Annotated in this window: 49 protein-coding genes, 11 pseudogenes and 2 riboswitches (2 of these 62 running past the window's edge); of the genes and pseudogenes, 39 read left to right on the forward strand and 21 right to left on the reverse strand. The window is 75.0% G+C overall.

Going from position 1 to position 55812, the window contains the following annotated elements; translation table 11 throughout:
- From BJF81_RS18790 to BJF81_RS00250, 3 genes and pseudogenes are all read left to right on the forward strand, one after another.
- Positions 1-185: pseudogene (locus tag BJF81_RS18790) on the forward strand (glycosyltransferase); its annotated part reaches 133 nt to the left of the window's first position; the annotation flags it as partial.
- 35 nt (positions 186-220) lie between these two features.
- Positions 221-1042, forward strand: a complete 822-nt coding sequence (locus tag BJF81_RS00245; RefSeq protein ID WP_237769926.1) for a glycosyltransferase — start codon at positions 221-223, stop codon at positions 1040-1042.
- Positions 1043-1286: 244 nt separating this feature from the next.
- Positions 1287-3404, forward strand: coding sequence for an AAA family ATPase (locus tag BJF81_RS00250; RefSeq protein WP_083663867.1), 2118 nt, complete (start codon positions 1287-1289; stop codon positions 3402-3404).
- A gap of 46 nt (positions 3405-3450) precedes the next feature.
- Here the strand turns inward: BJF81_RS00250 and BJF81_RS00255 are convergent, their stop codons facing one another.
- The gene (locus tag BJF81_RS00255; protein WP_075956670.1) at positions 3451-4437 is read right to left on the reverse strand and encodes a DUF1648 domain-containing protein; all 987 of its coding nucleotides are present in this window, start codon (positions 4435-4437) and stop codon (positions 3451-3453) included.
- Positions 4434-4808, reverse strand: coding sequence for a GntR family transcriptional regulator (locus tag BJF81_RS00260; protein ID WP_075956705.1), 375 nt, complete (start codon positions 4806-4808; stop codon positions 4434-4436). The genes BJF81_RS00255 and BJF81_RS00260 overlap by 4 nt, the downstream gene beginning before the upstream one ends.
- Before the next feature lie 132 nt (positions 4809-4940).
- Between BJF81_RS00260 and BJF81_RS18245 the strand changes: the two genes are divergently transcribed.
- Positions 4941-5546 (forward strand): hypothetical protein, encoded by a 606-nt coding sequence (locus tag BJF81_RS18245; RefSeq protein ID WP_075956671.1) that lies wholly within the window; start codon positions 4941-4943, stop codon positions 5544-5546.
- A 78-nt stretch (positions 5547-5624) separates the two neighbouring features.
- Positions 5625-6305, forward strand: coding sequence for an HD domain-containing protein (locus tag BJF81_RS00270; RefSeq protein ID WP_075956672.1), 681 nt, complete (start codon positions 5625-5627; stop codon positions 6303-6305).
- 69 nt (positions 6306-6374) lie between these two features.
- Here the strand turns inward: BJF81_RS00270 and BJF81_RS21260 are convergent.
- From BJF81_RS21260 to BJF81_RS00285, 3 pseudogenes are all read right to left on the reverse strand, one after another.
- Positions 6375-6737: pseudogene (locus BJF81_RS21260) on the reverse strand (NUDIX hydrolase); the annotation flags it as partial.
- 69 nt (positions 6738-6806) lie between these two features.
- Positions 6807-7079 (reverse strand): annotated as a pseudogene (locus tag BJF81_RS00280) (DUF4031 domain-containing protein); the annotation flags it as partial.
- Positions 7076-7412: pseudogene (locus BJF81_RS00285) on the reverse strand (YnfA family protein). The pseudogenes BJF81_RS00280 and BJF81_RS00285, both read right to left, overlap by 4 nt.
- Positions 7413-7592: 180 nt before the next feature.
- Here BJF81_RS00285 and BJF81_RS00290 point away from each other — a divergent pair.
- Positions 7593-7889, forward strand: coding sequence for a WXG100 family type VII secretion target (locus BJF81_RS00290; RefSeq protein WP_075956673.1), 297 nt, complete (start codon positions 7593-7595; stop codon positions 7887-7889).
- Positions 7890-8043: 154 nt separating this feature from the next.
- Here the strand turns inward: BJF81_RS00290 and groL are convergent.
- The 3 genes and pseudogenes from groL to BJF81_RS00305 all read right to left on the reverse strand — a co-directional run bounded on the left by groL (position 8044) and on the right by BJF81_RS00305 (position 12482).
- Positions 8044-9668: pseudogene (groL, locus tag BJF81_RS00295) on the reverse strand (chaperonin GroEL).
- A gap of 235 nt (positions 9669-9903) precedes the next feature.
- Entirely contained in the window at positions 9904-10737 is an 834-nt protein-coding gene (locus BJF81_RS00300) for an MBL fold metallo-hydrolase (RefSeq protein ID WP_075956674.1), read from the reverse strand.
- A gap of 77 nt (positions 10738-10814) precedes the next feature.
- Positions 10815-12482 carry a formate--tetrahydrofolate ligase gene (locus tag BJF81_RS00305; protein WP_075956675.1) on the reverse strand — a complete coding sequence of 556 codons (1668 nt, stop codon included), beginning with the start codon at positions 12480-12482 and terminating at the stop codon, positions 10815-10817.
- A gap of 290 nt (positions 12483-12772) precedes the next feature.
- Here BJF81_RS00305 and BJF81_RS18420 point away from each other — a divergent pair, with 290 nt between their 5' ends.
- The 10 genes from BJF81_RS18420 to BJF81_RS00355 all read left to right on the forward strand — a co-directional run bounded on the left by BJF81_RS18420 (position 12773) and on the right by BJF81_RS00355 (position 21076).
- A complete protein-coding gene (locus tag BJF81_RS18420) occupies positions 12773-13057 on the forward strand; it encodes a DUF3263 domain-containing protein (protein WP_075956706.1) in 285 nt (94 codons plus the stop codon).
- A gap of 79 nt (positions 13058-13136) precedes the next feature.
- Positions 13137-13817, forward strand: coding sequence for a uracil-DNA glycosylase (locus BJF81_RS00315; RefSeq protein WP_075956676.1), 681 nt, complete (start codon positions 13137-13139; stop codon positions 13815-13817).
- Positions 13814-14677 (forward strand): SGNH/GDSL hydrolase family protein, encoded by an 864-nt coding sequence (locus BJF81_RS00320; RefSeq protein ID WP_083663869.1) that lies wholly within the window; start codon positions 13814-13816, stop codon positions 14675-14677. Before BJF81_RS00315 ends, BJF81_RS00320 begins: the two co-directional genes overlap by 4 nt.
- Before the next feature lie 76 nt (positions 14678-14753).
- The gene (locus BJF81_RS00325) at positions 14754-15695 is read left to right on the forward strand and encodes a phosphotransferase (protein WP_202817381.1); all 942 of its coding nucleotides are present in this window, start codon (positions 14754-14756) and stop codon (positions 15693-15695) included.
- 55 nt (positions 15696-15750) lie between these two features.
- Entirely contained in the window at positions 15751-16143 is a 393-nt protein-coding gene (locus BJF81_RS00330; protein WP_075956710.1) for a TOBE domain-containing protein, read from the forward strand.
- Positions 16140-16940 carry a molybdate ABC transporter substrate-binding protein gene (modA, locus tag BJF81_RS00335; RefSeq protein ID WP_237769927.1) on the forward strand — a complete coding sequence of 267 codons (801 nt, stop codon included), beginning with the start codon at positions 16140-16142 and terminating at the stop codon, positions 16938-16940. The genes BJF81_RS00330 and modA overlap by 4 nt, the downstream gene beginning before the upstream one ends.
- Complete coding sequence (locus BJF81_RS00340) at positions 16937-17722, forward strand: ABC transporter permease (RefSeq protein ID WP_075956677.1); 786 nt, start codon at positions 16937-16939, stop codon at positions 17720-17722. Before modA ends, BJF81_RS00340 begins: the two co-directional genes overlap by 4 nt.
- A complete protein-coding gene (locus BJF81_RS00345; protein ID WP_187345477.1) occupies positions 17719-18843 on the forward strand; it encodes an ABC transporter ATP-binding protein in 1125 nt (374 codons plus the stop codon). Before BJF81_RS00340 ends, BJF81_RS00345 begins: the two co-directional genes overlap by 4 nt.
- A gap of 239 nt (positions 18844-19082) precedes the next feature.
- Positions 19083-20243, forward strand: coding sequence for an acyl-CoA dehydrogenase family protein (locus BJF81_RS00350; protein WP_075956678.1), 1161 nt, complete (start codon positions 19083-19085; stop codon positions 20241-20243).
- A 53-nt stretch (positions 20244-20296) separates the two neighbouring features.
- Complete coding sequence (locus tag BJF81_RS00355) at positions 20297-21076, forward strand: SDR family NAD(P)-dependent oxidoreductase (RefSeq protein ID WP_075956679.1); 780 nt, start codon at positions 20297-20299, stop codon at positions 21074-21076.
- A 12-nt stretch (positions 21077-21088) separates the two neighbouring features.
- Here BJF81_RS00355 and BJF81_RS00360 read toward each other — a convergent pair whose 3' ends face one another.
- A complete protein-coding gene (locus BJF81_RS00360; RefSeq protein WP_075956680.1) occupies positions 21089-21460 on the reverse strand; it encodes a hypothetical protein in 372 nt (123 codons plus the stop codon).
- Positions 21461-21550: 90 nt separating this feature from the next.
- Between BJF81_RS00360 and BJF81_RS00365 the strand changes: the two genes are divergently transcribed.
- A complete protein-coding gene (locus tag BJF81_RS00365; protein WP_143780586.1) occupies positions 21551-22090 on the forward strand; it encodes a DUF3267 domain-containing protein in 540 nt (179 codons plus the stop codon).
- A 30-nt stretch (positions 22091-22120) separates the two neighbouring features.
- On the opposite strand, the gene BJF81_RS00370 is transcribed toward BJF81_RS00365, so the two are convergent.
- Positions 22121-22357 carry a hypothetical protein gene (locus tag BJF81_RS00370; protein ID WP_075956682.1) on the reverse strand — a complete coding sequence of 79 codons (237 nt, stop codon included), beginning with the start codon at positions 22355-22357 and terminating at the stop codon, positions 22121-22123.
- Positions 22358-22606: 249 nt separating this feature from the next.
- Between BJF81_RS00370 and BJF81_RS00375 the strand changes: the two genes are divergently transcribed.
- A complete protein-coding gene (locus BJF81_RS00375) occupies positions 22607-23554 on the forward strand; it encodes an LLM class F420-dependent oxidoreductase (protein WP_342447029.1) in 948 nt (315 codons plus the stop codon).
- A 91-nt stretch (positions 23555-23645) separates the two neighbouring features.
- On the opposite strand, the gene BJF81_RS00380 is transcribed toward BJF81_RS00375, so the two are convergent.
- A complete protein-coding gene (locus BJF81_RS00380; protein ID WP_075956683.1) occupies positions 23646-24896 on the reverse strand; it encodes an aspartate aminotransferase family protein in 1251 nt (416 codons plus the stop codon).
- Between the two features lie 70 nt (positions 24897-24966).
- Here BJF81_RS00380 and BJF81_RS00385 point away from each other — a divergent pair, with 70 nt between their 5' ends.
- Entirely contained in the window at positions 24967-26421 is a 1455-nt protein-coding gene (locus tag BJF81_RS00385; RefSeq protein ID WP_075956684.1) for an NAD-dependent succinate-semialdehyde dehydrogenase, read from the forward strand.
- Positions 26422-26453: 32 nt separating this feature from the next.
- Here BJF81_RS00385 and BJF81_RS00390 read toward each other — a convergent pair whose 3' ends face one another.
- The 4 genes and pseudogenes from BJF81_RS00390 to BJF81_RS00400 form a co-directional block, all read right to left on the reverse strand.
- Positions 26454-27140, reverse strand: a complete 687-nt coding sequence (locus tag BJF81_RS00390; protein WP_075956685.1) for a GntR family transcriptional regulator — start codon at positions 27138-27140, stop codon at positions 26454-26456.
- On the reverse strand, positions 27137-27712 hold the full coding sequence (locus BJF81_RS20600; RefSeq protein WP_342447030.1) for a PLP-dependent aminotransferase family protein: 576 nt from the start codon (positions 27710-27712) through the stop codon (positions 27137-27139). The genes BJF81_RS00390 and BJF81_RS20600 overlap by 4 nt, the downstream gene beginning before the upstream one ends.
- A 71-nt stretch (positions 27713-27783) precedes the next feature.
- Positions 27784-28359 (reverse strand): annotated as a pseudogene (locus tag BJF81_RS20605) (aminotransferase class I/II-fold pyridoxal phosphate-dependent enzyme); the annotation flags it as partial.
- A gap of 69 nt (positions 28360-28428) precedes the next feature.
- Positions 28429-29658: a M24 family metallopeptidase gene (locus BJF81_RS00400; RefSeq protein WP_075956686.1), complete on the reverse strand. Its 1230-nt coding sequence runs from the start codon at positions 29656-29658 to the stop codon at positions 28429-28431.
- A gap of 65 nt (positions 29659-29723) precedes the next feature.
- On the opposite strand from BJF81_RS00400, the gene BJF81_RS20610 reads away from it, so the two are divergent.
- From BJF81_RS20610 to BJF81_RS00415, 4 genes are read left to right on the forward strand one after another with little or no spacing between them, the layout of a single operon-like run.
- The gene (locus BJF81_RS20610) at positions 29724-30203 is read left to right on the forward strand and encodes a hypothetical protein (RefSeq protein ID WP_342447033.1); all 480 of its coding nucleotides are present in this window, start codon (positions 29724-29726) and stop codon (positions 30201-30203) included.
- The gene (locus BJF81_RS00405; protein WP_342447032.1) at positions 30095-30715 is read left to right on the forward strand and encodes an NAD(P)-dependent oxidoreductase; all 621 of its coding nucleotides are present in this window, start codon (positions 30095-30097) and stop codon (positions 30713-30715) included. The genes BJF81_RS20610 and BJF81_RS00405 overlap by 109 nt, the downstream gene beginning before the upstream one ends.
- Before the next feature lie 40 nt (positions 30716-30755).
- Complete coding sequence (locus BJF81_RS00410; RefSeq protein WP_075956687.1) at positions 30756-32129, forward strand: DUF6395 domain-containing protein; 1374 nt, start codon at positions 30756-30758, stop codon at positions 32127-32129.
- Between the two features lie 37 nt (positions 32130-32166).
- Positions 32167-33630: a protein adenylyltransferase SelO gene (locus BJF81_RS00415; RefSeq protein WP_075956688.1), complete on the forward strand. Its 1464-nt coding sequence runs from the start codon at positions 32167-32169 to the stop codon at positions 33628-33630.
- Between the two features lie 310 nt (positions 33631-33940).
- On the opposite strand, the pseudogene BJF81_RS20615 reads toward BJF81_RS00415, so the two are convergent.
- The 3 genes and pseudogenes from BJF81_RS20615 to BJF81_RS21265 form a co-directional block, all read right to left on the reverse strand.
- Positions 33941-34528: pseudogene (locus BJF81_RS20615) on the reverse strand (alpha/beta hydrolase); the annotation flags it as partial.
- A gap of 12 nt (positions 34529-34540) precedes the next feature.
- Complete coding sequence (locus tag BJF81_RS00425; RefSeq protein WP_075956690.1) at positions 34541-36196, reverse strand: ABC1 kinase family protein; 1656 nt, start codon at positions 36194-36196, stop codon at positions 34541-34543.
- Between the two features lie 265 nt (positions 36197-36461).
- On the reverse strand, positions 36462-36698 hold the full coding sequence (locus tag BJF81_RS21265) for a hypothetical protein (RefSeq protein ID WP_075956691.1): 237 nt from the start codon (positions 36696-36698) through the stop codon (positions 36462-36464).
- A gap of 185 nt (positions 36699-36883) precedes the next feature.
- Here BJF81_RS21265 and BJF81_RS00435 point away from each other — a divergent pair, with 185 nt between their 5' ends.
- Together BJF81_RS00435 and BJF81_RS00440 are read left to right on the forward strand one after the other, a co-directional pair.
- Positions 36884-38437: a cobyric acid synthase gene (locus BJF81_RS00435; RefSeq protein WP_446740525.1), complete on the forward strand. Its 1554-nt coding sequence runs from the start codon at positions 36884-36886 to the stop codon at positions 38435-38437.
- Positions 38434-39165, forward strand: a complete 732-nt coding sequence (locus BJF81_RS00440) for a cobalt-precorrin-6A reductase (RefSeq protein WP_075956693.1) — start codon at positions 38434-38436, stop codon at positions 39163-39165. The genes BJF81_RS00435 and BJF81_RS00440 overlap by 4 nt, the downstream gene beginning before the upstream one ends.
- Positions 39166-39175: 10 nt before the next feature.
- On the opposite strand, the pseudogene cobN reads toward BJF81_RS00440, so the two are convergent.
- Positions 39176-42847, reverse strand: a pseudogene (gene cobN / locus BJF81_RS00445) (cobaltochelatase subunit CobN).
- Between the two features lie 242 nt (positions 42848-43089).
- Positions 43090-43271: riboswitch (cobalamin riboswitch) on the forward strand.
- A gap of 312 nt (positions 43272-43583) precedes the next feature.
- Between cobN and BJF81_RS00450 the strand changes: the two are divergent.
- The 11 genes and pseudogenes from BJF81_RS00450 to BJF81_RS20150 all read left to right on the forward strand — a co-directional run.
- A pseudogene (locus tag BJF81_RS00450) lies at positions 43584-44197 on the forward strand (ABC transporter substrate-binding protein); the annotation flags it as partial.
- A gap of 6 nt (positions 44198-44203) precedes the next feature.
- Entirely contained in the window at positions 44204-44335 is a 132-nt protein-coding gene (locus BJF81_RS20140; RefSeq protein WP_269087291.1) for a hypothetical protein, read from the forward strand.
- 184 nt (positions 44336-44519) lie between these two features.
- A complete protein-coding gene (locus tag BJF81_RS00455; protein ID WP_237769928.1) occupies positions 44520-45392 on the forward strand; it encodes a FecCD family ABC transporter permease in 873 nt (290 codons plus the stop codon).
- A complete protein-coding gene (locus BJF81_RS00460; protein ID WP_342447031.1) occupies positions 45389-46171 on the forward strand; it encodes an ABC transporter ATP-binding protein in 783 nt (260 codons plus the stop codon). The genes BJF81_RS00455 and BJF81_RS00460 overlap by 4 nt, the downstream gene beginning before the upstream one ends.
- Positions 46168-46875 (forward strand): (2Fe-2S) ferredoxin domain-containing protein, encoded by a 708-nt coding sequence (locus BJF81_RS00465; protein ID WP_202817383.1) that lies wholly within the window; start codon positions 46168-46170, stop codon positions 46873-46875. Before BJF81_RS00460 ends, BJF81_RS00465 begins: the two co-directional genes overlap by 4 nt.
- Positions 46872-47726, forward strand: a complete 855-nt coding sequence (gene cobF, locus BJF81_RS00470) for a precorrin-6A synthase (deacetylating) (protein WP_075956694.1) — start codon at positions 46872-46874, stop codon at positions 47724-47726. The genes BJF81_RS00465 and cobF overlap by 4 nt, the downstream gene beginning before the upstream one ends.
- Positions 47723-48904: a cobalamin biosynthesis protein CobG gene (locus BJF81_RS00475; RefSeq protein ID WP_237769929.1), complete on the forward strand. Its 1182-nt coding sequence runs from the start codon at positions 47723-47725 to the stop codon at positions 48902-48904. The genes cobF and BJF81_RS00475 overlap by 4 nt, the downstream gene beginning before the upstream one ends.
- A complete protein-coding gene (locus BJF81_RS00480; protein WP_237769930.1) occupies positions 48901-49686 on the forward strand; it encodes a precorrin-8X methylmutase in 786 nt (261 codons plus the stop codon). The genes BJF81_RS00475 and BJF81_RS00480 overlap by 4 nt, the downstream gene beginning before the upstream one ends.
- Positions 49687-49691: 5 nt before the next feature.
- A pseudogene (locus tag BJF81_RS00485) lies at positions 49692-50732 on the forward strand (precorrin-2 C(20)-methyltransferase); the annotation flags it as partial.
- Between the two features lie 89 nt (positions 50733-50821).
- A pseudogene (locus BJF81_RS20145) lies at positions 50822-51085 on the forward strand (SAM-dependent methyltransferase); the annotation flags it as partial.
- 33 nt (positions 51086-51118) lie between these two features.
- Positions 51119-51247: a hypothetical protein gene (locus tag BJF81_RS20150; protein WP_269087292.1), complete on the forward strand. Its 129-nt coding sequence runs from the start codon at positions 51119-51121 to the stop codon at positions 51245-51247.
- A gap of 15 nt (positions 51248-51262) precedes the next feature.
- Here BJF81_RS20150 and BJF81_RS00490 read toward each other — a convergent pair whose 3' ends face one another.
- Both BJF81_RS00490 and cbiE read right to left on the reverse strand, forming a co-directional pair.
- Positions 51263-52021, reverse strand: coding sequence for a cobalt-precorrin-4/precorrin-4 C(11)-methyltransferase (locus BJF81_RS00490; protein ID WP_075956695.1), 759 nt, complete (start codon positions 52019-52021; stop codon positions 51263-51265).
- Positions 52022-52124: 103 nt separating this feature from the next.
- Complete coding sequence (gene cbiE / locus BJF81_RS00495; RefSeq protein WP_237769931.1) at positions 52125-53297, reverse strand: precorrin-6y C5,15-methyltransferase (decarboxylating) subunit CbiE; 1173 nt, start codon at positions 53295-53297, stop codon at positions 52125-52127.
- 157 nt (positions 53298-53454) lie between these two features.
- Positions 53455-53595, forward strand: a riboswitch (cobalamin riboswitch).
- Between the two features lie 14 nt (positions 53596-53609).
- Between cbiE and BJF81_RS00500 the strand changes: the two genes are divergently transcribed.
- The 3 genes in view from BJF81_RS00500 to BJF81_RS21270 are tightly spaced (at most 14 nt apart) and all read left to right on the forward strand, a layout consistent with a single transcriptional unit that may run on beyond the window.
- On the forward strand, positions 53610-54980 hold the full coding sequence (locus BJF81_RS00500) for an ATP-binding protein (protein ID WP_237769932.1): 1371 nt from the start codon (positions 53610-53612) through the stop codon (positions 54978-54980).
- Between the two features lie 14 nt (positions 54981-54994).
- Positions 54995-55696, forward strand: coding sequence for a vWA domain-containing protein (locus BJF81_RS18805; RefSeq protein ID WP_237769933.1), 702 nt, complete (start codon positions 54995-54997; stop codon positions 55694-55696).
- On the forward strand, positions 55696-55812 hold the 5' portion of the coding sequence (locus tag BJF81_RS21270; protein WP_446740526.1) for a cob(I)yrinic acid a,c-diamide adenosyltransferase. 99 nt of this gene lie beyond the right edge of the window; the window shows 117 of its 216 coding nt (coding positions 1-117); the start codon lies at positions 55696-55698; its stop codon lies beyond the right edge, outside the window. The genes BJF81_RS18805 and BJF81_RS21270 overlap by 1 nt, the downstream gene beginning before the upstream one ends.

A 55812-nucleotide genomic window follows, 5' to 3' on the forward strand; every position in this document is an offset into this window, starting at 1 on the left:
CGAGCTACGGCCCGCACCGCGTCGTCAAGGTCCGGTCGGTCTCCTTCCGACCCTGGTACCCCGAGATCAAGGTCGGCCTGCCGACCGCCCGGATCGCGCGGGAGATGATGGCCTTCCAGCCCGACGTCGTGCACGCGGTCAACCCGGTGTGGCTGGCGGCCTACGGCGTGCTGTCCGCCCGCCGGCGCAACCTGCCGCTCCTGGCCAGCTTCCACACGACGTGCCGTCGTACACGACGCGCCTGGGCAACGGGCTCTCGCTCCTGCGGGCACCCTCGCAGGGCTGGATCACCGGGATGCACAACCTCGCCGAGGTCAACCTGTGCACCTCCCGGCAGATGGTCGACCGCGCCCGCCAGGTCGGCATCCGGGAGGTGGACCTGTGGCCCAAGGCGGTCGACACGGTCACCTACCACCCGGACGCGCGCACGGAGCAGATGCGCCACCGCCTCACCGGAGGTGAGCCGGACGCGCCGCTGGTCCTCTACGTGGGGAGGCTGTCCCGGGAGAAGGACCTGGACCAGTTGCTCGAGCCGGCGCGCCGACTGGCGGCGACGGGCGCCCGGCTGGCCTTCGTCGGCTCCGGTCCGGGACAGGCCGAGCTGGAGCGGATGTTCGCCGGGACACCGACGGTGTTCACCGGCTACCTCGGGGGACAGGACCTGGCTGCGGCCTACGCCTCGGCGGACGTCTTCGCCTTCCCCTCGACCACGGAGACCCTCGGCCTGGTCGCGCTGGAGTCGATGGCCAGCGGCGTGCCGGTCGTCGGGGCCGACGCCGGCGGCATCCCGTTCGTCGTCGACGAGGGACGTACCGGCTTCCTGGTCCGGCCCGGCGACACCGACACCCTCACCGACCGGCTGCACCGGCTCCTGACCGACCCCGACCTGCGGGGCCGGATGGGCCGGGCCGCCCGCGAGGACGCCGAGACGCACTCGTGGCGGGCGGCCACCGAGACGCTCGTAGGCCACTACGAGGAGGCGGTCGAACGCCACCGGGGCCGCCGGCCGATGGTCCGCCCCCTGCGCGCGCGCCGACCCTGACCGACACGTTCCTGACCCCGCGTCGCCCAGCGTGGGCCCGACCTGCCCCGGCGTGTCGCGCACCACCGGCCCAGCAGCCCCGGCGTGTCGCGCACCACCGGCCCAGCAGCCCCGGCGTGTCGCGCACCGTGCCGGCAGCGCTGCGGCGTGTCGCGTGCCAGGGCACCGGTTCTGCACAGGGCAGGACCGGAGGCCGCGGGCGGGTGTATCGTCACGCCTCCCCCTCCTTTCCCGAGGTCTCGTCGTGCCTGCTCCACCATCTGCCCCTCCCCCGCCTCCTGCCCCTGGCCGACCTCCGGCCTCCCAGCCCCCCGGGCCGGTCCACACCCCCGAGGACGAGCTCGCCGCCGAGCGCGCCCACCTGGCCCGGGCCCGGGCCGAGCTCGCCCGGATGCGCGAGCACACCCTCTCCCTCGGCGCCGACGCGGGCGACGCGATCGCCGGCGAGGCGCTGGCGCGCACCCTCTGGCTGCGGGCCAGGGCCCTCCAGGACGACCCTGGCACCACCCTCTTCTTCGGCCGCATCGACACCACCGGCCCCGTCGGCGAGGACCGGCTCCATATCGGCCGGCGCCACGTGACGGACGCCTCCGGCGACCCGGTCGTCGTCGACTGGCGGGCCGACGTGTCCACGCCGTTCTACCGGGCCGGTCCCACGGACCCGATGGGCGTCCGGCGCCGCCGCCGCTTCGGGGTCGAGGGTGGGCAGATCACCGCGCTGGAGGACGAGTGGCTCGTCCCGGAGGAGCGGGACCGGCAGGACGCACCGGTCGAGGCCGTCGGATCGCGCCTGCTGGCCCGCGAGATCGAGCGCCCCCGCATCGGCCCGATGCGCGACATCGTCGCCACCATCCAGCCCGAGCAGGACGAGATCGTCCGAGCCGACGTCGGCGCCACCATCTGCGTCCAGGGCGCGCCCGGCACGGGCAAGACCGCGGTCGGCCTGCACCGGGCGGCCTGGCTGCTCTACGCCTTCCGCGACCGGCTGTCCCGGTCCGGCGTGCTGGTCGTGGGGCCCAACCGTGCCTTCCTCGAGCACGTCGGGGCGGTCCTGCCCTCGCTCGGGGAGATCTCGGTGCGGCACACCACCGTCGAGGAGCTGCTCGCGCACGCCCGCGTGCGGACCGTCGACCCGCCCTCCGTCGCCCGGCTCAAGGGCGAGGCACGCATGGCGCAGGTGCTCTCCGACGCGGTCTGGTCGCACGTCCGGCCGGCGACCGAGCCCCTCGTCGTGCCCCGTGGGTCACGCCGGTGGCGGGTGCCCGCCTACCAGGTCCAGGACATCCTGGATGAGCTGCGCACGCGCGGCGTGCGCTACGGCGCCGCCCGGGCCATGCTGCCCCGGCGCCTCGCGCACGCGGTCCTGCTGGAGATGGAGCGTGCCGGCGACTCCCCCGACGACCGGGTGCAGGACGCCGTCGCACGGTCGGCCCCGGTCACCGCCTACGTCAAGCAGGTGTGGCCGCAGCTCACGCCTGCCGCCGTCCTGGCCCACGTGCTGGGCACCGGCGAGGGGCTCGCCCCGGACCAGCAGGACCTGGTGTGGGACAGGGCACCCCGGTCCCCGGGGTCGGCCCGGTGGAGCATCGCCGACCTGCCGCTGCTCGACGAGGTCGCCGACCTGCTCGAGCGCACGCCCAGCCTGGGGCACGTGATCCTCGACGAGGCCCAGGACCTGTCCCCGATGCAGCTGCGCGCGGTCGGCCGTCGTGCCTCCACGGGCTCCCTGACCGTCCTCGGCGACATCGCCCAGGGCACCACCCCGTGGGCCACCGGCTCCTGGGCGGAGTCGCTGACGCACCTCGGCAAGCCCCTCGGCGGTAACGACGTGCACCTGGAGGTGCTCGACCGCGGCTTCCGCGTCCCCGCGTCGGTGATCGGGTACGCGGCTCGTCTGCTCCCGCACATGGCCCCCGGCCTCGGGGCGCCCAGGCCGGTACGGTCGAGCACCGGCCGGCTGGACGTGGTGAAGGTCGACGACGCGGTGGCCGGGACCGCCGACGCCGCACGGGCCGCCTCGGCGCACGAGGGGTCGGTCGGGGTGATCGTCCCCGACGCCTGGATCGACCGGGTCGGCGCGGCTCTGGCCGCGGCCGGCCTGGAGCACGAGGTGCTCGACGGCTCGCACGCCGAGGAGCGCATCCTGCCGGTCCATCTCGTGCCGGCAACGGTGGCCAAGGGCCTGGAGTTCGACCAGGTGGTCGTGACCGAGCCTGCGGTGATCGCCGAGGCCGAGCCGGACGGGCGGAGCGGGCTGCGGCGCCTCTACATCGTGCTCACCCGCGCCGTCAGCGGCCTGACCGTGGTCCACGCGGACCCGCTGCCGGACGCCCTGGCACCGACCGACGACGGCTCGGCGTAGGAGACCGACGCGGCGACGGCACGACATGGAGCGGGGCCCGACCGGGTCATGGTCGCGCAGCTCGCCGGCGCAGGCCCTCCAGGACGCTGGCGGCAACGGCCGGGTCGTCGACGGTGATGACGAACCGTCGCCCCTCCCCCCGGAGCACCTGCAGCGCCGGCCCGTGCCGGGTGACCACGGCGGTGGCCCCTGGCACGGTGCGGATCCCGTAGCCGCCGTAGTCGCCGGGACGCACGTCGACCACGCTCACGCCCGTCACCGCGGACAGCGGCACCTGCCCGCGGGGCAGCCCCAGCGCCGAACGCCACCGGAGGCCGTCGCGGTCGATCGTCACCCGGAACGAGGTCGTCGCCGCGACCAGGAGCACCCCGAGCAGGGCCACGGGCGCGAGCCACCACTGCCCTGACAGCAGCGTCGCGACCACCACGACGAGGACGCCGGCAAGGAGCACCCAGAGCACCAGCTGCGTCGTGCGGACCTGGCCGAACCACGACACCCGGTCGCCCGCCGCGATGACCAGCGGGTCGACCGCCTGGGGGTCCGGCTGCGGCAGGTTCCGCGGCAGCAGCGAGGCCGCGAGCAGCCCCACCCCGAACGCGGCCACCAACGGCCACAGCGCCATCGACGGCGTCATCGTCAGCCCGCTGACGTCCGTCAGGGCCCGTTGCCGCCACACCAGGCCGAGGAAGAGCGACGCCAGCCCGGCGGACAGCCCGCACACGAGCGCCGACGTCATCCGGGCCGACGCGCCACGCCACCACTGCCCGACGGCGAACACCGCCAGCAGCACCGCCGGCAGGCCGACCGCCAACACCCCGAAGACCAGCAGCGCTGCGCGGCGGTCCATGCTGCCGTCGGCCACGCCGTCCACGCCGAAGTGCACGGCGAGCCGGTCCGGCAGGTCACCCCCGACGAGCGCCACGACGGCGAGGTAGGTGGTGGCGACCGTGGCGACAAGCGCGACGCACACGAGCAGATGGGCCCGCCGGACCCGATGCTCCTCGGCGGAGAGGGACTGGGTCGGGCTCGTCATCGGGATGCTCCTTCGTCGGGGATGGCGTCGAGGGCGTCGAGGGCGTGGTGCAGCTCGGACACGGGTATGCCGTGCCGCCGGGCGAGGTCCACCAGGTGGCGGGCGGCGGTGCTCACCTCGTCCGGGGTCGAGGGCGTCGCGAGGACGACCGCGCCGCGGCCACGTCGAAGTTCGATCACGCCCTCGTCGCGCAGGTCGGCGTAGGCGCGCAGCACCGTGTGCATGTTGACGTCGAGCGACTCCGCCAGCTCACGCGCGGCCGGCAGCCGGTCACCGATGCCCAGGCTCCCGGAGGCGAGCGCGCGACGGACGTCCCGGGCGATCTGCAGGTAGATCGGCTCCGGGTCCTGGGTGTCGATCCGGATGAGCACGAAGCCCACCCTATAGTTCTAGTTGCTCTATAACAATAGGCATCCATGACCGGGTGACGCCGGGGTAGCACCGTCCCGGCGCACGGCATACCGTGGGACCAGACGAAGATCCCCCACCGAAGAGGAGCAACCATGCACCCCACCCACGTCCCGCTGCGGCTGACCACCGGCGCCTTCATCGTCAACTCCGGGCTGACCAAGCTCAAGGCCGACCAGGAGGCCGCCGAGCAGATGCACGGCTGGGCCTCCAGCGTCTACCCGGTGTTCAAGGACATGAAGCCGGCCGACTTCACCAAGCTCCTGGGCTACGGCGAGATCGGCGTCGGGGCGCTGCTGCTGCTGCCGACCGTCCCGTCCGCGATCGCCGGCGGGGCTCTCACGGCGTTCGGCGCCGGCCTGGTGGGGATGTACCTGAACACCCCGGGGATGACCCAGGACGACGGCATCCGGCCCACGCAGGAGGGCACCGCCGTCGCCAAGGACGTGTGGCTGGTCGGCGCGGGGCTGACGCTGGCGATGCAGTCCTTCCTCTCCGGCACCAAGCACGCCGCCGAGGCCGTCGCCGGGGGTGTCACGGGCGCGGCCGGGGCCGTGGCCAGCGGCGTCACCGGAGCCGTCGGCTCGGGGTCGCACAAGGCCGAGAAGGGCGTCAAGGGCCTGCTCAGCAGCGCCCACGACGCCCGGGCGGACCTGGCCGACACGCTGGCCGACCTGGCGGACTCGCTCGTCAAGCGCTGAGCCCCCACGACCCACCGACGGCGGCCCGGCACCTGCCGCGGTCGCCGTCGCGTCGGTGTCCTGGCAGGGTGGACGACCATGAGGACCGACCCTGAGCTCCTGCTGGACCGCTGGCTCCTCGACGCCGCCGAGCTGGCCCCGCACGCAGGGCGCGACCGGTGGCTGGGCGAGGGTTCCCGGCTGCTGGCCGGGTGGACCGAGGCGCACCGGCGCTACCACACCGTCCAGCACCTGGAGGAGATGCTGGCCGCCCTCGACGAGCTCGAGGGCGCCGTCCCGCTGTCCCCCGAGGAGGCCCTCCTCGCGCGCACCGTCGCCTGGTACCACGACCTGGCCCACGACCCGCGGGCGGCCGCAGGGAGCAACGAGCACCGCAGCGCCACCCTGGCGCGGGACCACCTGCACCACCTCGGGGCCGACGACGTCGTAGTCGACGTCGTCGAGGAGGGGGTGCTGATGACGGCCACCCACGAGGTGGCACCCGACGCCGGGCCCCTCGCCGTGCTCGACGCCGTCCACGACGCCGACCTGTGGATCCTCTCGGCCCCGCCGGAGCGGTACGCCGCCTACCGCCGTCAGGTGCGCGAGGAGTATGCCCACGTGCCCGACGACTCCTTCCGTTCGGGGCGGGCCGCGGTGCTGCGCGCCTTTGCGGGACGGGACCGGCTCTACCGGACCACCCACGGCCACCGCCGCTGGACGGAGCGGGCGCGGCGCAATCTCGCCGGGGAGCTCGCCGACCTCACCGACGGGCAGTGAGCTCGGCCCGGTCCCACCACCAGTCGACCAGCGGCCACCAGGTTCGTGGGCCGTCATCCGGTCGGCGTCCCCCCGGGTGAACCACCCGGCCTCGAGCACGTCGTCGAGGTCGGGCCGCAGGGGCGGCAGACCGTCGGTGTCCAGCACCGCCCCGAAGACCTGCAGGTGGTTGACCCCGGTGTCGAAGGGCCGCGGGTCGGCCCCGGGGGCCACCGTGATGCGCTCGTAGCCGACCGGCACCAGCTCCGCGGGGTCGAGCACCAGACCCGTCTCCTCGACGACCTCCCGCACCGCCCCCTCGCGCACGGTCTCGCCACGCTCGCGCTTGCCCCCGGGCGGCGCCCAGCCGGGACGGGTCGCGTTGCGCACCAGGGCCATCCACGCGTCCCGGCGGACGAGGACGACGGCCGCGCCGGCGTGCGTCTGCTCCATCCCCGAGGCGAGCACGTCGAGCACGTGCGGGGCCGAGGTGGCCGCGGCGAGCCCGTTCTCCACCCGGGCGAGCGGGCGCTCCCCCCGTCGCTTGCGGAACCGCAGGCCGCTGTCCCGCAGCCGCCGGGCCAGCTCGGTCGCCGGCACCGGCACCGCCCCCGCGGCGACGAGCGCGGCATACCGCTCCTCGGGGACGTCGTAGTGGTCGCCCTCGAAGGCCCGTCCGGGCAGGCCCGCGGCCCGCGCGAACGCGTGCAGCTCGGCCAGCGAGCTGTCGCTGACCAGGTGGGAGAAGTGCCGCCCGTGGGCCGGCCACAGGGGCGGGTCGATGAGGACGGTCATGGCAGCGACCGCGGCGCGTACATGATGATCGCGACGCCCACGAGGCAGGTCAGCGCCCCGAGCACGTCCCAGCGGTCGGGGCGGAAGCCGTCGGCCACCATGCCCCACAGCAGCGACCCGACGATGAACACCCCGCCGTAGGCCGCCAGGACCCGGCCGAAGTGCGCGTCCGGCTGGAACGCGGCCACGACCCCGTACAGCCCCAGGCTGACGACCCCGATCCCCACGAACAGCCACCCCCCGGTGCTCCTTGATCCCCTGCCAGACCAGCCACGCACCCCCGATCTCCAGCAGCGCCGCGAGGGCGAACAGGGTGATCGAGCGTCCGGTCATGCGTCCGAGACTACCGGTGCCCGGGTATGCGGTCGCGCCCGTCGGGCACGGGTGCGGGGGGAAGGTGCGGGGGGTGGGGCTGCGGCCGGGGAGCTGTGGACAACTCACCGGGTCGTGCGCGTGGGAGGCCTACCGTCGGGGGGCGAGGGGGCCGACCGGCCGCCACGAGGAGGATGAGTCATGAGCAACACGTTCGCCGTCGACACGGCCCGGATCGCCGCTGCCTCGGGCGACATCGAGCGGATCGCGACCACGATCGAGGCCGAGGTGCGCGCGATGATGGGCAGCCTGACCGCGCTGCAGGACTGCTGGCAGGGGTCGGCCTCGGCCGGCTTCCAGTCCGTCACCCAGGACTGGAGCGCGACCCAGGAGCGGGTGCGCGCCTCGTTGCAGCAGATCTCCACCACCCTGCGCAGCGCCGGCCAGGACTACGAGCTGGTCGAGCAGACCAACCGGATGCGGTTCCAGCCGGGCTGACGCGCAGGGACGGGGCGACCGGTCCCGGCCGTCCACCCGAGGGCGTCCCGTGGCACGCCGACGGGGCGGCCCCTCCGGTGGGAGGGACCGCCCCGTCGGTGCGTTGACCGCCCGCGAGGAACGCGGGCGCGCTGTGCTCCGATCCGTCAGCGGATCAGAAGTCCATGCCGCCCATGCCGCCGTCGGCGCCCGCCGGCATGGCCGGGGTCTTCTCCGGCTTGTCGGCGATGACGGCCTCGGTGGTGAGGAACAGGGCCGCGATGGAGGCCGCGTTCTGCAGGGCGGAGCGGGTCACCTTGACCGGGTCGGCGACGCCGAAGGACAGCATGTCGCCGTACTCTCCGGTGGCCGCGTTGAGTCCCTCGCCGGGGGTCAGGTTGCGCACCTTCTCCGCGACGACGCCACCCTCGAGACCGGCGTTGATCGCGATCTGCTTGAGCGGGGCCTCGATGGCGACCTTGACGATGTTGGCGCCGGTGGCCTCGTCACCCTCGAGCGAGAGACCCTCGAAGGCCTTGGAGGCCTGGATCAGCGCCACGCCGCCGCCGGCGACGATGCCCTCCTCGACCGCGGCCTTGGCGTTGCGGACGGCGTCCTCGATGCGGTGCTTGCGCTCCTTGAGCTCGACCTCGGTCGCCGCGCCGGCCTTGATGACCGCCACGCCGCCGGCCAGCTTGGCCAGCCGCTCCTGCAGCTTCTCGCGGTCGTAGTCGGAGTCGCTGTTGTCGATCTCGGTGCGGATCTGGGAGACCCGACCGGCGATCTGGTCGGCGTCGCCGCCGCCCTCGACGATGGTGGTCTCGTCCTTGGTGACGACGACCTTGCGGGCGGTGCCCAGCAGGTCGAGGTCGGCGGTCTCCAGCTTGAGCCCGACCTCCTCGGAGATGACCTGGCCACCGGTGAGGATGGCGATGTCGCCCAGCATGGCCTTGCGACGGTCGCCGAAGCCGGGGGCCTTGACGGCGACCGACTTGAAGTTGCCGCGGATCTTGTTGACGACCAGGGTCGCCAGGCCTCGCCCTCGACGTCCTCGGAGATGATCGCCAGGGGCTTGCCGGACTGCATGACCTTCTCCAGCAGCGGCAGCAGGTCCTTGACCGAGGAGATCTTGGAGTTGACGACCAGGACGTAGGCGTCCTCCAGGACGGCCTCCATCCGGTCGGTGTCGGTGACGAAGTAGGGCGAGATGTAGCCCTTGTCGAACCGCATGCCCTCGGTGAGCTCGAGCTCCAGGCCGAAGGTGTTGGACTCCTCGACGGTGATGACACCCTCGTTGCCGACCTTGTCCATGGCCTCGGCGATCATGCCGCCGATCTCCTCGTCGGCCGCGGAGATGGACGCCGACTGGGCGATCTGCTCCTTGGTCTCGACCGGCTTGGCCATGCCGAGCAGCTCGTCGTTCACGGCGCGGACGGCCACCTCGATGCCGCGCTTGAGCGCCATCGGGTTGGCGCCGGCCGCGACGTTGCGCAGGCCCTCGCGCACCATCGCCTGGGCGATGACGGTCGCGGTGGTGGTGCCGTCACCGGCGACGTCGTCGGTCTTCTTGGCGACCTCCTTGACCAGCTCGGCGCCGATCTTCTCGTAGGGGTCCTCGAGCTCGATCTCCTTGGCGATGCTCACACCGTCGTTGGTGATGGTGGGCGCACCCCACTTCTTCTCGAGCACGACGTTGCGGCCCTTGGGGCCCAGGGTCACCTTCACGGCGTCGGCAAGGGTGTTCATGCCCTTCTCGAGCCCGCGACGAGCCTCCTCGTCGAATGCAATGGTCTTGGCCATCGTGGTCTGTCCTCCACACGCTGATGGGCGGTGACCAGCGGTGTCGCCCGCGACGGACGAGCCGGTCCCCACGGGCTCACGTCGCCCGGGCTCCCGACCCTCGACACTGCCGGTCGGTCTTATCACTCTCGTGTCGAGAGTGCTAGGACCATGATGAGCACTCGACCCCTCCGAGTGCAAATGCCGGGCGGGCGCGTCCGGGGGGACCGGTGGGGCCCTGACCGGGGACCGTGGGTCAGCGCAGCTCGAGGGCCCGCACCGCCGCGTCGCGCAGCGTCTGGTCCTCCAGCCCCAGGCCGCGCCCGGCGCTGACGAGGGCGTCCACGCCCGCCAGCCCGCCCGACAGGACCTCGTCGAAGCGCTCCCCGAGCTGGGCCAGCCGGGCGGCCTGGTCCTCGACGAAGCCACGGTCCACGACGGCCCCGTGCCCCGGGACCCAGACGTCGGCCTGCTCCGCCGACCCCTTGGCCAGCAGGGCGCGCAGGGTGGGGGCCCACTCCTGGGGGAAGGCGTCCTCCATCATCGGGTCGGCCCCCTCCTCCACGAGGTCCCCGGCGAAGACGACGCCCGCGTCGGGCACGGACACGGCCAGGTCGTGGTCGGTGTGGCCCCGTCCGGCGAACAGCAGCTCGACGCTGCGCCCGCCCAGGTCGAGGGGCGTGTCCTGCTCCACCAGGTAGAAGGGCAGCACGATCTCGGTGGCCAGGATCTCCTCGGCGATCCCCTCCCGGTGGGTGGCCCGCATGTGCGCCACGATCTGCTCCCGCTGGTGCTCGGCGGTGCGGCGCAGGTCGTCCACGGCGCCGACGTGTGCGTAGATCTGGGAGTCGCGGAAAGCGGAGTTGCCGAAGCAGTGGTCGTAGTGGGCGTGGGTGTTGACGACCGTGACCTCCAGGTCGGTGATCTCCCGGACGGCCGCGGCCAGCTCGACCCCGTGCTGGTGGTAGCTGCGGGTGTCCACGAGCAGGGCGCGGTCCTGCCCCACGACCAGCCCGCAGTTGAGGTTGAGCTCCTCGTGCCGTCGGACGTACACCCCGGGCGCGACGCTGCGCCAGGTGACTTCTGCCATGCCCCCAGTCTACGGGCGGGCGGCACGTGCCTCCGCGCCGCCGGGACGGCCCGAGCGTGCGCTCCTCGCCGCCCGGCTCAGGACAGCCCGGTGATGGTGCCGTCCTCGGCGATGTCCATCCCGACCGCCGCCGGGACCCTCGGCAGACCGGGCATCCGCAGGATGTCGCCGGTCAGGGCCACGACGAACCCGGCGCCGGCGTTGACGACCAGCTCGCGCACGGTGATCCGGAACCCGCGGGGCGCGCCCAGCAGGGTGGGGTCGTCGGAGAAGGAGTACTGCGTCTTGGCCATGCACACCGGCAGGTGGCCGTGGCCCTGCGCCTGCAGGTCGGCCAGCTGCGTGCGCGCCGCGGGGGCCAGGTCGACCCCGTCGGCGCGGTAGATCTCCCGGGCCACCGTCCCGATCTTGGTGAGCAGGTCGTCGGCCGGCTCGTAGAGCGGGGCGAAGCTGCTCTCCTGGCCGCACAGCTCGACGACCGCCCGGGCCAGCTCCTCCCCGCCCTCGCCACCCCGGGCGAAGACGTCCGAGAGCGCCATCGGTGCGCCCAGCTGGGCGCAGCGGTCCCGGACCAGGTCCAGCTCGGCGTCGGTGTCCGTGGGGAAGCGGTTGAGGGCGACGACGACCGGGACGCCGAACTTCTGCAGGTTCTCCAGGTGCTGCTCGAGGTTGACCACGCCGCGGCCGAGCGCCTCGAGGTCCTCGGTGGCCAGCGCCTTCTTGTCCATCCCCCCGTTGAGCTTGAGGGCGCGGACGGTGGCGACGAGGACGACCGCCGAAGGGGTCAGCCCGCCGGCCGGGACGACGATGTCGAAGAACTTCTCGGCCCCCAGGTCGGCGCCGAACCCGGCCTCGGTGACGACGTAGTCGGCCAGCTTGAGGGCGGTGCGGGTGGCCAGCACCGAGTTGTTGCCGTGGGCGATGTTGGCGAACGGCCCGCCGTGGATGATCGCCGGCGTGTTCTCCAGTGTCTGGACCAGGTTGGGCTTGACCGCGTCCTTCATCAGCAGCGCCATCGCGCCGGCCGCGTCGAGGTCGGCCGCGGTGACCGGCTGCTTGTCGTAGGTCTGCGCCACGACCATCCGGCCGAGACGTTCCTTCAGGTCCTCGACCCCGGTGGCCAGGCACAGGGCCGCCATGATCTCGCTGGCGACGGTGATCTCGAAGCCGGACTCCCGGACCACACCGTCACCCACCTTGCCCAGGCCGACGACGATGTTGCGCAGCGAGCGGTCGTTCATGTCCAGGGCCCGCTTCCAGCTGACCCGCTTGGGGTTGATGCCCAGCGGGTTGCCCTGGTGGACGGAGTTGTCGAGCAGCGCCGCGAGCAGGTTGTGCGCCGAGGTGATGGCGTGGAAGTCGCCGGTGAAGTGCAGGTTGATGTCCTCCATCGGCACCACCTGGGCGAAGCCGCCGCCGGCCGCCCCGCCCTTCATCCCGAAGACGGGCCCCAGGGAGGGCTCGCGCAGGGTCGTGATCGCCCGGTGCCCCAGCCGGTTGAGGGCCATCGAGAGCCCGACGTTGGTGGTCGTCTTACCCTCCCCCGCGGCGGTCGGGTTGATCGCCGTGCACAGGATGAGGTGGCCGTCGGGCCGGCCGGCCAGCCGGTCGAGCACGTCCAGTGACAGCTTGGCCTTGTCGTGCCCGTAGGGCTCGTAGTCCTCCGGGCCCAGGCCGAGCCCCTCGGCGATCTCGCCGATCGGGCGCAGGCGGGCGGACTGGGCGATCTCGACGTCGGTCTGCACGGGCTGACGACCTCCTGGTGCCGGGCGGGGCCGCCGTTGGCCCCACGTCGGAGAGCACGCTATCGACCCCGGTGGACAGACCGGCGGGCAGGTCGCCCCCGCCGCCTCCCTGCCCGCTCGCGGGGGACGCCTGAGGCGTCTGGGACCACCGGGACGGACGGGGTCCGACGACCCACCGGACATGCCCGGCAAATGACACACGTGCAATTCGGGTGTCGTAGACTGACGGCCAGTTCGAGCGGCTCTGGCACCGGCGAGGCCAGGCACCACCGGGACGAGAGGGAGTGTTCATGGGCGCGGCCCCGCGGGTCAACGATGTCGGGACGGACCTCTCCGACCGCGACCGCAGGATCCTCGACTTCGAGCACCGGTGGTGGAAGCACGCCGGCTCCAAGGAGGAGGCGGTCAAGGAGCTCTTCGACCTCAGCCCCACCCGGTACTACCAGCTGCTCAACCAGCTCATCGACAGCGAGGCCGCCCTGGCGCACGACCCGCTGCTCATCAAGCGCCTGCGCCGTCAGCGCGCCACCCGCCAGCGCAGCCGCTCTGCCCGCCGGCTGGGCATCGAGCTGTAGCCCCCCGGCGGCGGACCGGCCTCCCACGCCGTCCCGGCGCCCCCTCGCCGCCCCCAGCGCCACCGCATACCCTGTCCCGGTGCCCGACTCCGCCCCGCTGACCGAGCTGGTCCACCCCAGCTGGGCCGACGCCCTCTCCCCGGCCGCGGACACCGTCCGGGAGCTCGGGGACTTCCTGCGCGCCGAGCTGGCCGCCGGCCGCGGCTACCTGCCCCCCGGGCCCCAGGTCCTGCGGGTCTTCCGGCAGCCGCTGCCGGACGTGCGCGTGCTCGTCGTCGGGCAGGACCCCTACCCCACCCCCGGCCACGCCGTCGGGCTGAGCTTCTCGGTGGCCCCCGACGTGCGCCCGCTGCCCCGCAGCCTGCAGAACATCTTCGCCGAGCTCGTGGACGACCTGGGCTGCCCCGCCCCCTCGACCGGCGACCTCGGCCCCTGGTCCGAGCGGGGCGTCCTGCTGCTCAACCGCGTGCTCACCGTGCGGCCGGGCGCCCCGGCCAGCCACCGGGGACGGGGCTGGGAGCAGGTCAGCGAGCTGGCGATCGACGCCCTCGTGCGCCGCGGCGGCCCGCTGGTGGCCGTCCTGTGGGGACGCGACGCCCGTGGCCTGGCCGCCCGCCTCGGCGGCGTGCCGCGCGTGGAGAGCGCGCACCCCTCCCCGCTGTCGGCCCGGCACGGGTTCTTCGGCAGCCGCCCGTTCAGCCGCACCAACACCCTGCTCCGGCAGCAGGGGGCCGACCCGATCGACTGGAGTTTGCCATGACCCTGAGCGACGGCCTGCCGTCCCTGCCCCCGCGCGCCGCCGTGCACGGCGGGGCCGGCAGCGTCCGCCCGGAGCCGCGCGCGTGGTCGCGCTACGTCGCGATCGGCGACTCCTTCACCGAGGGGATGAGCGACGCCTCCCCACACGACCCCGACGTGTTCGTCGGCTGGGCCGACCGGCTGGCCTCGCTGCTCGCGCCGCACGCTCCCCAGCTGTCCTACGCCAACCTGGCCGTGCGCGGGCGCAAGCTCGCCGACGTGGCCGGTCCCCAGCTGGACGCCGCGCTGGCCCTCGGGCCTGACCTGGTCAGCATCGTCGGCGGGGGCAACGACATCCTGCGGCCGACGGCGGACGTGGACGCCCTGGCGGCCCAGCTGGAGCAGGCCGTCGCGCGCATCCGGGCCACCGGCGCGGACGTGCTCATGGCCACGCCCACGGACCCGGTCGGCGCGCCGGTCATCGGCCGCACCCGCGGCCGGGCGGCGGTCTACATCGCGCACATCTGGTCGATCGCCCAGCGCCACGGCTGCTTCGTGCTCAACCAGTGGGCCTGCGACTTCCTCCAGGACTGGCGGATGTGGGCCGACGACCGGATCCACATGACCTCCGAGGGTCACCGGCGGGTCGCCCTGGCCGCCTACGCCGCCCTCGGCCACGACCCCCAGGAGGCGGACTGGCACGTCCCCCTCCCCCCGCAGCAGCCGCCCGGGTTCGTCGCCGGGGCCCGCGAGCACGGCCGCTGGGTGCGCGAGCACGCCGGCCCCTGGGTGCGACGTCGCGTGCAGGGCCGGTCCTCCGGCGACGGGCGCTCCGCCAAGCGGCCGCAGCTGCTGCCGGTGGAGCCTCCCGCGGCGGACTGAGCCTGGCCCCGGGCCCGGCCGCCTGCGCCGCAGGACCCCCGCGTGCAGCCACGGGAGGACCCTGCCACGATGAGGTATGGCACACCCGGTCCTGACCCCCGAGGAGATCGCCCGCCGCACCGAGCTGGCCTGCGAGGCGGCGTTCACGGCCGCGAGCGACCTGGACCTGGAGGTCACCGACACCGAGGTCCTGCACGAGGCGTTCTCGGTCGTCGTCCGGCTCTCCCCCACCCCCGTCGTGGCCCGGATCCCGGTCGTCCACCCGCCGGGGACGACCGCCGAGCAGGTCGAGGAGCGGCAGTGCCGCGAGCTGGACGTCGCCGGCTGGCTGCACGAGCACGGCGTGCCGACCACCCGCCCCAGCCCGCTCGTGCCGCCGGAGCCGGTGCGCCAGGACGGGTTCGCGATCACCTTCTGGGAGCTGGTCGAGACCACCCCCGACCACCAGGCCTACCGCGCGGCCGACCCCGAGGTCGCCGCCGCGCTGCACCTGGCCCTGGCCGCCTACCCCGGGGAGCTGCCCTTCCTCGCCCCCTTCAACGGGGCGCTGGCCGCCATGGTCGAGGCCGCCGAGGGCTCACCGCTGCTGTCCGCCCAGGACGTCGACCGGCTGCACGCCCAGTGGCACGCGCTGGCGCCGGTGCTGGCCGACGAGGACGCCTTCCAGGCCCGGTTCGGCCCCACCACCGTGCAGCCCATCCAGGGGGACACCCCCGTGCACAACGTCATCCGCAGCCCGCGGGGCCTGGTCTTCGCCGACTTCGAGGACGTGTGCCGAGGCCCCGTCGAGTGGGACCTGGCCGGGCTGGGCGCCGAGGCGGTCGCGGCCTACGACGAGGCCGTGGAGAACCTCGACCTGCGCCGCACCGACCCCCGGCTCGTGGAGGCCATGGACGCCGCCCGCCGGGTCCAGGCCGTCGCGAGCCTGTGCCTGGTCCCGCAGCTGCCGCTCCTCGAGCAGGGTCTGGCGCCGCTGGTGCAGCAGTGGCGCGAGCAGGACGTGACCCTGCGCATCTGAGGGCGCACCCGAGCAGTCGACGCAGGGGCGCATCTGCGACGGTATGCTGCTTTCCATGTCGCATCTGCGTGTCGCCGAGGCCGCGTCCCTCCTGGGTGTCTCCTCCGACACCGTCCGGAGGGCCATCGACGCCGGCCGGCTGACGGCCACCAGGGACGAGGCGGGCCGGATCGTGGTCGACGGGGCCGAGCTGGCCGGCTACGCCCAGCGGACGGCCCAGGCCGCCGAGGCCGGCACCGGGACCTCCTCGCCGCGCAACCAGATGCGCGGGCTGGTCACCCGCATCCTCAGCGACACAGTCATGTCCCAGGTCGACGTCCAGGCCGGCCCCTTCCGGCTGGTCTCGCTGCTGTCCACCGAGGCGGTGCAGGAGCTGGGCCTGGAGGTCGGCAGCGTCGTGGTCGCCTCGATCAAGTCCACGCACGTCACCGTCGGGCTGCCCCGGTGAGCCGGCTCCCCGCGCTCCTTCTGTCCAGCACGGTCGGGCTGTCCGTCGCGGTCGGGCTGTCCGCCTGCGGCCTGCCCTCGGGGGGCACCTCGGGGGACACGTCGGGCACCGGGACCCCCGCCTCCGACGGGCTCACCGTCCTGGCCGCCGCCTCCCTCACGGACGTCCTGGAGGAGGTGGCGGACCTGGTCCGCGCCGAGCACCCCGACCTGCAGGTCGACCTGGCCTTCGCGGCCAGCTCCACGGTCGTCCAGCAGGTCGACCAGGGCGCGCCGGCCGACGTCGTCGTCCTGGCGGGGCCCGAGCCGCTGGCGATGGTCGACCCCGACCTGGTCCGGGGCGACCCCGTCGTCGTGGCCACGAACACCCTCGTCCTCACCGTGCCGGCCGGTCCCGACGACCCCGGCACCGGGCCGGTGACCGCGGTCGAGGACCTGGCGCGCGACGGCATACGCCTCGTGGTGTGCCGTCCCGAGGCCCCCTGCGGACGGGCCGCGGAGACCCTGCTGGCGGATCTCGGAGTGGCGCCGCGGATCGCCTCCTACGAGCCGGACGCCCGGGCCACCCTCACCAAGGTCGAGCTCGGCGAGGCCGACGCCGGGCTGGTCTGGCGCACCGACGTCCTCGCCGCCGACGGGCGGGTCCGCGAGGTGCCCCTGCCGGAGGGTGCGGAGGTCACCAACGACTACCCGCTGGCCGTCGTCTCCGTCGACCCCGCGGCCGCGTGGTTCGTCGAGGCGATCACCTCCGAGGACGGCCGGCGCCTCCTCGCCGACGCCGGGTTCGGGCTCCCGTGAGCACCCGGGTGCGGGGCGGCCGGCTGCCCCTGCTGGCACCCGCCGGGCTCGCGCTGACCCTCGTCGCCCTGCCCATGCTGGCCCTGCTCCTGCGGGTCGAGTGGGCCGAGCTGCCCACCCACCTGTCCCGCCCCGTAGTCGGCCAGTCCCTCCGGCTCTCCGCGGTGACCACGAGCGCCACCATGGTCGTCGTCTGGCTGCTCGGCACGCCGCTGGCCTGGGTGCTGGCCCGCGCGGACCACCGGCTGACCACCTGGGTCCGGGCCCTGGTCACCGTGCCGCTGGTCCTGCCGCCCGTCGTCGGCGGCGTGGCGCTGCTGATGACCTACGGCCGCCGTGGGGTGGTCGGCGGCTGGCTCGAGCAGGTGACGGGGCTGACCGTGCCGTTCACGACCGTGGCCGTGGTGCTCGCCGAGATCTTCGTGGCGCTGCCGTTCTACGTCATCACCGTCGAGGGGGCCATGCGCGGTCTGGACCGGCGCTACGACCAGCTCGCGGCGACGCTCGGCGCCGGTCCGCTGCGCACCTTCACCCGGGTCGCGCTGCCGATGGTGCTGCCCGGCGTCGCGGCGGGCTCGGCCCTCGCCTGGGCCCGGGCCCTCGGCGAGTTCGGCGCCACGATCACCTTCGCCGGCAGCTTCCCCGGCCGCACCCAGACGGCGCCGCTGGGGGTCTACGCGGCCCTGGAGCAGGACCCGCAGGCCGCGATCGCGCTGTCCCTGGTCATGCTCCTCGTCGCCGTCGTGGTGCTCGGGGCCCTGCGCTCCCGGTGGCTGCCGTGAACGCCGCAGCAGCGCCGTCCCCGGACCCCGTCGCCCTGGACGCGCACCTCGTCGTGGAGACCGGCGACTTCTCCCTCGACCTGGAGCTCGGCTGCGCAGTGGGGGTGACCGCCCTGCTGGGGCCCAACGGCTCCGGGAAGACGACCGCGCTCACCGCGCTCGCAGGGCTGCGCCGCCCCCGGGCCGGCCACGTCCGCGTCGCCGACGCCCCCGAGCCGGAGTGGCTGGACCTCGACCGGGGCGTCGACCTGCCTGCCGACCGCCGCAGCGTCGGCCTCGTGCTGGCCGAGCCGCTGCTCTTCCCCCACCTCGACCTGGTCGAGAACGTGGCCTTCGGCCCCCGCTCCCGGGGTATGCCGCGGCGCGCCGCCCGCGCGCGTGCCTCCCTGGAGCTGGAGCGGGTCGGGCTGGGCGACCTGGCCCGTCGACGGCCGGGCGGGCTCTCGTCGGGCCAGGCCCAGCGCGCGGCGCTCGCCCGGGCGCTGGCCACCGACCCGGCGCTGCTGCTGCTCGACGAGCCGCTGTCGGCGCTGGACCCGCAGACCCGGTCGGCCACCCGGGCCGACCTGGCCCGCCGGCTGCGCGAGTTCGCCGGGGTGACCCTGCTCGTCACGCACGACCCTGTCGACGCGCTGACGATGGCCGACCGGCTCGTCTTCCTCGACGGTGGCCGGGTCACCCAGGACGGCACCCCGGCCGACGTCGTCGCCCACCCGCGCACGGCCTACGCGGCCCAGGTCGTCGGCCTCAACCTGCTCGCCGGCACGGTGCGCTCCGGCCCGCCCGTGGTCGTCGCCGTCGACGGGGCCGGGGCCGGGGCCGAGGTGGTCACCGCCGAGGAGCCGGGAGGCCTCGCGGACGGGTCGCGGGCGCTGGCGACGGTCGACCCGGCCGCCGTCTCGGTGCACCGCGAGCGCCCGGCCGGGTCCCCCCGCAACGTCTGGCCGGTCGTCGTCACCGAGGTCACCATGGCCGGTCAGCGCGCCCGGGTCGGCCTCGACGGGCCCGTGCCCCTGGTCGCCGAGATCACCGCCGGCGCGGTCGCCGAGCTGGGCGTCGTCGCCGGGACCCGGCTGTGGGCCTCGGTCAAGGCCACCGAGGTGCGGGTCCAGCCGGGCTGACGGGCGGGGGGTGGGCTCCGTGGCCAGGGCTGGCCGCCGGACTCCACTCGCCGGACCTGTGCAGGATCCGTGTCCTGGCACGGGACACGCCGCAACGGCAGCTGCACAGTGCACGACACGCCGGGCCAGGACGGCCGCCTGTGCAGGACACGCCGGGGTGCTCCGGCCGGGCGGTCGCCCGACCACCAGCGCTCCCCCGACTACCTCCTGACGCGGCGTCCGGCGATAGCCTCGGCCCCATGGTGCAACGAGTGCTCCCGACCGAGGAGGCGCGCGACCTGCTGGGTCTGGTGCGCGAGATCGCCGACGACCAGCTCCTTCCCCGTGTCGACGAGGCCGAGGAGCAGGCCCGCTTCCCGCGCGACGTCTTCACGATGCTCGGCCGGGCGGGGCTGCTGTCGCTGCCCTACCCCGAGGAGCAGGGCGGCGGGGGGCAGCCCTACGAGGTGTACCTGCAGGTCGTCGAGGAGATCGCCCGCGCGTGGATGTCGGTCGCCGTCGGCGTCTCCGTCCACTCCCTGACCTGCTTCCCGCTGGCCACCCAGGGCACGCCCGAGCAGCAGGAGCGCTGGCTGACCGGGATGCTCTCCGGCGAGCAGCTCGGCGCCTACTGCCTCTCCGAGCCGCAGGCGGGCTCCGACGTCGGGGCGATCCGCACCCGCGCCCAGAAGGAGAGCACGGCCGACGGGGCCAGCTACGTCGTCACCGGGACCAAGGCGTGGATCAGCCACGCCGGGCACGCCGACTTCTACACGCTGTTCGCCCGCACGTCCGACGACGGCGGTCGGGGGCTGTCGTGCTTCCACGTCCCGGCGGACGTGGAGGGGCTGAGCTTCGCCGAGCCCGAGCGCAAGATGGGGATGCGCGCGGCCACGGTGCGCGAGGTCCTCCTCGACGGCGTCCGGCTCGGCGAGGAGCACCGGATCGGCGCCGAGGGTCAGGGCATGCAGCTCGCGCTGGCGGCGCTCGACTCCGGCCGCCTCGGCATCGCCGCCGCCGCCACCGGACTGGCCCAGCGTGCCCTGGAGGTCTCGGCCGCCTACGCCGCCGAGCGCGAGCAGTTCGGCCGGCCGATCGCCGACAACCAGGGCCTGGCGTTCAAGCTCGCCGACATGGCCGCGGCCGTCGGCTCGGCCCGCGCGACCTACCTGCACGCGGCCCGGCTCAAGGACGCCGGCCAGCCGCACACCCAGGAGGCCTCGATCGCCAAGCTCGTGGCCACCGACGCCGCGATGCGGGTCACGACCGAGGCCGTCCAGGTGCTCGGCGGCTACGGCTACACCACCGACTTCCCGGTCGAGCGCTTCATGCGCGAGGCCAAGGTGACCCAGATCTTCGAGGGCACCAACCAGATCCAGCGGCTGGTGATCTCCCGCCAGCTGCTCTCCGAGTTCCGCTGACCGGACGTCCCCGCACCCACCCGTCCGACCGACAAGCACCCGAAAGGCCCCCCATGCACATCACCGACCGCACCGTCGCCCTCGTCACCGGAGGCGCGTCCGGGCTCGGCGAGCAGACCGCCCGACGGCTGCTGGCCGACGGGGCCCAGGTCGTGCTCGTCGACCTGCCCGGCGGACGCGGCGAGGAGCTGGCCGCCGAGCTGGGCGACCGGGCGCACTTCGCCCCGGCCGACGTGCGGGACGAGGAGCAGGTCGCCGCCGCGGTCGCCACGGCCGCCGGCCTGGGCGAGCTGCGCGTCGTCGTGGCCTGCGCCGGCGTGGCCACCCCCGGGCGGATCCTGTCCAGGCGCGGCGTCCTGCCGTTGGAGACCTACCGCACCGTGGTGGAGATCAACCTGGTCGGCACGTTCAACGTGCTGCGCCTGGCCGCCGAGCAGATGGCCACCAACGAGCCGGTCGAGGACGACCGCGGTCTCGGCGACCGCGGGGTCGTGGTCACCACCGCCTCCGTCGCCGCCTTCGACGGGCAGGTCGGCCAGGCCGCCTACGCCTCGTCCAAGGCCGGCGTCGCCGGGCTGACCCTCACCGCGGCCCGTGACCTGGCCGACAGGGCGATCCGGGTCATGTGCATCGCCCCCGGCGTCTTCGAGACCCCGATGATGGCCGGGATGCTCGAGGGCGTGAAGGAGTCGCTCGAGGCGCTCGTGCCCCACCCCGCCCGGCTGGGCAGGCCCCAGGAGTATGCCGCGCTCGTGGCCCACATCGTGGAGAACCCGCTGCTCAACGGCGAGGTCATCCGTCTCGACGGGGCCCTGCGGATGCCGCCCCGCTGAGGGGCGCGCACGTCATACCCCCGTGTGCCAGCGCCGCAGGCGCTCCAGCTCCGACGGGGGCACCCCGAGCAGGGTGACCAGGCTGCCGTCCGCGAGCAGCGCCTGCACCCGCCAGGCCCGCTCGCCCGGGGCGTCGGGCCGCAGGTCGAGGATGTCCGACCGGGTCAGCCGGCGCACCTTCCGGCCCTCGGTCAGCACGATCGCGTCCTCCTCGAGGCGGGTGCCGCTGTGCTCGTGGCGGCTCGCCCAGACGAGGAAGACGCCGTAGGCCGCCCAGACCACGACGACGGTCAGGCCGACCGGCCCCGGGCTGGTCAGGGCCAGGGCGAGCACCGCGCTGAGCACGACGGCCACACCCAGGGCCGCCCGGAGGTCGGCAACCACCGGGGCTGCATGAGCCACTCGTCGGTCGGGGACCCGGTGGGGCCGGAGCGTCGCACCGGTCCAGCCTAGGACTCCCGGCACAGAAGTACGGTGAAAAGACCACCGAAGGTCGTCAAGCCCCATGGCTGCCTCCCCCGTCCGGCCCACCGTCGCACCACCTCCGGCGCAGGGGCGGCCGCGGGCATGGTCGGGCTGGCGCTCCTGCTCGACCTGCCGGTGGACAGCGCCTGGGGCCCCTGGACCGTCGCCCTCGTCACCGTCCTGGCGTGCCTGGCCTACATGGCGCTGCACGAGCTCACCCACGCCGGGCTGCTCTGGGCGCTGACCGGGACCCGGCCCACGGTCGGGGTACGCCTGCCCTACCTGGTCACCGGCAGCCAGGCGCTGCTGTCGCGCCGCACGGCGACGACGGTCGCGCTGGGGCCGCTCGTGCTCTGGGGGCTGGTGCTGCTCGGGCTGCTGGCAGTCGTCCCGGACCAGGTGTTCCTGACGGGCTACGTGCTCGCCGGGCTCAACCTGGCCGGTTCGGCCGGGGACCTGCTCCAGGCGTGGCGGGTCGGGCGGCTCCCCTCGTCCGCCCTGGTCAGGGACGACGGGCGGCGCACGACGGTCCACCTCCCCACGGACTGACGGCCCGACCGGCCGCCCGGGGCGCGCCCCTCACCGCCCCCGCAGCCGGCGCCGCACCTCGCGCACCGCGTCCGCCGGGACCCCGGGCAGGGCCAGCCGGCGACCACCCTCGAGGACCGCGACCGCGCCGTTGCGCGTGGATTCCTCGACCACCGTGGTCACCCTCGCGGCGGGCACCTCGACCCGCCGGATGCCGTCGTGGACCGAGAGCCCCTCCGGCGAGGCCGTCGTGCTCCCTCCGGTGCGCAGGTATGCCGCGACCACCACCCCGAGGACGAGAGCCGGAGCACCAGGCCAAGGACGTCGTCGCCGAGCCGCACGCCCCCGGCGGTGTAACGGTGGACGGTGACCCCCAGCACGGCGACGAAGGCGAGGAGCAGCGCCCAGGACAGGGCGATGGGACGGTGCCGGACCCAGGTCATCCCGGCAGCGTAGCCGCGGCCACGGACCCGGCGGTGCACCCTGCGCGAGGCGCGGGGCGCGGGGAGGACCGGCCCCGCGTGCGCGGACGGCGGGGTGGGGGAAGACTGGGGCGGCGTGGACCTGCGCATCTTCACCGAACCCCACCTCGGCGCGACCTACGAGGACCAGCTGCGGCACGCCCGCCTCACCGAGGAGTGCGGCTTCGGGGCCTGGTTCCGGTCCGACCACTTCCTCTCCCGCGACGGCGCCCCCGGACCGACGGACGCCTGGGTGACCCTGGGAGCGCTGGCCCGGGAGACGTCCCGGGTCCGGCTGGGCACCCTGGTCACCTCGGTGACCTTCCGGCACGCCGGGCTCACCGCCGTCCAGGTGGCCCAGGTCGACCAGATGAGCGGCGGCCGGGTGGAGCTGGGGCTGGGGGCCGGGTGGATGGAGGCCGAGCACACCGCCCACGGCGTCCCCTTCCCCGAGGTCGGCACGAGGTTCGACCTGCTCGAGGACACCCTCCAGGTGGTCACCGGGATGTGGGCCACCCCGCCCGGCGAACTCTTCAACCACCACGGACCGACGGTCACGGTGAGCCGTTCCCCCGGCCTGCCCAAGCCGGCCCAGCACCCCCGGCCGCCGATCATCCTGGGCGGGAAGGGGGCGCGCCGCACGCCCGCGCTCGCCGCCCGGTTCGCCGACGAGTTCAACCTGCCGTTCATGGCGGTGGACGAGGGACGCGCGCAGTTCGGCCGGGTGGACCAGGCCTGCCACGCGGCCGGGCGGGACCCGGGGACGGTGCTGCGCTCCGCCGCGCTGACCGCCGCCGTCGGGCGCGACGAGGCCGAGGTGGCCCGCCGGGTCGGGGCGACCCGTCAGGAGCTCGACCAGCTGCGCGGGCACGGCCTGGTCGGCACGCCCGACGAGGTCGTGGAGCAGATCGGCCGCTGGCACGAGCGCACCGGGGTGGAGCGGATCTACCTGCAGATGCTCGACCTGGCCGACCTCGACCACGTCGAGCTGGTGGCCGCCGAGGTGCTGCCCCAGCTCGGCTGAGCCGCCGGCACCCGTCGTCGTTCGCCGGGCCGGCCGCGCCCCCGCGGGGGCACCCCCGCGGCGCACCCGGGCGGGGCGCCCGCGCGTCCGCTCAGGACGTGGCCGCCACCGCCTCCTCCCACACGCTCAGCGCCTCGTCGACGAGCTGGTCGTCGACGACCAGGGCCGGGATGAACCGCACGACCTGGCCCCACGCGCCGCAGGTGAGCAGCAGCAGCCCGCGCCGGGCGGCCTCCTGCTGCGCGGCGGAGGCGGCAGCCCCGTCCGGGCGACCGTCCGCGTCCCGGAACTCGCAGCCCAGCATCAGGCCCAGCCCCCGCACGTCGGTGATCCGCCCGTGCGCCGACGCCACCTGCTCCAGGCCGGCGCGCAGCTGCTCGCCGCGCACCGCGGCGTTGTGCACCAGCCCCTCGTCCTTGATGACGTCGAGGGTGGCCAGGGCGGCCGCGCAGGCCACCGCGTTGGCCCCGTAGGTACCGCCCTGGGAGCCGGGCCAGGCCTTGGCCATCAGCTCCTCGGAGGCGGCGATCCCCGAGAGCGGGAAGCCGGAGGCCAGCCCCTTGGCGGTGACGAGGACGTCGGGGCGGCCGTCGAAGTGGTCGTGCCCCCAGAACTTGCCGGTGCGCCCCCAGCCGGTCTGCACCTCGTCGAGCACGAGCAGGATGCCGTGGCGGTCGGCCCGCTCCCGCAGGCCGGCGAGGAACTCGGTGCTGGCCGGGACGTAGCCGCCCTCGCCGAGCACCGGCTCGACAACGAACGCCGCCGTGTCCGCCGGGGCGCTGATCGTCTGCAGGGTGTAGTCGAGCTGCTCGAGCGCGAACCGGGTCGCCTCCTCCCGGCTCCAGCCGTAGTGGGTGGGGTCCGGGAAGGGGGAGACCACCACGCCCGGCATGAGCGGGGAGAACCCGGAGCGGAACCGGGTGCCGGAGGTCGTCATCGAGGCCGCGGCCACGGTCCGGCCGTGGAAGCCGCCGTGGAAGACCACGACGTTGGGCCGGCCGGTCGCCTGGCGCACCAGGCGCAGGGCCGCCTCGACGGCCTCCGAGCCGGAGTTGGCGAAGAACATCCGGTCCAGGCCGGCCGGCAGCACCTCCCCCATCCGCTCGGTCAGGTCCAGCAGCGGCCGGTGCATCACGGTCGTGTACTGCGCGTGGATGATCTTTCCGACCTGCTCCTGGGCGGCGGCGACCACGCGCGGATGGCAGTGGCCGGTGCTGGTCACGCCGATCCCGGCGGTGAAGTCCAGGTGGCGCCGACCCTCCTCGTCGAAGATGAGCGCACCCTCCCCACGGGCGGCGACCACGCCCGTGGCCTGCTTGAGCACCGGTGACAACGACGTCACGCCGAACCTCCTTGATAGATTGTCGACAATCAGCGTATCTCAGGGTCTCTCCACGAGGAAGGTGCACACCATGACGCAGTCCGTGACCGGATCGGTCCCCCGTCAGCTGTTCGTCGGGGGCCGCTGGGTCGACGCCGAGGCCGGCGCGACCTTCCCCGTGCTCAACCCGGCCACCGGCGAGGAGATCGCCCAGGTGGCCGACGCCTCCCCGGCGGACGCCATGGCGGCGCTGGACGCCGCGGTGGAGGCCCAGCCGGCGTTCGCCGCGACGACGGCGCTGGAGCGGCACGAGATCCTCATGACCGCCTTCCGGCTGCTGCACGAGCGGATCGAGGACCTGGCCCTGCTCATGACGACCGAGATGGGCAAGCCGCTCAAGGACTCCCGGGGCGAGATCACCTACGCCGCGGAGTTCTTCCGGCACTTCGCGGCCGAGGCGCTGCGGATCGACGGCGGCTACCAGGCGGCGCCCCAGGGCGGGGCCCGCTTCCTCGTCGCCCGGCAGCCGGTCGGCCCGTCCCTGCTCATCACTCCGTGGAACTTCCCGATGGCCATGGGCACCCGCAAGATCGGCCCGGCCATCGCCGCGGGGTGCACCAGCGTCGTCAAGCCCGCCCACCAGACGCCGCTGTCCATGCTGGCGCTCATGGACGTCCTGCGGGAGGCCGGCGTGCCCGACGGGGTGGTCAACTGCTTCACCGCCACGGACGCCGGCGGCACGACCGAGCCGCTGATCCGCTCCGGCAAGGCCCGCAAGCTGTCCTTCACCGGGTCGACCCGGGTGGGCCGGATCCTCCTGGAGCAGAGCGCCGAGAAGGTGCTCCGCACCTCCATGGAGCTCGGCGGCAACGCCCCGTTCGTCGTCTTCGAGGACGCGGACCTGGAGGAGGCGGTCGCCGGGGCGCTGCAGGCCAAGATGCGCAACATGGGCGAGGCCTGCACGGCGGCCAACCGGATCTACGTGCACGAGTCGCTCATCGAGGAGTTCGGCGCCCGGATGGCCGAGCAGATGGGCGCGCTCACCGTCGGCGACGGCACGCACGAGGGCGTCGACGTCGGGCCGCTCGTCGACGAGGCCGGGCTGGAGAAGGTCAGGTCGCTGGTGGCCGACGCGGTCGGGCGCGGCGCCACCGTGCTCACCGGCGGCGAGCAGGTCGAGGGGCCCGGCTTCTTCTACCGCCCGACCGTGCTCACCGGGGTGCCGACCGACGCAAGGATGGCCGGCGAGGAGATCTTCGGCCCGGTGGCCCCGCTGACCCCGTTCTCCACCGAGGAGGAGGCGGTGCGGCTGGCCAACGACACCGAGTTCGGGCTCGTCTCCTACGTGTTCACCAACGACCTGCGGCGAGCGCTGCGGGTCGCCGAGGCGCTCGAGAGCGGCATGGTCGGGCTCAACCAGGCCGTCGTGTCCAACCCGTACGCCCCCTTCGGCGGCATCAAGCAGTCCGGCCTGGGCCGCGAGGGCGGCGCCGAGGGGATCGAGGAGTTCCTGGAGACCAAGTACGTCGGCATCGCCCTGTCCTGACGACCGCCGGCCGGCTGACGACCGCCGGCCGGCTACCGCCCTCCGGCCCCGGCCAGGCGGGCGCCCGGGCCGGACGTGGTGAGCCGGTCGATCGCGTCGACCATGTGCGCGATGAGCAGCCGGTCGGCCTCCTCGGCGCGGCCCTCGCGCACCGCCTCGGCGATCGCCCGGTGCTCCTCCACCCGTACGAGCGGGTCGGGGTAGGTCTCCTCGAGCGCGTGGATGCACATCCGGGTCTCGGTGAGCAGCGTCTGCTGCATCCGGGACAGCCGCGGGCTGCCGGCCAGGGCCACCAGCCGCTCGTGGAACTCCACGTCCGCCTCCCCCACCTGCTGCCCGTCCCCCGCACGGGCCGCGGCCTCCATCCGGTCGACCACGGCCAGCAGCTCCTCCCCGGCCGGAGCCGGGTCGGTCGTCAGCACCCGGCGGGCCGCGGCCCGCTCCACCGCCTGCCGGGCGACGTACATGTCCTCGATGTTCCCGGGCGTCATCTCGGTGACGAACAGCCCCCGGTTGCGCACGGAGACGAGCAGCCCCTCCTGGGTGAGCCGCTGCATACCCTCCCGCAGGGGGCCGCGGCTCACCCCGAGGCGGGCCGCCAGCCGGGCCTCGCTGAGGCGGCTGCCCGGGGCCAGCTCCCCCGCCGCGATCGCCTCCCGGAGCCGGGTGGCGATCATGCTCGGCGTGGACTCCTGGACGACCGGCGTCAGGGACGTCATGGGCGCCCCCCGGCGAGCCGGTCGACGGCCACCCGCAGCCGCTGCACGCCCTCGGCGATCCGGTCCGGCGGGGTCGAGGCGAAGCACAGGCGCAGCGCGTCGGGGAAGCGACCCTCGGGCGAGAAGGCGTTGCCGGGGATGTAGGCCACCCCCTCCTCCAGGGCGACCGGGAACAGCGCCTGCGTGTCGATCGCCGGGTCGAAGGTCACCCACAGGAAGAACCCGCCCTCGGGGTCGGTCCACCGGGCGAGGCCGCCGAAGTGCTCGGTGAGCGCGGCCTGCATGGCCTCCTTGCGGAGGCGGTACTGCTGCCGCTGCTCGACGAGGTGCGCCTCGAGGTGGCCGCCGCGCAGGAAGGCCGCGACGAGCCGCTGCATCGGCAGGTTGGTGCAGGTGTCCATGGCCTGCTTGGCGTTGACGAGCAGCGGCTGCAGCGACGGGTCGGTGTCCACCCAGCCCACCCGCAGGCCGGGGGCCACGATCTTGGAGAACGTGCGCACCGAGAAGACGAGGGGGTCGCCGGCGGCGAGCTCGTGCAGGCTCGGCAGGGGCTCGCCGGCGAACCGGAGCATCCCGTAGGGTCGTCGTCGATGACCATGCTGCCCCACTCGCGGGCCAGCTCGAGCAGCTCGCGGCGGCGCTCCAGGGTCATCGTCGCGCCGGAGGGGTTCTGGAAGGTGGGGATCGTGTAGATCACCTTCGGCCGGCGGCCGAGCCGCAGCGCCTCCTCGCGCAGCGCCACGACCTGCATGCCGTCCCGGTCGACGGGCACCTCCAGCAGCTCGGCCTGGTAGGACAGGGCGGTGCCGCTGCCGTTGGTGTAGGTGGGCGACTCGACCGCGACGAGGTCGCCGGGGTCGACGAAGAGCTTGCAGGCCAGGTCCAGCCCCTGCATGCCGCCGGAGGTGATGGTGAGCCGGTCGGGGGTGGTCGCGTCGGTGGTGCCCTCGAGCATCTCCAGCAGGGCGTCCCGCAGCGCGGGGTCGCCCTCGGTGGCGGCGTAGTCGAAGGCGTCGTGCGCCTGCGCGCCGATCGCGTCCGCCCCCACCTCGGCCAGGATCTCGGCGGGGATGGCCTCGCGGGCGGGGCTGCCCATGGCGAAGCGGACGATGTCGTGGGTCTGGGAGGCCAGCAGCGAGGTGCTGGAGTCGATGACCGAGCCGACGAGGCCCGAGGTGCGGGCGGCCAGCGGCAACGCGGTCGTGGTGGGGGGAGTCATGGTGGGCCCTCTCGTGGTCGGTCTCGTCGGTCTCGTGCGGGCGGGTCGGGGGTATGCCGTGGGGCGTGGTCAGATCTTGACGACCAGCTCCTGGGGCAGCGGGGCGAGGCGTTCGGGGCCGTCGTCGCCGAGCAGGACCGACTCGGACAGCTCGTAGCCCCACCCGTCCATCCACATCCCGAGGATGACGTGCAGGGCCATCCCGGCCTCCAGGACCGTGGTCTCCTCGGGGCGCAGGCTGATGGTGTGCTCGCCCCAGTCGGGCGGATAGCCGATGCCGATGGAGTAGCCGAGGCGGGAGGCCTTGGTGTAGCCGTAGCGGCCGATGACCTCGGTGAAGGCGGCGTGCACGTCCCGGGCGGGGACGCCGGGCCGCATCCGTTCCAGGGCCGCCTGCAGCCCCTCGGTCACCGCCCCGGCGCACCGGTCGAGGTCGTGCGAGGGCCGTCCCAGGCTGACCGTGCGGGCCAGCGGCACGTGGTAGCGGTGGTGCACCCCGGCCAGCTCGATCGTGGTCGCCTCGTGCGCCCGCAGGGGCAGGTCGCTCCAGGTCAGGTGGGGCGTGCCCGCCGTCTCGCCGGTCGGCAGCATGGGCACGATGGCCGGGTAGTCGCCGCCGAGCTTGCGGGCGCCGAGCGCCTGGGAGTACTGGATCTGGGCGACGACGTCGCACTGGCGGCGCCCGACCTCGATGCTGTCGACGGCGATCCGCATGGTCTGCTGGGCGATCTCGCCGGCGACGCGCATCTTGTCCTGCTCCAGCGGCGACTTGACCACCCGCACCCAGTTGACCAGCTCGTGGCTGTCCAGCAGGTGCCCCTGCCCCAGCCGCGACAGCAGCGCCAGGTAGCCCCGGGGCGAGAAGAAGTGCGCGTCGGTCTCGGCGGCCACCCGCGCGTCCACCCCGACGGGCAGCAGCCCGACCTCGATCGCCCGGTCGGCGATCCAGCCGAAGGGGTGCACGTCGGGCCGCTGGACCAGGTCCTCGGGATAGCCGTGGATCTGGGACTGCGGGAGGTATGCCGTGTAGTGCGCCCCCTGCGCGTCCATCGCCCGGGTGAACAGGTGCGGCTCGCCGTGGGCGGGCACGATCAGGCACTGCGGCATGTAGAACGACCAGGCGTTGTAGCCGGTCAGGTAGTAGAGGTTCGCCGGGTCGACGACGACCAGCGCGCCGAAGGCGTGGCGGGCCATCGCCTCCTGCACCCGCTGCAGCCGGTCGCGGTACTCCGCCCGCGGGAACGGCCGGGACTCGACGTCCGTCGGGTCGTCAGGGGTTCCGTCACCAGGCCAGGGCATGGGGCCATCGTGCACCCTCGCCTGGATTGTTGACAATCAGACAGGCCGGTTCCTACGGTGACCGGGTGAGCACCCCACCGGTCCTGGTCGTCCTCTGCGCGAGCCAGGACGACGCCCCGCCGCAGCTGGCGGCGCTGGCGGACCGGGTGGACCTGCGGATCGCCACCGAGGCGGACCTCGGCGAGGCGCTGCGGGGCGCACGGGCGCTGTTCCTCTGGGACTTCTTCTCCTCGGCCGTGCGGGACGTCTGGCCGCGCTGCGGCGACCTCGAATGGATCCACGTGGCCGCCGCGGGCGTCGACACGCTCCTCTTCGACGAGCTGCGGGCCTCGGAGGTCGTCGTGACCACGCCCGGGGCGTCTTCGACCGGCCGATCGCCGAGTACGTCCTGGCCGCCGTCCTGGCCCACGCCAAGCGCCTCCACGAGAGCGCCGAGCTGCAGCGGCGGCACGAGTGGCGACACCGGGAGACCCGCCCGGTGCGGGGCGCCCGGGCCGTCGTCGTGGGGACCGGCGGGATCGGTCGGGAGACGGCGCGCCTGCTGACGGCGGCGGGCCTGGACGTCTCGGTGGCCGGGAGCAGCGCCCGCACGGACCTCGAGCTCGGCGAGGTGGTCGACAGCGGACGGCTGGCCGAGCACCTGGCCGGGGTCGACTACCTGGTCAACGCCGCCCCCCTGACGGACCGTACCCGGAGCCTGGTCGACGCGGAGGTGCTGGCGGCCCTGCCGCCGACGGCCCACCTGGTCAACGTCGGCCGGGGCCCGACCGTCGTCGAGGAGGACCTCCTGGTGGCCCTGCGCGAGGGGCGCCTCGACGGCGCCACCCTCGACGTCTTCGCCACCGAGCCGCTGCCGCAGGACTCCCCGCTGTGGGACGCGCCCGGGGTGGTCGTCTCGCCGCACATGTCGGGCGACGTCGTGGGCTGGCGGGGCACGCTGGCCGACCAGTTCGTCGCCAACGCGCGGCGCTGGCTGGACGGGGAGCCGCTGGAGAACGTCGTCGACAAGGAGCGCGGCTACGTGCCGGGTGGAGGCACGGGTCCGCCACCCGGGTGACCGGGGACGTCGGGCACCGGCGTTCCGGTAGGTTCGGCCGATGCACGTCGAGGTGGAGCACGTCCCCGGCCGGGTGACCTTCACCCTGGAGCCGGCCGCCGGCGACGAGGTCGGCCGGGTCGGCCTGGCGAGGCGCTCGGCCTCCTTCCTCGTCGACGCCCCTCCGGGCGGCGTGCACCCGGACGTGCTCGTCGTCGCCGCCCTGCTCTGCGCCCGACCCTGGGTCCACCGACGACGGCGCTTCTCCTGCTCGGTCCCCGCGAGCCGGGACCTGGCCGACGCCCTCCACGCCGGCCCACGCCTGCGGCTCGCGAACCTCGGGGACGGGCCCCCGCGGCATACCCCCGCGGACGGACGTCCCGGGCTGTGCTTCAGCGGAGGCACGGACAGCGTGGCCGCGCTGGCGGTGATGCCGGGGACGACCCGCAGCTACCACCTGGCCCGGCGGGCGCCCGCCGGCGAGCGCCGGTCCACCCTCATGGACGGCCGGGCCGCGCTGGAGTCCTGCGAGGTGCTGCGGCAGCAGGGGCACGCGGTGACCGTCGTGCCCAGCGACGTGGAGTACCTGGCCGACCCGGTCGGCTTCCCGCACGACCTGACGACCGCCGTCCCCCTGCTGCTGCACGCCGACGCCGACCGGCTGGACGCCGTGGCCTGGGGAGCCCCGCTGGAGGCCACGTACCGGCTGCAGCGGGGCCGCTTCCGCGACTACGCGCAGTCGCCGTTCGTGGCCGAGTGGGGACCGGTCCTGGCCGCGCTGGGCCTGGCGACGTGCGTGCCCGTCGCCGGTGTGTCCGAGGTGGTGACCAGCACGATCGTCGCCCGGCACCCGGCGGGGCGGGCGGCCCAGTCGTGCGTGCGAGGTCCGGGCCTCGGCCGTCCCTGCGGACGCTGCCCCAAGTGCGCCCGCAAGACGCTCCTGGCTGCGTCGATCAGCGGCGCCTGGCCGCCCGACCGCGTGCTCGAGCGGCAGTGGCGCGGCACGGAGTCGCGGCAGCACCTGCTGGCCGAGCCGATGAAGGTCGAGCCCGTCCTGGCGCACTGCGCGCACCGCTACCTCGCCGACGGCGGGGGCAGCGAGCTGCTCCGGATCGTCGCGGCGAAGGCGGGTCCCGACCCCCGCGCCTGGCTCGCCCGTTCCTACGAGCCGGCGCTGGAGCTGCTGCCCGCCCGCTACCGGGACGCGATCGCCGACCGGCTGCACGAGTACGCCCTGCCCATGAGCGCGGACGAGGAGGCGGCGGTGCGCGCCTACGACGTCACCGGACCCGACCCTGGACGCGCGTCCGCGCAGGAGGACCTGCACCGCTGGATGGCGGCCCGCCCTCCCCGGGACCTGACCCGCCGCGCCGCGGACCGGGTCCGTCGCGAGCTGCGGGCCCGACGGGCCAGGACCGACCTGGACGCCGGCTGAACCGTCCAGGTCCGCGCACCTGACCTAGGCTCGGTGGATGAGCACCTCCACCCGGCCGGCCGTCTCCCTGGAGGCCCGGTTCGCCACCGAGCTGCCCGAGCTGGCCATCCCGTGGCAGGCCGAGACATCCCCCGAGCCCCGGATCCTGGTCCTCAACGAGGCCCTGGCCACCGAGCTGGGCCTCGACCCGGGGTGGTTGCGGACCCCCGAGGGCGTGGACCTGCTCACCGGACGCAGCGTCCCGGCCGACGCGACCCCCGTGGCGCAGGCCTACGCCGGGCACCAGTTCGGGGCATACTCCCCGCGGCTGGGCGACGGACGTGCGCTCCTGCTGGGCGAGCTGCTCGACCCCGTCGGCCGCCGCCGCGACCTGCACCTCAAGGGGTCCGGGCGCACCCCCTTCGCCCGCGGGGGCGACGGCCTGGCCACCGTGGGCCCCATGCTGCGCGAGCACGTGGTCTCCGAGGCCATGCACGCGCTGGGCATCCCGACGACGCGCTCGCTCGGGGTCGTGGCCACCGGTCGGTGGGTGCAGCGGCGCACGACGCTGCCCGGCGCGCTGCTCGCGCGCGTGGCCGGCAGCCACCTGCGGGTGGGGACCTTCCAGTTCGCCCGGGCCACCGGCGATGTCGGGCTGCTGCGTCGGCTGGCCGACCACGCGATCGACCGGCACCACCCGGAGGCGGCCGGGTCGGAGGACCGGTATGCCGCGCTGCTGCGGTCCGTGGTCGCCGACCAGGCCTCCCTCGTGGCGCGCTGGATGCTCGTGGGCTTCGTGCACGGCGTGATGAACACCGACAACACGACGATCTCCGGGGAGACCATCGACTACGGGCCCTGCGCCTTCCTGGACCGGTACGACCCCGCCACGGTCTACAGCTCGATCGACACGGAGGGTCGCTACGCCTACGGCAACCAGCCCGCCGTCGCCCGGTGGAACATGGCCCGGCTGGCCGAGGCGATGCTGCCGCTGCTCCACGAGGAGGAGGACCGCGCGGTCGAGATCGCCGTGGAGGCGGTCGAGGCGTTCGTCCCGGCCTACGGCGCCTCCTGGTCCACCGGGATGCGGGCCAAGCTGGGTCTGCCGGCGCAGGTCACGGCGGCCGATGCCGACTCCCTGACCGAGGAGCTGCTGGTCCTGCTGCAGGAGCACCGGGTCGACCACACGTCCTTCTTCCGCAGCCTCGGCGCCGTCGCGCGTGGCGACACCGACGCGACCCGGCGGGCCGGGGCGGACCCGGCCGCGTTCGAGGCCTGGTTCCGCCGCTGGCTGCCGCTGCAGCCGGACGCGGCGTCGATGGACCGGGTCAACCCCGTCCACATCCCCCGCAACCACCTGGTCGAGGAGGCGCTGGACGCCGCCGTGGAGGGCGACCTGACGCCGGTGGACCGGCTGCTGGAGGCGGTGACCGACCCCTACGTCGAGCGTCCCTCCCTGGAGCGCTACGCGGGACCGGCCCCGGCGGACCTCGGCCCCTACGTGACGTTCTGCGGGACCTGACGTCCGGCCCGAGACCTGCTGATGGCCGGGCTGCGCTGACGACGGAGCCGCTCACGGGTCCAGGGGTGTCCGCCAGGCGGCTCAGGGCGGCCACCGGTGCGCCGAACATCTCCGGGTCGTTGTGGTCGACCCCGTCCAGGACGACCTCCTCGACCAGGTGGCCGGCGCCGGCGGCGACCCGGCGGCTGAGCTCGGGAGGAATGACCGAGTCGTGGCTCCCCCGGACGACCGTCACGGGCACGGCGCTGCCCCGGACGTGCTCCAGCACGGGGAAGCGGTCGCGGAGCAGGAGCCGCACCGGAACCCAGGGGTAGTGGTGCGCCCCGACGTCGGCGAGCTCGGTGAACGGCGACCGCAGCACCATTCCGGCAGGAGGCCGTCTCGCGGCCAGGGCGGGCACCACACCGGTGCCGAGGGACTCACGGAGGTAGATCGTCCGCTGCGCGGGGAACCCCTCGTCCTCGAGCAGCTGCACTGCCGCCCGGGCGTCGGCCGCCAGGCCGTCCTCGTCGGGCGAGCCGGGATTGCCGCCGTAGCCCCGGTAGTCCATCAGCAGGACGGTGAACCCGCGTCTGGCCAGCTCCTCGGCGAGCCCGGCGCGTCCGGCACGGTTGCCACCGTTGCCCGGCGCGTACAGCACCCCCAGGCCCCGGTCGCGTCCCTCCGCCGCCGGGACCAGCCAGGCTCCCAGCTCCAGCCCGTCCTCGGGCCGCAGCACGACGTCCCGCGCCCCGGGCAGCACCTCCGCGGCCGGCGGGACGGGCCTGGCGTCGGGGAAGTAGATGAACGAACGCTGAAGCGAGGAGAGCACGACCACGAGCACCACCACCAGGACGATCGGGACGAGGGCGAGGAGCCCTACCGATCGCCGGGGTCCTCCGTGTCGGCGAGAGGTCACGCCAAGGGCTGGTCAGCGCGGCCTGATGTGGCGGGGGCGTCCGGTCCAGGCGAGGTAGGCGCTGCCCGCGGTGAGGGCGGCACCACCGCCGGCCACGAGTGGACCCGCGAAGCGGCCCAACCGGTCCCTGTAGGCCACGAGCACGTTGGTGCCGCCGGTGATCATGGCCGCCACCACCAGAGCGGCGACGACCCGGTCTCCGGTGCGCTCCATCCGCCCGACCAGCGGCTCGATCTCAGCCGTGCGGATGGTCACGTCGACGCCACCGCTGTCGATCCGATCGAGCAGCTGCCGGGCGTAGGAGGGCAGGTCGACCCCCAGCTGGGCGGCCGTCAGAGTGGCGTCTCGCAGCCGCGCCGCCATCTGCCGCGGGCTCAGCTGCTCCTCGATCAGACGTCGTGCGTAGGGGTGGAGCACCGTGGTGATGTCGAAGCCGGGATCGATCTTGAGTCCCAGACCGTCCACGATGATCAGCATCCGGAACAGCTGCACCACCTCGGGCGGGAGGGAGAGCCGATGGTGGCGCACCACCGTGAAGATCTGGTTGGCGACCCGGTCGAGGTGGATGTCGGCCAAGGCCCGTCCGTCCAGCCAGCTGGTGATCCGAGCGACCTCGCTGCGCATGCGCCAACGGTCCAGCGCACCCCGGGGCGGAGCGATCTCGAGCAGGATGCTGACGAGCCCGTCGGTGTCCTGCCGGACCAGGGCCATCACCATGCGGGCGAACTGTCCACGCATCTCCGGACTGATCCGCCCGACCATCCCGAAGTCGATCAGACCGATGGTGCCGTCACGCTCGACGAAGAGGTTGCCGGCGTGCGGGTCTGCGTGGAAGACCCCGTCCTCGAAGACCATCCGTATCAGTACCTCGACCGCGCGCCGGGCGAGGTCCGGGCGGTCGATGCCGGCGGCATCCAGGGCGTCGACGTCGTCGATCCGAATGCCCGAGAGCTCCTCCATGGTCAGCACCCGTGACGTCGTGGTCTCCCAGTCGATCCAAGGCATGTGGACACCCGGCGCTCCGCGGAAGTTGTCACCGATCTCCTCACAGGCTCGGGCCTCGGTGAGGTAGTCCAGCTCCGCCCTCAGGGAACGGGAGAACTCCTCCACCAGGCCTGCGAAGTCCATGTCGGACAGCAGCTGGGAGTTGCGGGACAGGTGGCCGGCGAGGTTCCTGAGGATCTCAAGGTCGTTGTGGACCTCCTGGACCACCCCAGGCTTGCGGATCTTCACCACGACCGAGCGGCCGTCGTGCAACCGGGCACGGTGGGCCTGGCCGATGGAGGCGGTGGCCACCGGGACCGGGTCGAACCAGGCGAAGAGCTGCTCCACCGTGGCACCGAAGTCGTCGTGCACCACCGCGGCCAGCTGCTCGAAAGGGACCGGAGAGGTGGAGTCGGTGAGCTTGGCGAAGGCCTGACAGTACGCGGCGGGGAAGATGTCCGGTCGGGTGGAGATCAGCTGACCCAGCTTGATGAAGGTGGTCCCGAGCTCCTCGAAGGTGTCCACGAGCAGGCCCGGAAGCTTGTCCCGCTCAACCTCCAGGACCGGCTCGGTGGGCTGGTGCGGGAGCCACCGACCCAGACCGGCCTGGACCGCGGTGGCGTGCAGCCCGTGCCGCGTCAGGACACGGGCGATCTCCCGGTAGCGCTTCAGGTGACCGGCCATGTCAGCACGCTACAAGGGCAGGCGCCCTGCCTCCCCGTCGGTCTCGCACAGGAGGAGAGCTGGCGAAGGGACTCGAACCCTCAACCACCTGTTTACAAGACACTCGAGCAAAACGCGCTGACCTGCACCTATCGCACGAAACTGGGGCTTTGTAGCGCCTTCGTGCAACATACGTGCATCACTGGTGGTCACCCGGGTCCGCTTCTGACCGGCGGCTGCGGGCACTAGCTGTCCTGCCCACGGCCGTTGGGTACGCGGTTCACGGTCAGTCACCTCGGAGTCCGGAGTGGCCGCGGTGGTGAGTGATCCCGGCCGAGGCGAAGTAGGCGTCGGCCCGGGCCCAGGACCCGACGGCGGTCTCCTTGCGCTCATCGGTGAGCAGCTCGCTGGAAGCCAGCCAGGAGCAGTCGACGACGGCGTTGCGGATGTACCAGTACCCCCGCGGCCTGCTCCTGCGGCGCTTGCCCTCGGCGCGGCCCAGGAACCGCCACACGCCGTGCATTCGTACGGACCCTGCATCACGGCCGCCACGGCACCAGCTCACCGATGCGCTCACCCTCCAGACGCACGTCGCGCGGCTAGCCGCTCCAGGGAACGCGTCGCCGATGCACAGGCCCGCAGGCAGGGAGACGGTGGGCAGGCCGCCCGCCGGTCCCGGCACCGCCCTCCCGTAGGCTGCGCGGCCATGTGCCCGCCTCCCCTCATGCCCGCCGCCGCACGCCCCGGCGACCCGGCGACCTGCCCGGGCGCCTGCCCGCGGCGATGAGCGGCCTGCTCGTCGCCGGCACGACGTCGGACGCCGGCAAGACCGTCGTCACCACCGGTCTGTGCCGGGCTCTGGCACGCCGCGGCGTGGACGTCGCGCCCTACAAGGCGCAGAACATGTCGAACAACTCCATGGTCTGCCTCCGCGCCGACGGCACCACCGCTGAGATCGGGCGGGCGCAGTGGGTCCAGGCCCTCGCGGCCCGGGTCGAGCCGGAGTCGGCGATGAACCCCGTGCTCCTCAAGCCCGGGTCGGACCGCCGCAGCCACGTCGTGCTCATGGGGCGGCCCGGTGGCGAGCTGACCTCGCGCGAGTTCCCCGGCGGCAGGAGCGAGCTGGCGCGGGTCGCCCACGCGGCCTTCGACGACCTCGCGGCCCGCCACGACGTCGTCGTCGCCGAGGGGGCCGGCAGCCCCGCGGAGATCAACCTGCGCGCGAGCGACTACGTCAACATGGGCCTGGCGCGGCACGCCGACCTGCCCGTCGTCGTGGTCGGCGACATCGACCGGGGCGGCGTCTTCGCCGCGATGGTGGGCACCCTGGCGGTCCTCGACCCCGCGGACCAGGCGCTCGTCGCCGGCTACGTCATCAACAAGTTCCGCGGCGACGTCGGGCTGCTGCGCCCGGGCCTGGACCAGCTCGAGGCGATGACCGGCCGGCCGGTGCACGGCGTCCTGCCCTGGCACCCCGACCTGTGGCTCGACTCCGAGGACGCGCTCGGTCTCGCCGGTCGGCGCAACCGCGGCGCCGGGCGGCGGGTCGCCGTCGTGCGGCTCCCCCGCGTGAGCAACTTCACCGACGTCGACGCCCTCGGCCTCGAGCCCGACCTCGACGTCGTCTTCGCCTCCTCCCCCCGGGACCTGGCGGACGCCGACCTGGTCGTCCTGCCCGGCTCGCGGGCCACGCTCGCCGACCTGGCCTGGCTGCGTTCGCGTGGCCTCGACGAGGCCCTCGTTGACCACGCCCGCAGGGGGCGGCCGGTGCTGGGCGTCTGCGGGGGCTACCAGATGCTCGGCACGAGGATCGAGGACCCGTGGGGCGTCGAGGGGCCCGCTGGAGCGGGCGCCGACGGGCTGGGGCTGCTGCCGGTGACGACGACCTTCGCCCCCGACAAGGTGCTGCGGCTGCCCTCCGGCGAGGCGCTGGGGGCGCCGGTCGCCGGCTACGAGATCCATCACGGGCGTGTCACGCGGGCCGACGGCAGCGAGGAGTTCGTCGGCGGTGCACGCTCCGGTCAAGTCTTCGGCACGATGTGGCACGGCAGCCTTGAGAGCGACGCCTTCCGCGCGGCCTTTCTTGCCGAAACCGTCGGTATCGCGCGCTCGGGCGCGAGCTTCCCGGCCGCGCGCGAGCGGCGGATGGAGCTGCTCGCCGACCTCGTCGAGGAGCACCTCGACGTCGGGGCGCTGCTCGACCTGGCCGGGGGTGGTGCCCCCGCGGGGCTGCCCACGCTCACCCTGGGGGCGGCGCGGTGAGGGTGCTCCTGCTCGGCGGCACCGCCGAGGCGCGCGACCTGGCGCAGGCGCTGGTCGACGAGGGCGTGGACGTGCTGTCCTCCCTCGCCGGCCGGGTGGCCCGCCCCCGGCTGCCCGTCGGGCGGGTCCGGGTCGGCGGCTTCGGCGGCGTCGACGGCCTCGTCGCCGCGCTGGCCGACCTCGGCATCGACGTGGTCGTCGACGCCACGCACCCCTTCGCTCGGGGCATGACCGCCAATGCCGCCGCGGCCTGCGCCGCCACCGGTGTGCCGCTGCTGCGGCTGGAGCGGTCCGGGTGGGACCCCGACCCGTCCTGGCACCGGGCGGCCGACCACGCCGCCGCGGCGGAGCTGGCCGCTGGGCTGGGCCGGCGCCCCTTCCTGACCGTGGGCCGCCAGGAGCTGGCCCGCTTCGTGCCGCACCTCGGCGGGCTCGCCGTCCTCGCCCGGGTCGTCGACCCGCCCCAGGACCCGCTGCCGGCCGCGTGGACGCTCGTCACGAGCCGCGGCCCCTACACCCTCGACGGCGACCGGGACCTCATGGCCGGGCACGGGGCGGACGTGCTCGTGACCAAGGATTCAGGAGGCAGCTACACCTGGCCCAAGATGCAGGCCGCGGCGCAGCTGGGCATCCCCGTCGTCGTCGTCGAGCGGCCGGCGCCCGAGCCCGGCGCGCTCGTCGTCAACGCCGTGGCCCCGGCGCTGGAGTGGGTGCTGGCGCGGCGCTGAGCCGGGCGCCTCACTCCTCCAGGTCGCCCTCCACCTCCAGGTAGGCCTGCTGCATCGCGGCGACGACCTCGGGGTCGGGCCGCTGCCACAGGCCCCGGTCGGCCGCCTCGACGAGGCGCTCGACTATAGAGCGCAGCGCCCAGGGGTTGGCCTGGCGCAGGAACGCCTGGGTCTCCTCGTCGAGGACGTACTCCCGGGCGAGGCGGTCGAACATCCAGTCCGGGACGACGCCGGCCGTCGCGGCGAAGCCGAAGACGTAGTCGGTCGTCGCCGCGAGCTCGAAGGCGCCCTTGTAGCCGTGCCGCCGCATCGCCCCCACCCAGCGCGGGTTGACGACACGGGAGCGAAAGACGCGGGCCGTCTCCTCCGAGAGCGTGCGCGTGCGGACCGCGTCGGGGGTCGTGGAGTCTCCGACGTAGGCTCGCGGCTCAGCGCCGGCCAGCGCCCGGACGGTCGCGACCATGCCGCCGTGGTACTGGTAGTAGTCGTCGGAGTCCAGGATGTCGGACTCGCGGTTGTCGACGTTCTTGGCGGCCACCTGGATGCGGCGGTAGGTGCGCTCCATGTCCTCCCGCGCCGGCGCGCCATCCAGGTCCCGGCCGTAGGCGTAGCGCCCCAGGCGGTGTAGACCTCCGCCAGGTCGGCGCCGTCGCGCCAGCCGCCGGACTCGACGACCTGGAGCACCCCCGCCCCGTAGCTGCCCGGCTTGGAGCCGAAGATCCGGGTCCGCGCCCGCCGCTCGTCGCCGTGCTCGGCCAGGTCCGCGCGGGCGTGGGCGCGCACATAGTTGTCCTCGTCCGCCTCGTCCAGTCCGGCGACGAGGGCGACGGCATCGTCCAGCATCGCGACGACGTGGGGGAAGGCGTCACGGAAGAAGCCGCTGATCCGCACCGTCACGTCCACGCGGGGGCGGCCCAGCTCGGCCAACGGCACCGGCTCGAGCCCGGTGACCCGCCGCGACTGCTCGTCCCACACCGGCCGCACCCCAAGGAGGGCCAGGACCTCGCCGATGTCGTCACCGGAGGTCCGCATGGCGCTCGTGCCCCACGCCGACAGGCCGACCGAGCGGGGCAGCTCGCCGGTCTCCTCCCGGTACCGCCGCAGCAGCGACTCCGCCATCGCCACCCCGGTGTCGTAGGCGAGCCTGCTCGGGATGGCCTTCGGGTCGACGGAGTAGAAGTTGCGCCCGGTCGGCAGCACGTTGACAAGGCCGCGCAGCGGGGAGCCGGAAGGCCCCGCCGGGACGTAGCCGCCGTCGAGGGCGTGCAGCACCATCGGCACCTCCCCGGTGGTGGCGGCCAGGCGGGGCACGACCTCCTCGCAGCCGAAGCGCAGCGACGCCTCGACCCCGTCGGCGTCCACGCCTGGCAGGTCGGTGCCGGCCAGCACGTCCCGGACCACCCGGGCCACCTGCCGGGCGTCCCAGCCGGTGCCGGCGACGGCCTCGACGAGATCGCGGGCCACCTGCTCGACCCGGTCGGTGCGGGCGACCGACTCGGCGCCCTCCCCGCCGCTCAGCCCGAGCGCCGCGCGCAGGCCGGGCACGCCGTCGCCGGAGCCGCCGAAGAGCTGTCCGGCCCGCAGCACGGCCAGGACAAGGTTGACCAGGCCCTTTCCCTCGGGAGCGGCGCCCAGCACGTGCAGGCCGTCGCGGATCTGCACGTCCTTGATCTCGCAGAGCCAGCCGTCGATGTGCATGACGAGGTCGTCGAAGCCGTCGGCGTCCTGGAGGTCGACCTCCTCGGTGAGGCCGAGGTCGCGGTGCATCTCGGCGGCCTTGAGCAGGGTCCAGATCTCCCCGCGCAGGCCGGGGCCTTGGCCGGGTCCATGACGCTGACGTTGCCGTACTCGTCGAGCAGCTGCTCCAGCCGCGCGATATCACCGTAGGTCTCGGCCCGTGCCATCGGCGGGACCATATGGTCCACGACCGTGGCGTGCGCCCGGCGCTTGGCCTGGGTCCCCTCCCCCGGGTCGTTGACGAGGAAGGGGTAGACGAGGGGCAGGTTGCCAAGGGCGGCGTCGGCGCCGCACTCGGCCGACAGCGCCAGGTTCTTGCCCGGCAGCCACTCCAGGTTGCCGTGCTTGCCCATGTGGACGACCGCGTGCGCGCCGAACTCCTCCTCGATCCACCGGTAGGTCGCGAGGTAGTGGTGGCTCGGCGGCAGGTCGGGGTCGTGGTAGATCGCCACGGGATTCTCCCCGAAGCCGCGCGGCGGCTGCACGAGGAGCGTCACGTTGCCGGCCCGGAGCGCGGCGGCGACGATCGCCGGCTCCTCGCCCTCCTCGTCGACGTAGAGCGTCCCCGGCGCCGGACCCCAGTGCTCGGTCATCTCCGCGCGCAGGCGGGTGACAGGCGGGCGAACCAGCTCTCGTAGCGGCTGCGCGGGATCCGGACGTGATGCTCGGTGAGCTGGGCCTGGGTGAGCCACTCCGGGTCCTGCCCGCCGGCCTCGATAAGCGCGTGGATGAGCGCGTTGCCGGCGGTGGTCTCCGGGTCCTCCCCCGGTACCGGCTCCAGGAGGTCCTCGTCGAGGCCGGGCACCTGGCCGGGCGCGCCCAGGTCGTAGCCGGCGTCCCGCATGGCCCGCAGCAGCCGGACCGTCGACACCGGTGTGTCCAGGCCGACGGCGTTGCCGATCCGGGCGTGCTTGGTCGGGTAGGCCCCCAGGACCACCGCGACCCGCCGGTCGGCCGGCGCGGTGTGCCGCAGCCGGGCGTGCGCCACCGCCGTGCCGGCGACACGGGCGCACCGCTCCGGGTCGGGCACGTAGGAGGGCAGCCCGTCGTCGCCGATCTCCTTGAAGGAGAAGGCGACCGTGATGAGCCGCCCGTCGAACTCCGGCACCGCGACCTGCGTGGCCACGTCGAGGGGCGACATCCCGTCGTCCGAGCCCGCCCAGGCCTCGCGGCCCCAGGTCAGGCACAGACCCTGGAGGATGGGGATGTCGAGGGCGGCCAGAGCGCGCACGTCCCAGGCCTCGTCGTCCCCGCCCGCCTGCGCCCCGGCCGGGCGGGTTCCACCGGCGGCGAGGACGGTCGTGACGAGGGCGTCGTAGGCGCCCAGGTGCGCCAGGAGGTCCTCCGGCGCCTGGCGCAAGGACGTGGCCCAGACGACCCCGGCGTGACCGCCGGCCGCGTCGACCGCGTCGGCGAGCGCCTGCACGTAGGCGGTGTTGCCGGCCGCGTGCTGGGCCCGGTAGAAGAGGATGCCCACGGCCGGGCGCGTGCCACCGTCGGGCAGCGGCGAGGGCGCCGGACGGTGGAGCACGCCCCAGGACGGCAGCTCGCGCGGCGGCTCGAAGCCCTCACCGGTGAGCAGCAGGGTGTCGGAGAGGAAGCGGTGCAGCTGGGTGAGGTTGTCCACCCCGCCCTGCGCCAGGTAGCGGTGCGCCTCGGCCACGACCCCTGCGGGGGCGGTCGAGAGCTCCATGAGCGCCGCGTCGGGCTGCTGCTCCCCGCCGAGGACCACGAGGGGCACCCCGGTGCCGCGCAGGCGCCGGACCTCCTCCGGCACGTCGTCGGGGCCGCCGAGGATCCGGGCGACGACGACGTCGGCCGTCGCCAGCACCTCCGGCAGCCTGGCCGGCCGGGCCGGGTTGGCGTAGACGTACCGGGCGTCGGCCGCCCGGGCGCAGAGCAGGTCGGTGTCCGAGGTGGAGATGATCGCGATGGCAGGGGTCATGGCAGGCGCCGTCCTCCTGCGGGGTCCGCGCCCCGCTGGTCGTGAGGAAGGGCGCCGGTCGGCGCCCCCGGCCGGGGTGACAGCTCTGACTCGGGGCCGGGAGGGCGTGCGGCGTCGCCGCCCTCCTGGCCGCTCACAGTGGCGGGACCGTCCCGGACTCGCACCGGGTTCCGTCGCCGTCGGCCGCCGCCAGTGTAGGGGCCCGGGCGCTCCGCGTTGGCTGGTAGGGTCCATTGCGACCGGACACCCCGGTCGACGTCGGTCGCACCCCGTGTGCAAAGGGAATCCGGTCCAAATCCGGAGCTGACGCGCAGCGGTAGGGGTGACGGCCGGGGCGGACACGCCACTGGGCTCATGGTGCCCGGGAAGGTGCCCCGGTCGGACGATCCCGAGCCCGAAGACCTGCCGACGTCGTTGGTGAGGGCCTCGCGCAACGGCCCGGAACAGCGAAAGAGCGACCATGCCCCGACGTCGTCCCGTCGTCCTGCCCGCCCTCGCCCTCGCGGGCCTCCTCCTCTCCGGCTGCGCCGGCGCCCCCGGCGGCAGCGCCGCGGCCGCGTCCGTTGCCCCGGCCACGCAGCAGATCGGTCCGGTGTCGGACGGGGAGGCCACGGCCTACCCGGTCACCCTGGACAACTGCGGCCTGGAGGTGACGCTCGAGCGGGCGCCCCAGGGCGTCGTCACGCTCAACCAGGGGATGACCGAGGTGGCCCTGGCGCTGGGCCTGGCCGACCGGATGAGCGGCACCGCCTACCTCGACGACGAGGTGGCCGAGCGTTACGCCGACGACTACGCCCGGGTGGCGGTGCTGTCGGAGGAGTACCCCACGGTCGAGCAGTTCCTCGCCGCCGGGCCCGACCTCGCGCTCGCCTCCTACGCCAGCGCCTTCGGTGACACCGGGGTCGGCGACCGGGCCGAGCTGCACGAGCGCGGTGCCGCCACCTACGTCAGCCCGCTGGCCTGCCCCGGCGGGCCGGCCGGTGCGCCGACCTTCGAGGCGGCCTGGCAGGAGCTGCGCGAGGTGGGCCTGCTCACCGGCACCACCGCCCGGGCCGACGCCGAGGTCGACGCCCAGCGCGAGGTGCTCGCGCAGGTCGAGGAGGAGGCGGCCGGCCGCGGCCTGGAGCTGCTCTGGTACGACTCCGGGAAGGACACGCCCTTCGTCGGCGCCGGCGCGGCGGGCCCCAGCTGCTCGTCGACGCGGTCGGCGCCGAGAACGTCTTCGCCGACCTCGACGGCGGCTGGGCCGACGGCTCCTGGGAGACGGTGCTGGCGGCCGAACCCGACGTCGTCGTCCTCGCCGACGCCGCCTGGTCGACCGCGCAGGCCAAACGGGCCTACCTCGAGGGCGACCCGGTGCTGAGCCAGCTGCGCGCGGTGCGGGAGGAACGCTACGTCGTCATCCCCTTCAGCGAGACGACCCCGGGCGTCCGCCTCGTCGACGGGGCGCAGCGGCTCTCCGAGCAGCTCAGGGCCCTCCGGCGGTGACCGCCCCGGTCGTGCGTCGGCCCGGCCGCCGCACCGCGACCTGGCCGGCGGGGCTGACCCTCGGCGCGCTCCTGCTCCTCAGCACCGTCGTGGTGCTCGGGATGGGGTCGGTGCCGGTCCACCCCGGCGACGTCGTCCACGTCGTCGCCCGCCGGGCCGGGCTGGTCGACGGCGCGGCGTGGGGGTGCTCGAGGACCAGATCGTCTGGCAGCTGCGCCTGCCCCGGGTCGTCGCCGCCGCCGCCGTGGGCGCCGTCCTGGCGCTCTGCGGCGCCGTCATGCAGTCGCTGCTCGCCAACGAGCTGGCCGACCCCTTCCTCCTGGGTATCTCCAGCGGCGCCGCGCTCGGCGCCGTGCTCGCGCTGACCTTCGGGTTGTCCGGCGTCGCCGCCGGGCCCGGCCTCGGCGCGGCGGCGATGCTCGGCGCGGTCCTGGCCCTCGCCGTGGTGCTGGCACTCGCGGCGGAGGCGGGAGGTGGCCTGCCCCCGGTGCGCACCATCCTCGCCGGAGTCGCCGTCGCCCAGCTCGGGGCCGCCGGCACCTCGCTGGTGATCATGGTCTTCGGCAGCCGTGACACGGCCCGACAGGTGCTGGCGTGGACGCTCGGGTCCTTCGCCGGGGTGCGCGCCGACGACGCGCTCGTGCTGGCCGCCGTGGCCGGCCTGGTCGTCGTCTGCGTCCTCACCGCCGCTCGGACCCTGGACGCGTTCGCCTTCGGGGAGACCTCCGCCCGGTCGGTCGGCGTGGACGTGCCGCGCGTGACCTGGCTGCTCCTCGTCGGCACCGCCCTCGCGGCCGCCGTCACCGTGGGTGCGGTCGGGCCGATCGGCTTCGTCGGGCTCGTCGTGCCCCACCTCGTGCGCCTGGTCGTCGGGCCCGTCCACCGGCGCCTGCTCCCCCTCAGCACGCTGGCAGGGGCCCTGCTCATGGTGTGGGCGGACACCGCCGCCCGGTCGGTGGCGCCCGACCGGGAGATCCCGGTCGGCGTGGTGACCGCGCTCGTCGGAGCGCCGGTGCTCGTCGCGCTGCTGCGGCGCCAGGCACGGAGGTCGTCGTGAGCGTGCTGCGGGTGCGGGGCCTGTGCTGGTCGGCCGGCGACCGGCGGATCGTCCACGACGTGGACCTCGACGTGGCGCCCGGGAGTGTCACCGGGATCATCGGCCCCAACGGGTCGGGCAAGACGACCGTGCTGCACCTGGTCGCCGGCCTGCGCCGACCCTCCGCGGGGACGGTGCTCCTGGGCGAGGACGACGTGACGGCCCTTCCACCGCGCGAACGGGCGCGGCGGGTCGCCCTCGTGGAGCAGAAGGCGGGGACCGACCTCGACCTGACCGCCCGGGACGTAGTGGCCCTCGGCCGCTTCGCCCGGAGCTCACCGTGGCACCGGGCCGGCACCGAGGCCGCGGTCGATCGGGCGCTCTCGCTCGCCGGTGCCAGCGGGCTGGCCGACCGGACCTGGGTCACTCTGTCCGGCGGCGAGCAGCAGCGGGTGCACCTCGCCCGGGCGCTGGCCCAGGAGCCGCAGGTGCTCCTGCTCGACGAGCCCACCAACCACCTCGACCTCGCCCACCAGATCGGCCTGCTCCACCTCGTCCGCTCCCTGGGGTGGACGACCCTCGTCGTGCTGCACGACCTCGACCTCGCCGCGGCCTCCTGCGACGAGCTGGTCGTCATGGACGCCGGCACCGTGGTCCGCTCCGGGCCGACCGAGGAGGTGCTGGGGGCCGACCTGCTCGGTGACGTCTTCGGGGTACGGGCCTCGGTGCGCCGCGAGGACCGCCTGCGGATGCTGTGGCACGGCCTCGTCGGCACCTCGTCGTGGGAGGGCGCCCGGTGACCGCCGACGACACCGCTGTCGTCCTCGTCACGGTCGACATGGCGGACCCGCGCACCTGCGACCCGCTGGTCCGGACCGCGTCCGGGCTGAGGGCTCGCCTGGCCACGGTCCACGGTGCGGGGCCGGCGCTGGCCGACGTGCTCACCGAGCTCGCCGCAGCGTTGCCGCCGCCCTCCCGCACGGTGCTCGTGCCCGTGCCCGGCGCGGAGCCCGGCACCGGCTGGTCGTGGGTGCGCAGGGTCGCGGGGCACTGGTGGCGCACCCACCCTGCCCCGCCCTTCCCCCTCGAGGTCACCGCCCCGGCGGCCGCCGCGACCGTGCCCGCCGCCCGCGCAGGCCTGGCCGGCACGCGTCAGCTGGTGACCGGCGCCGAGGCGGACCTGACCAGCCCCGCCTGGGAGCACGTCCCCGAGCACCGCCACCACCTGCTGGTGTGCCGGGGCCCGCGGTGCAGCGCGCAGGGCGCCGCCGGCACGGCCCGGGCCATCGCGACCGGCCTGCGGGAGCGCGGGTGGGGCGACGAGGAGGTCCTCGTGACCCAGACCGGGTGCCTCTTCCCCTGCAACCGGGCACCCGTCGTCTGCGTGCACCCGGGCGGGCGCTGGCTCGGCCCGGTGCGCCCCGACAACGTCGACGCCCTGCTCGACGACCTGCACGCCACGCCGCTCGCCGCGGCGCACGAGGAGAAGGAGACCGCACCGTGAGCCGGCCGCCCCGCCAGGTCCGCGTCATCGGGGTCGGGGTCGGAGGCCCCGGCCAGCTGACCCTTGAGGCGCTCGCCGCGCTGCAGGAGGTCGACGTCGTGCTCGTCGCCGACAAGGGCGAGGGGCTGGAGCAGCTCGTGGACGCGCGGCGGGCGCTGCTGGAGACCCACCGTCCGGCCCCCGGCGGCGGCACGGCGGTGCGCGTGGTGCAGGTGCCCGACCCCCGCCGCGGGCCGGACCCCCGGGAGACCGCCTCCTACCTGGAGGGCGTGCGCAGCTGGCACGAGGCCCGGGTCGACGCCTACGCCGCCATCCTCGGCTCGCTCGAGCCGCACCTCGTCGTCGGGTTCCTCGTGTGGGGCGACCCCGCGCTCTACGACTCCATCCTGCGCGTCGTCCGGGCGCTGGGCGAGCGCACCCCGGTCGCCGTGCGCACCGTGCCGGGCGTCACCGCGCTCTCGGCCCTGGCCGCCGCCCACGACGAGGTGCTCCACGCCATCGGCGACCCGGTCCACGTCACGACCGGGCGGCGCCTCGTGCGCGAGTGGCACCCCGGGCTCGGCACGGTCGTCGTCATGCTCGACGGCCAGCTGCGCTGCCGCGACCTCCTGGCCGCCCGCCCCGAGACCGCCGACCTCGAGCTCCTGTGGGGCGCTTGCCTGGGGCTCCCGCAGCAACGGCTGGCCCGCGGCCGCCTCGGTGACGTCCTCGACGACGTGGCCGCGGCCCGCGCCCGGCTGCGGGAGGAGCACGGCTGGGTGATGGACGTCTACGCGCTGCGGCCCGCGCCGGCGCGGTCGGCCGCCTTACCGGCAACTGCCGCGTCGGCCACCGGCGAGGCGGCGAGGTGAACGCCGCCGGCCACCGCGGTCAGCCACCGGGCGCCACCGGCGCCCTGCCCCCGCGGACCGGGGGCGACACCTGCCCGGGGACCCTACGCCCGTACCCCGCGCTCGACGGCTCCCTCGTCCGGCTGCGGCTGCCCGGCGGCGGCGTCGACGCCGCCGCGCTCGACCGGCTCATGGGACTCGCGCGCCGGCACGGGTCACCGATGCTGCAGCTCACCTCGCGGGGCAACCTGCAGGTGCGCGGCCTGCCCGACCCGCTGCCCAGCGCCCTCGTGGACGAGATCGAGGCGCTGGGGCTGCTGCCCTCCCGCACCCACGAGCGCGCCCGCGGCATCCTCGCCGTGCCCGACCCGGTCGCGCAGGCCCTCGCCCGGCAGGTCGACGCGGCGGTCCGGGCCGAGCCCGACCTCGCCGAGCTGCCTGGTCGCTTCCTCACCGTCGTCAGCGACGGCTCCGCCCAGCTGCTCGCGGAGCGGTGGGACCTGGCGCTGCAGGTCGCCGACCGCGCTCACACGGCCTCGGCAGGGGTGCGGGTGCTCGTGGCACCGGACCACGCCGTCCGGCACGCCCTTCCACCGGCCCGGGCCGTCGCCGAGGTGGTCGGGCTCATGCGGACCTTCCTGGGGCGGCGCCCCGACGAGCGCACCTGGAACGTCCGCGACCTGCCCGATCCGGCGGGGCTGCACCCCGACCTCGTCCCGGCCGGGCTGCGCCCGCCCCCGCCCTTGAGCCCCGGCGACCGCCCGGGTGCGGGGCAGCTCGTGGCCGCCGTGCCGCTCGGCCTGCTCCGCCCCCAGCACACGGCCGCCCTCCTGCGCGCCGCGGGCGACGGGGGCCGCGTCGTCCTGACGCCGTGGCGCTCGGTGGTCCTCGTCCTCGGCCAGGCGGAAGGTTCGGACGGCGCGGTGCGCGCGGCAGCGAGCGGCCTGGCCGACGCCGGCCTGGTCCTCGGCCCCGGGTCGCCCTGGGCGCGGCTGAGCGCCTGCGTCGGCGCCCCTCACTGCCGACGCACGGCCTCCCCCACCCTGGCCCTCACCGCCGAGGCTGCGGACCGCGTGCCGGAGCACGGGGCTCGCGTGCACGTCGTCGGGTGCGGGCGGGCCTGCGGCCGACCGCAAGGCAACCACGTGCTCGTCGTCGACCCCACCCACCACGACCAGATCGTCAAGGAGGCGCGTTGAGCGCGACCCACCCCACCGGCAGCCACCCCGACGACGTCCCGGAGATGGCGGCCTCGTCCGCACCCGGCGAACCGACGCGACCTGCAGGCACGACCTCGACGGCCGACACGGTCGGGCCCCGCCGCCCGACCCGGCGCTACGCCTACCTCACCGACGGGCAGGAGATCTACCGACGCTCGTTCGGCACCGTGCGCGCCGAGCTGGCCGGCCGACTCAGCGCCCTCGAGCCGCAGCTGGCCACCGTCGTGACCCGCGTCGTCCACGCCGCCGGCGACACCGGCGTCATGGACGACGTCGACGCCCACCCCGACGTCGTCCGTGCCGCCCGGGAGGCCCTGCGCGCCGGGACCCCCGTGCTGACCGACTCGCACATGCTCGCCAGCGGCATCACCGCGCGCCGGCTGCCGGCCGGCAACCCGGTCGTGTGCACCCTGCGGGACCCACGGGTGCCGGGGCTGGCGCAGCGGTGGGGCACCACCCGCGCCGCCGCGGCCGTGTCGCTGTGGGAGCCGTGGCTGGAGGGGGCGGTCGTGGCGGTGGGCAACGCCCCGACCGCGCTCTTCCACCTGCTCGAGCTGCTCCACGACGGCGCCCCGCGCCCGGCGGCCGTCGTCGGGATGCCGGTGGGCTTCATCGGCTCGGCTGAGTCCAAGGTCGCCCTCGCCGGGCACGACCTGCCCGGAGGCCCGGTGCCGTGGCTGACCCTGCACGGGCGGCGCGGCGGGTCGGCGGCCGCCGCCGCCGCGGTCAACGCCCTGGCCACCCCCGAGGAGCTGGCGTGAGCGCGGTGTGGGCCGAAGGGCCGGCCGCCCGGGGCGGTCACCTCTACGGTGTCGGGGTCGGCCCCGGGTCCCCCGACCTGCTGACCCTGCGGGCGGCCCGGCTGGTCGCCACCGCCGACGTGGTCGCCTACCATGCCGGCCGGCGCGGATCCTCCCAGGCGCGGCGGATCGTCGACGAGGCCGGGCTCCTGCGAGCCGACGTCGTGGAGGAGGAGCTGGTCTACCCCGTCACGACTGGCACGAGCGGGCACGAGGCCGGCTACTACGGCGCGCTGGCCGAGTTCTACGACGCCTGCGCCGAGCGGCTGGCCACGCACCTCGACGCCGGCCGGAGCGTCGTCGTCCTGGCCCTCGGCGACCCGCTCTTCTACGGCTCGTTCATGTACGTCCACGATGCGCTGCGCCCCCACCACCCCGTGACGGTCGTCCCCGGCGTCACCGCCGTGGCGGCGGTCACCGCGGCGGCCGGCACCAACCTGTGCCTGCACGAGGACACCCTCACCGTGCTGCCCGGCACCCTCCCGACCGCGGAGCTGGCCCGCAGGCTCGCCGACACGGACGCGGCGGTCGTGCTCAAGCTCGGGCGCACCTTCCCCGCCGTCCGGGAGGCGCTGCGCCAGGCCGGGGTGCTGGCGCGGGCGGTCTACGTCGAGCACGCCTCCACGCCGCGGGAGCGGGTGCTGCAGGTCACTGAGGTCGACGAGGCGGAGGTGCCCTACCTGTCGATGGTCGTCGTGCCCGGGCAGGACCGGCGCGCCGACGCGGCGGGCCGCGCCTGGGTGGAGGAGCAGCACGCCGATTCCCCGCCGTCGCCACGTGCCGGCGCGGCACCGGGCACGGTCCACGTCGTCGGGCTGGGACCCGGAGGCGCGGGGTGGACGACACCCGAGACGACCAGGCTGCTGGAGCGGGTCGCGCACGTCGTGGGCTACGCGCCCTACCTCGCCAGGGTGCCGCAGCGGCCCGGCCTGACCCGGCACGCCAGCGGCAACACCGTGGAGCTCGACCGGGCACGGCTCGCACTAGACCTGGCCCGGGCCGGTGAGGACGTCGCCGTGGTCAGCGGCGGCGACCCGGGGGTGTTCGGGATGGCGGCGGCCGTCCTGGAGCTGCCGCCGACGAGGGGGACGCCCCCGTGCCGGTCCGCGTCCACCCCGGCGTCACCGCCGCCCACGCGGCCTCGGCCCGGGTCGGGGCGGTGCTCGGGGGCGACCACGCACTCGTCAACCTCTCCGACAACCTCAAGCCGTTCGAGGTGCTCGTGGACCGGGTCGTGGCGATGGCCGAGCGGGACGTCGTCGTGGCCTGCTACAACCCCCGGTCGCGCAGCCGCCCCGACACCCTCGGTGCCGTGCGTGACCGGTTGGTCGAGCGCGTCGGTCCCGACCGCACCGTCGTGGTGGCTCGGAACGTCGGCCGGGACAGAGAGTCGGTGGAGGTGACCACGCTGGGCGGGCTCGACGTGGGGACCGTCGACATGGGGTGCCTCGTCGTCGTGGGGGCCTCTACCACGCGGGTCACCCCGGAGGGGCAGGTCTGGACGCCGCGCGGCGTGGGCTGACCACGGCGCGTGCGGTCAGGGGGCGGTGGCCCGTCCGGCGGCGCGGTGGCAGGAGTACAGGTGGGACTCGACGAAGTCCGCCGCTCCCAGGGCGGGGCCGACGAGGATCACCGCGGCCTGCCGCAGCCCCGCCGCTTCGACCTGATCGGCGATGTCGGCGAGCGTGCCGCGCAGGACGAGCTCGCCCGGCTGGCTGACCTGGGACCCCACGGCGACGGGGCAGGCCTCGCCGTAGTGGGGCACGAGCTCGGCAGCCAGCCGGCGGGTGTGCCGGATCGACAGGTGCAGCACGAGGGTGGCGCCGGTCGCCGCGAAAGCGGCCAGCTCCTCGGTCGCGGGCATGCGGGTGGAGTCCTGGTGCGTGCGGGTCAGCACGACGGACTGCGCGACCTCGGGCACGGTGAGCTCGCGGCCCACGAGGGCCGCCGCGGCGGCGTAGGCCGGGACGCCCGGCGTGACGTCCCATGGGACGCCCGCCGCGTCCAGGCGCCGGGTCTGCTCGGCGACGGCGGAGTAGACCGAGGGGTCGCCCGAGCAGAGCCGGGCGACGTCGTCCCCCTGGGCCGTCGCCTCGACGAGGTGCGCGGTGATCTCCTCGAGGGTGAGGTGCTGGGTGTCGACGAGGCGGGCATCGGGCGGGCAGTGGGACAGGACCTCGGTGTCGAGGTAGGTCCCGGCGTAGAGGCAGACCTGGCTCTCGCCGAGCAACCGGACGGCCCGCAGCGTCAGCAGGTCGCCCGCGCCGGGGCCGGCGCCGATGAAGTGGACCGTCATGCGTGGGGTTCCTTCCGGGTGCACGAGAGCTGGACGACGGCCCGGGCGGGCGTCCAGGACAGGTAGCGACCGAGAGCGGTCGCGTGCTCCACCGAGAGCCGGGTCAGGTCGCCGCCGAGGCGTCGCTGCGCGCGGACGAGGACGGCCTCTCCCTCGAGGGTGACCGCGTCGGCGACCAGCCGACCGCCGGGCGGCAGGGCCTGCCAGGCGAGGTCGAGGAGCTCGTCGCTCGCTCCCCCGCCGACGAAGACGGCGTCGGGACGTGGCAGGGCGGTGCCGCCCTCGGCGGCCCGGCGGAGCAGGTGGGCGCTGTCGCCGTGGAGCACCTCGACGCGGGCGCGACCCCGTGCGCCTGCGCGTTGGCGCGGGCCCTGTCGGCACGCTCGGCGTCCCGCTCGACGGCGGTGCAGCCGGCCCGCGGCGCCGCCAGGCACCACTCGACGCCGACGGAGCCCGAACCGGCCCCCAGGTCCCACAGGTGCGCCCCCGGCGTGGGCCGCAGCCGAGCCAGGGCGGTGGCGCGCACGTCGCGCTTGGTGATCTGCCCGTCGTGGTCGAAGCAGTCCTCGGGCCGCCCGGGGACCGGGCCCCACGCCCCGGCGAGCGCCGCGGCACCGGTGCCGGCCCCGGCGAGCCGCTCCGCGGGCGGCACCTCGACCGCGCAGACGACAAGGTCGGGGGTGGCCCGGCCGGCCGCGTCCTGGTCCGCCCACTCGCCCGCGGTGGCAGTGCGCGAGCCCTCCTCGGCACCCCCGAGGTGCCACAGGGCGGTGAGCCGCGCCGCGGCCAGCCCCCGCCCCGCCAGCAGGCCGCCGAGACGCGCGGGGTCCCGGCCGTCCGAGCAGAGGACCACGACCCGGGCGCCGGGGGCGAGCAGCGGCAGGACGGCCTCCAGGTCACGGCCCACGGTCGTGACGACGTCGGTGGTCTCGGCCGGCCAGCCGAGGCGGGCGCGCGCGAGGGTGTCGCTGGAGACGGCGGGGTGGATCCGGACGGCGGGCGGGCCGAGCAGCTCGACCAGCGTCGTGCCGACGCCGGAGCGCAGCGGGTCGCCGCTGGCCAGCACGACGACGCTGCCCCGGACGTCCGCGAGCAGGGCGGGCAGGCCCTCCCGCAGGGGGCTCGGCCAGGTGCGGCGGTCCTGACCGTCGACGGGGGGCACGAGCGCGAGGTGGCGAGCGCCGCCGAGCAGCAGGTCGGCACCCCGCACCAGCTCGCGCTGCGGCTCGCCCAGCGCCGCCCAGCCGGCGTCCCCCAGTCCCACGACCTCGATCACGGTCCCCGAGCCTAGACGCACGCGGGACCTGCTGCGGCGGCGGCGGTCGCGCCGGCGCCGGGGGTGCCTCAGGTCGGCTCCGCGGCGTCGACGGCGCGCCCGGGGTGGGTCCGTGGCCCGTCCGGTGCTGTGGCATGCTGACCCCGACGCAGGGCGTGGAATCCGGTGAGAGTCCGGAGCGGTCCCGCCACTGTGATCCGGGCCTGACCTCGTGCCGGGGCGCCGGAAGCCAGAGCTTCGCTCCTGCGTCCCTGGTGCCGGTCCCGGCCCCGGAGAGACTCGACGCGAGCGCGGATACTCGCAGGAGGCCCGATGGTCACCCCGTCCTACCCCTTCACCGCCGTCGTCGGCGCCCAGGAGCTGTCCACCGCCCTGCTCGTGGCGGCGGTCTCCCCCGAGATCGGGGGCGTGCTGGTCCGTGGCGAGAAGGGCACCGCCAAGTCCACCATCGTGCGGGCCCTCACCCGGGTCCTGCCCGCCCAGGAGGTCATCGCCGGCTGCCGCTTCGGCTGCGACCCCGCGCAGCCCGATACCTGCCCCGACGGGCCCCACGGGTCCGCCCCGCCTGTCACCCGCCCGGCCCGGCTGGTGGAGCTGCCGGTCGGCGCCACCGAGGACCGCGTCGTCGGGTCCCTGGACCTGCGCCGCGCGCTCGGCGAGGGCCGCGCGGACTACCAGCCCGGGCTGCTGGCCGAGGCGCACCGCGGCATCCTCTACGTCGACGAGGTCAACCTCCTCCACGACCACCTCGTCGACGTCCTGCTGGACGCCGCGGCGATGGGGCGCAACACCGTCGAGCGTGACGGTATCTCGACGAGCCACCCGGCGAGGTTCACCCTCGTCGGCACGATGAACCCCGAGGAGGGGGAGCTGCGCCCGCAGCTGCTTGACCGCTTCGGGCTCACCGTCGAGGTCCGCGCCAGCCGCGACCCCGACGAGCGGACCGAGGTCGTCCGCCGCCGGCTCGCCTTCGACGCCGACCCCTCCGGCTTCGCGGCCCGCTGGGCCGACGCCGAGGCGGCGCTCACCGCCAGGCTGGCGCAGGCCCGTGAGCTGGCAGCACGCGTCCGTCTGGGCGACCGCGCGCTGCGGGCGATCTCCCGGGTCTGCGCCGGCTTCGACGTCGACGGCCTGCGCGCCGACATCGTCACCGCCCGCGCCGCCGTCGCTCACGCCGCCCTCCACGAGCGCCAGGAGGTCACCCGCGCCGACGTGCGTGCCGCCGCGCTCCTGGCGCTCCCCCACCGCCGCCGCCGGTCCCCCTTCGACGAGCCGGGCCTGGACGAGGAGCTGCTCGACCGGCTGCTCGACGAGGAGCTGCCGCACGACGACGGCCCGGACGGGCCCGAGGACGACCCGGGGTGCGGCCCCGACGACGACGGCGGCGACGGCCCGGACGGCGGCGGCGGGGCCGGGACCGACCAGTCGCCCCGGGACGGCGGGCCGGACACGACCGCCACGTCGCCGGCCGACGGCCCCGGCACTCCCGACGGCACAGCCTCCCAGGACCCCGATCTGGCCCCGCAGGCGCCGGCCGACAACGCCGGTGACGCCGACGGCGGCGCCCCGCCCCGGGCCGCCGCACGGTCGCCGTCGCCGCTGCCGGCAGGGCCTACCGCGCCCGCAGCCTCGCGGCCCGGGGCCTCGGGCGCGGGTCCGCCGGGCGGCGCAGCCCCGCGCTGACCACCTCCGGACGCATGGTCGGGGTGCACCCGGCCGGCCGGCCGGCACCCGGTGCGCCGGTGCACCTGCCCGCCACGCTGCGGGCCGCTGCCCTGCGCGACGGACTGCGCGCCGGCCGCGCGACCATCGGGCCGGAGGACCTGCGCTACGCCGTGACGCGCGGCAAGGAGGCCAACCTCGTGCTGCTCGTCGTCGACGCCTCCGGGTCCATGGCGGCGCGACGGCGCATGCAGGAGGTCAAGACCGCGGTCCTCTCCCTGCTCATGGACGCCTACCAGCGGCGCGACCGCGTCGGGCTCGTGACCTTCCGCGGCACCGGCGCCGAGCTCGTCGTGCCCCCGACCTCCTCGGTCGAGGTCGCGGCCGCGCGCCTGCACGAGGTGGGCCACGGCGGCCGCACCCCGCTCGCCGAGGGGCTCGTCCTGGCGCACCGCGTCGTGGCCCGGGAGCGGATCCGCGACCGGCACCAGCGGGCCCTCGTCGTGCTCGTCACCGACGGCCGCGCGACCGCCGGCCAGGACGCGCTCACGCGGGCACGGCAGGTCGCCGACTGCTGGCCCGGCACCCACACCGTCCTCGTCGACTGCGAGACCGGGCCGGTGCGCCTCGGTCTGGCCGCCGACATCGCGCGGCGGATGGGCGCCGAGCACCTCCCCCTGGAGCGGGTCGCTGCCGGCTCCATCGTCGACATCGTCACCGACCGGAAGGCCGCCTGATGGCACAGGGACAGCTCCCCGTCACCCCCGACGACGGCCGCACCACGCGGCAGCGCCGGCACAGCCCGTTGCTCGTCGTCCACGCCGGCGAGGGCAAGGGCAAGTCCACCGCCGCC

Origin of the sequence: Ornithinimicrobium sp. CNJ-824 (assembly GCF_001942405.1) — a bacterium.
GTDB classification, from domain to species: Bacteria; Actinomycetota; Actinomycetes; order Actinomycetales; family Dermatophilaceae; genus Ornithinicoccus; species Ornithinicoccus kibberensis.

Bases quoted from the DNA above. Each gene is read 5' to 3' on its own strand.
- BJF81_RS00300 (WP_075956674.1), bottom strand. From the start codon at position 10,737: ATGGCAGAAGTCACCTGGCGCAGCGTCGCGCCCGGGGTGTACGTCCGA.
- BJF81_RS00400 (WP_075956686.1), bottom strand. From the start codon at position 29,658: ATGCCCTGGCCTGGTGACGGAACCCCTGACGACCCGACGGACGTCGAG.
- BJF81_RS00385 (WP_075956684.1), top strand. From the start codon at position 24,967: ATGACGCAGTCCGTGACCGGATCGGTCCCCCGTCAGCTGTTCGTCGGG.
- BJF81_RS00330 (WP_075956710.1), top strand. From the start codon at position 15,751: ATGTCGCATCTGCGTGTCGCCGAGGCCGCGTCCCTCCTGGGTGTCTCC.
- BJF81_RS00270 (WP_075956672.1), top strand. From the start codon at position 5,625: ATGAGGACCGACCCTGAGCTCCTGCTGGACCGCTGGCTCCTCGACGCC.
- BJF81_RS18245 (WP_075956671.1), top strand. From the start codon at position 4,941: ATGCACCCCACCCACGTCCCGCTGCGGCTGACCACCGGCGCCTTCATC.
- BJF81_RS18420 (WP_075956706.1), top strand. From the start codon at position 12,773: ATGGGCGCGGCCCCGCGGGTCAACGATGTCGGGACGGACCTCTCCGAC.
- BJF81_RS21265 (WP_075956691.1), bottom strand. From the start codon at position 36,698: ATGCACGGCGTGTGGCGGTTCCTGGGCCGCGCCGAGGGCAAGCGCCGC.
- BJF81_RS00415 (WP_075956688.1), top strand. From the start codon at position 32,167: ATGAGCACCTCCACCCGGCCGGCCGTCTCCCTGGAGGCCCGGTTCGCC.
- BJF81_RS00320 (WP_083663869.1), top strand. From the start codon at position 13,814: ATGACCCTGAGCGACGGCCTGCCGTCCCTGCCCCCGCGCGCCGCCGTG.
- BJF81_RS00350 (WP_075956678.1), top strand. From the start codon at position 19,083: ATGGTGCAACGAGTGCTCCCGACCGAGGAGGCGCGCGACCTGCTGGGT.
- BJF81_RS00355 (WP_075956679.1), top strand. From the start codon at position 20,297: ATGCACATCACCGACCGCACCGTCGCCCTCGTCACCGGAGGCGCGTCC.
- BJF81_RS00255 (WP_075956670.1), bottom strand. From the start codon at position 4,437: ATGACGAGCCCGACCCAGTCCCTCTCCGCCGAGGAGCATCGGGTCCGG.
- BJF81_RS18805 (WP_237769933.1), top strand. From the start codon at position 54,995: ATGGTCGGGGTGCACCCGGCCGGCCGGCCGGCACCCGGTGCGCCGGTG.
- BJF81_RS20600 (WP_342447030.1), bottom strand. From the start codon at position 27,712: ATGCTCCGGTTCGCCGGCGAGCCCCTGCCGAGCCTGCACGAGCTCGCC.
- BJF81_RS00390 (WP_075956685.1), bottom strand. From the start codon at position 27,140: ATGACGTCCCTGACGCCGGTCGTCCAGGAGTCCACGCCGAGCATGATC.
- BJF81_RS00410 (WP_075956687.1), top strand. From the start codon at position 30,756: ATGCACGTCGAGGTGGAGCACGTCCCCGGCCGGGTGACCTTCACCCTG.
- BJF81_RS00425 (WP_075956690.1), bottom strand. From the start codon at position 36,196: ATGGCCGGTCACCTGAAGCGCTACCGGGAGATCGCCCGTGTCCTGACG.
- BJF81_RS00490 (WP_075956695.1), bottom strand. From the start codon at position 52,021: ATGACGGTCCACTTCATCGGCGCCGGCCCCGGCGCGGGCGACCTGCTG.
- BJF81_RS00325 (WP_202817381.1), top strand. From the start codon at position 14,754: ATGGCACACCCGGTCCTGACCCCCGAGGAGATCGCCCGCCGCACCGAG.
- BJF81_RS00290 (WP_075956673.1), top strand. From the start codon at position 7,593: ATGAGCAACACGTTCGCCGTCGACACGGCCCGGATCGCCGCTGCCTCG.
- BJF81_RS00500 (WP_237769932.1), top strand. From the start codon at position 53,610: ATGGTCACCCCGTCCTACCCCTTCACCGCCGTCGTCGGCGCCCAGGAG.